49 protein-coding genes and 5 pseudogenes (1 of these 54 only partly in view) are annotated in these 56205 nt (G+C 71.0%); 30 read left to right on the top strand and 24 right to left on the bottom strand.

Features of this window, described 5'->3' with window-relative positions:
- From ACWD3C_RS34330 to ACWD3C_RS34320, 3 genes are all read right to left on the bottom strand, one after another.
- Nucleotides 1-690, bottom strand: the 5' portion of a protein-coding gene (locus tag ACWD3C_RS34330) for a threonine/serine dehydratase (RefSeq protein WP_451150078.1). It extends 288 nt beyond the left edge of the window; the window shows 690 of its 978 coding nt (coding positions 1-690); the start codon lies at nucleotides 688-690; its stop codon lies off the left edge, out of view.
- A 216-nt stretch (nucleotides 691-906) separates the two neighbouring features.
- Nucleotides 907-1569, bottom strand: a complete 663-nt coding sequence (locus tag ACWD3C_RS34325; RefSeq protein ID WP_451150077.1) for a response regulator — start codon at nucleotides 1567-1569, stop codon at nucleotides 907-909.
- Nucleotides 1566-2690, bottom strand: a complete 1125-nt coding sequence (locus tag ACWD3C_RS34320; protein ID WP_451150076.1) for a sensor histidine kinase — start codon at nucleotides 2688-2690, stop codon at nucleotides 1566-1568. The genes ACWD3C_RS34325 and ACWD3C_RS34320 overlap by 4 nt, the downstream gene beginning before the upstream one ends.
- Before the next feature lie 257 nt (nucleotides 2691-2947).
- On the opposite strand from ACWD3C_RS34320, the gene ACWD3C_RS34315 reads away from it, so the two are divergent.
- The gene (locus ACWD3C_RS34315) at nucleotides 2948-3394 is read left to right on the top strand and encodes a DUF6223 family protein (protein ID WP_451150093.1); all 447 of its coding nucleotides are present in this window, start codon (nucleotides 2948-2950) and stop codon (nucleotides 3392-3394) included.
- A 237-nt stretch (nucleotides 3395-3631) separates the two neighbouring features.
- Here the strand turns inward: ACWD3C_RS34315 and ACWD3C_RS34310 are convergent, their stop codons facing one another.
- From ACWD3C_RS34310 to ACWD3C_RS34285, 6 genes and pseudogenes are all read right to left on the bottom strand, one after another.
- Nucleotides 3632-4300 carry a dienelactone hydrolase family protein gene (locus ACWD3C_RS34310; RefSeq protein WP_451150075.1) on the bottom strand — a complete coding sequence of 223 codons (669 nt, stop codon included), beginning with the start codon at nucleotides 4298-4300 and terminating at the stop codon, nucleotides 3632-3634.
- 215 nt (nucleotides 4301-4515) lie between these two features.
- Nucleotides 4516-5019, bottom strand: a pseudogene (locus tag ACWD3C_RS34305) (serine/threonine-protein kinase); the annotation flags it as partial.
- A gap of 198 nt (nucleotides 5020-5217) precedes the next feature.
- Nucleotides 5218-6225: a trypsin-like serine peptidase gene (locus tag ACWD3C_RS34300; protein WP_451150074.1), complete on the bottom strand. Its 1008-nt coding sequence runs from the start codon at nucleotides 6223-6225 to the stop codon at nucleotides 5218-5220.
- A 462-nt stretch (nucleotides 6226-6687) separates the two neighbouring features.
- Entirely contained in the window at nucleotides 6688-7398 is a 711-nt protein-coding gene (locus tag ACWD3C_RS34295; RefSeq protein WP_451150073.1) for a hypothetical protein, read from the bottom strand.
- On the bottom strand, nucleotides 7395-7733 hold the full coding sequence (locus ACWD3C_RS34290; protein ID WP_451150072.1) for a hypothetical protein: 339 nt from the start codon (nucleotides 7731-7733) through the stop codon (nucleotides 7395-7397). The genes ACWD3C_RS34295 and ACWD3C_RS34290 overlap by 4 nt, the downstream gene beginning before the upstream one ends.
- On the bottom strand, nucleotides 7730-11443 hold the full coding sequence (locus ACWD3C_RS34285; RefSeq protein WP_451150071.1) for a CHAT domain-containing protein: 3714 nt from the start codon (nucleotides 11441-11443) through the stop codon (nucleotides 7730-7732). The genes ACWD3C_RS34290 and ACWD3C_RS34285 overlap by 4 nt, the downstream gene beginning before the upstream one ends.
- Before the next feature lie 437 nt (nucleotides 11444-11880).
- On the opposite strand from ACWD3C_RS34285, the gene ACWD3C_RS34280 reads away from it, so the two are divergent.
- Together ACWD3C_RS34280 and ACWD3C_RS34275 are read left to right on the top strand one after the other, a co-directional pair.
- Complete coding sequence (locus tag ACWD3C_RS34280; protein ID WP_451150070.1) at nucleotides 11881-13566, top strand: hypothetical protein; 1686 nt, start codon at nucleotides 11881-11883, stop codon at nucleotides 13564-13566.
- 577 nt (nucleotides 13567-14143) lie between these two features.
- On the top strand, nucleotides 14144-15232 hold the full coding sequence (locus ACWD3C_RS34275; RefSeq protein ID WP_451150069.1) for an NAD-dependent epimerase/dehydratase family protein: 1089 nt from the start codon (nucleotides 14144-14146) through the stop codon (nucleotides 15230-15232).
- Nucleotides 15233-15292: 60 nt separating this feature from the next.
- Here ACWD3C_RS34275 and ACWD3C_RS34270 read toward each other — a convergent pair whose 3' ends face one another.
- From ACWD3C_RS34270 to ACWD3C_RS34250, 5 genes are all read right to left on the bottom strand, one after another.
- Nucleotides 15293-16318: an ABC transporter ATP-binding protein gene (locus tag ACWD3C_RS34270; RefSeq protein ID WP_451150068.1), complete on the bottom strand. Its 1026-nt coding sequence runs from the start codon at nucleotides 16316-16318 to the stop codon at nucleotides 15293-15295.
- Nucleotides 16311-18458 (bottom strand): dipeptide/oligopeptide/nickel ABC transporter permease/ATP-binding protein, encoded by a 2148-nt coding sequence (locus ACWD3C_RS34265; protein WP_451150067.1) that lies wholly within the window; start codon nucleotides 18456-18458, stop codon nucleotides 16311-16313. The genes ACWD3C_RS34270 and ACWD3C_RS34265 overlap by 8 nt, the downstream gene beginning before the upstream one ends.
- A gap of 14 nt (nucleotides 18459-18472) precedes the next feature.
- Nucleotides 18473-19345, bottom strand: a complete 873-nt coding sequence (locus ACWD3C_RS34260) for an ABC transporter permease (RefSeq protein ID WP_451150091.1) — start codon at nucleotides 19343-19345, stop codon at nucleotides 18473-18475.
- Entirely contained in the window at nucleotides 19261-20874 is a 1614-nt protein-coding gene (locus ACWD3C_RS34255; protein WP_451150066.1) for an ABC transporter substrate-binding protein, read from the bottom strand. The genes ACWD3C_RS34260 and ACWD3C_RS34255 overlap by 85 nt, the downstream gene beginning before the upstream one ends.
- A 248-nt stretch (nucleotides 20875-21122) precedes the next feature.
- Nucleotides 21123-21404, bottom strand: a complete 282-nt coding sequence (locus ACWD3C_RS34250) for a hypothetical protein (protein ID WP_451150065.1) — start codon at nucleotides 21402-21404, stop codon at nucleotides 21123-21125.
- A gap of 1442 nt (nucleotides 21405-22846) precedes the next feature.
- On the opposite strand from ACWD3C_RS34250, the gene ACWD3C_RS34245 reads away from it, so the two are divergent.
- From ACWD3C_RS34245 to ACWD3C_RS34215, 7 genes and pseudogenes are all read left to right on the top strand, one after another.
- On the top strand, nucleotides 22847-23929 hold the full coding sequence (locus ACWD3C_RS34245) for a baeRF2 domain-containing protein (protein ID WP_451150064.1): 1083 nt from the start codon (nucleotides 22847-22849) through the stop codon (nucleotides 23927-23929).
- A gap of 635 nt (nucleotides 23930-24564) precedes the next feature.
- Nucleotides 24565-25242 (top strand): urease subunit gamma, encoded by a 678-nt coding sequence (locus ACWD3C_RS34240; RefSeq protein ID WP_451150063.1) that lies wholly within the window; start codon nucleotides 24565-24567, stop codon nucleotides 25240-25242.
- On the top strand, nucleotides 25229-27232 hold the full coding sequence (gene ureC / locus ACWD3C_RS34235) for an urease subunit alpha (protein WP_451150062.1): 2004 nt from the start codon (nucleotides 25229-25231) through the stop codon (nucleotides 27230-27232). The genes ACWD3C_RS34240 and ureC overlap by 14 nt, the downstream gene beginning before the upstream one ends.
- A 95-nt stretch (nucleotides 27233-27327) precedes the next feature.
- Nucleotides 27328-28002 (top strand): urease accessory protein UreF, encoded by a 675-nt coding sequence (locus ACWD3C_RS34230; protein ID WP_451150061.1) that lies wholly within the window; start codon nucleotides 27328-27330, stop codon nucleotides 28000-28002.
- A 43-nt stretch (nucleotides 28003-28045) separates the two neighbouring features.
- Complete coding sequence (gene ureG, locus ACWD3C_RS34225; protein ID WP_451150060.1) at nucleotides 28046-28759, top strand: urease accessory protein UreG; 714 nt, start codon at nucleotides 28046-28048, stop codon at nucleotides 28757-28759.
- 32 nt (nucleotides 28760-28791) lie between these two features.
- Entirely contained in the window at nucleotides 28792-29610 is an 819-nt protein-coding gene (locus ACWD3C_RS34220; RefSeq protein ID WP_451150059.1) for an urease accessory protein UreD, read from the top strand.
- Between the two features lie 923 nt (nucleotides 29611-30533).
- Nucleotides 30534-31171 (top strand): annotated as a pseudogene (locus ACWD3C_RS34215) (IS701 family transposase); the annotation flags it as partial.
- Between the two features lie 2 nt (nucleotides 31172-31173).
- On the opposite strand, the gene ACWD3C_RS34210 reads toward ACWD3C_RS34215, so the two are convergent.
- A complete protein-coding gene (locus ACWD3C_RS34210; protein WP_451150058.1) occupies nucleotides 31174-31590 on the bottom strand; it encodes a DUF2267 domain-containing protein in 417 nt (138 codons plus the stop codon).
- Between the two features lie 499 nt (nucleotides 31591-32089).
- Here ACWD3C_RS34210 and ACWD3C_RS34205 point away from each other — a divergent pair, with 499 nt between their 5' ends.
- Nucleotides 32090-32797 carry a rhodanese-like domain-containing protein gene (locus ACWD3C_RS34205; protein ID WP_451150057.1) on the top strand — a complete coding sequence of 236 codons (708 nt, stop codon included), beginning with the start codon at nucleotides 32090-32092 and terminating at the stop codon, nucleotides 32795-32797.
- A gap of 27 nt (nucleotides 32798-32824) precedes the next feature.
- Here ACWD3C_RS34205 and ACWD3C_RS34200 read toward each other — a convergent pair whose 3' ends face one another.
- Entirely contained in the window at nucleotides 32825-33370 is a 546-nt protein-coding gene (locus ACWD3C_RS34200) for a DUF2267 domain-containing protein (protein ID WP_451150056.1), read from the bottom strand.
- A 247-nt stretch (nucleotides 33371-33617) separates the two neighbouring features.
- Between ACWD3C_RS34200 and ACWD3C_RS34195 the strand changes: the two genes are divergently transcribed.
- From ACWD3C_RS34195 to ACWD3C_RS34185, 3 genes are read left to right on the top strand one after another with little or no spacing between them, the layout of a single operon-like run.
- Nucleotides 33618-34664 (top strand): YbhB/YbcL family Raf kinase inhibitor-like protein, encoded by a 1047-nt coding sequence (locus ACWD3C_RS34195; RefSeq protein ID WP_451150055.1) that lies wholly within the window; start codon nucleotides 33618-33620, stop codon nucleotides 34662-34664.
- A 49-nt stretch (nucleotides 34665-34713) separates the two neighbouring features.
- A complete protein-coding gene (locus tag ACWD3C_RS34190) occupies nucleotides 34714-35130 on the top strand; it encodes an SseB family protein (protein WP_451150054.1) in 417 nt (138 codons plus the stop codon).
- A 30-nt stretch (nucleotides 35131-35160) separates the two neighbouring features.
- Nucleotides 35161-35568 (top strand): SseB family protein, encoded by a 408-nt coding sequence (locus tag ACWD3C_RS34185; RefSeq protein ID WP_451150053.1) that lies wholly within the window; start codon nucleotides 35161-35163, stop codon nucleotides 35566-35568.
- 85 nt (nucleotides 35569-35653) lie between these two features.
- On the opposite strand, the gene ACWD3C_RS34180 is transcribed toward ACWD3C_RS34185, so the two are convergent.
- Complete coding sequence (locus ACWD3C_RS34180) at nucleotides 35654-35953, bottom strand: hypothetical protein (protein ID WP_451150052.1); 300 nt, start codon at nucleotides 35951-35953, stop codon at nucleotides 35654-35656.
- Nucleotides 35954-36127: 174 nt separating this feature from the next.
- On the opposite strand from ACWD3C_RS34180, the gene ACWD3C_RS34175 reads away from it, so the two are divergent.
- On the top strand, nucleotides 36128-36397 hold the full coding sequence (locus ACWD3C_RS34175; RefSeq protein ID WP_451150051.1) for a DUF1876 domain-containing protein: 270 nt from the start codon (nucleotides 36128-36130) through the stop codon (nucleotides 36395-36397).
- Nucleotides 36398-36588: 191 nt separating this feature from the next.
- Here the strand turns inward: ACWD3C_RS34175 and ACWD3C_RS34170 are convergent, their stop codons facing one another.
- Nucleotides 36589-37194 (bottom strand): hemerythrin domain-containing protein, encoded by a 606-nt coding sequence (locus tag ACWD3C_RS34170; RefSeq protein WP_451150050.1) that lies wholly within the window; start codon nucleotides 37192-37194, stop codon nucleotides 36589-36591.
- Between the two features lie 487 nt (nucleotides 37195-37681).
- Here ACWD3C_RS34170 and ACWD3C_RS34165 point away from each other — a divergent pair, with 487 nt between their 5' ends.
- From ACWD3C_RS34165 to ACWD3C_RS34155, 3 genes are all read left to right on the top strand, one after another.
- Nucleotides 37682-37975: a hypothetical protein gene (locus ACWD3C_RS34165; RefSeq protein WP_451150049.1), complete on the top strand. Its 294-nt coding sequence runs from the start codon at nucleotides 37682-37684 to the stop codon at nucleotides 37973-37975.
- Nucleotides 37976-38158: 183 nt separating this feature from the next.
- Nucleotides 38159-39028 (top strand): universal stress protein, encoded by an 870-nt coding sequence (locus tag ACWD3C_RS34160; protein WP_451150048.1) that lies wholly within the window; start codon nucleotides 38159-38161, stop codon nucleotides 39026-39028.
- Nucleotides 39029-39416: 388 nt separating this feature from the next.
- Nucleotides 39417-39620 (top strand): SCO4225 family membrane protein, encoded by a 204-nt coding sequence (locus tag ACWD3C_RS34155; protein ID WP_451150047.1) that lies wholly within the window; start codon nucleotides 39417-39419, stop codon nucleotides 39618-39620.
- 4 nt (nucleotides 39621-39624) lie between these two features.
- On the opposite strand, the gene ACWD3C_RS34150 is transcribed toward ACWD3C_RS34155, so the two are convergent.
- Nucleotides 39625-40632, bottom strand: a complete 1008-nt coding sequence (locus ACWD3C_RS34150) for a LacI family DNA-binding transcriptional regulator (RefSeq protein ID WP_451150089.1) — start codon at nucleotides 40630-40632, stop codon at nucleotides 39625-39627.
- A 111-nt stretch (nucleotides 40633-40743) separates the two neighbouring features.
- Between ACWD3C_RS34150 and ACWD3C_RS34145 the strand changes: the two genes are divergently transcribed.
- From ACWD3C_RS34145 to ACWD3C_RS34115, 7 genes and pseudogenes are all read left to right on the top strand, one after another.
- On the top strand, nucleotides 40744-41898 hold the full coding sequence (locus ACWD3C_RS34145) for a Gfo/Idh/MocA family protein (RefSeq protein ID WP_451150046.1): 1155 nt from the start codon (nucleotides 40744-40746) through the stop codon (nucleotides 41896-41898).
- Nucleotides 41895-42893, top strand: coding sequence for a Gfo/Idh/MocA family oxidoreductase (locus ACWD3C_RS34140; RefSeq protein WP_451150045.1), 999 nt, complete (start codon nucleotides 41895-41897; stop codon nucleotides 42891-42893). Before ACWD3C_RS34145 ends, ACWD3C_RS34140 begins: the two co-directional genes overlap by 4 nt.
- A 6-nt stretch (nucleotides 42894-42899) precedes the next feature.
- Nucleotides 42900-43931 carry a Gfo/Idh/MocA family protein gene (locus ACWD3C_RS34135; RefSeq protein WP_451150044.1) on the top strand — a complete coding sequence of 344 codons (1032 nt, stop codon included), beginning with the start codon at nucleotides 42900-42902 and terminating at the stop codon, nucleotides 43929-43931.
- 78 nt (nucleotides 43932-44009) lie between these two features.
- A pseudogene (locus ACWD3C_RS34130) lies at nucleotides 44010-44162 on the top strand (TetR/AcrR family transcriptional regulator); the annotation flags it as partial.
- An 81-nt stretch (nucleotides 44163-44243) separates the two neighbouring features.
- Complete coding sequence (locus ACWD3C_RS34125; RefSeq protein WP_451150043.1) at nucleotides 44244-44786, top strand: hypothetical protein; 543 nt, start codon at nucleotides 44244-44246, stop codon at nucleotides 44784-44786.
- A 272-nt stretch (nucleotides 44787-45058) separates the two neighbouring features.
- Complete coding sequence (locus ACWD3C_RS34120) at nucleotides 45059-45304, top strand: hypothetical protein (protein WP_451150095.1); 246 nt, start codon at nucleotides 45059-45061, stop codon at nucleotides 45302-45304.
- Nucleotides 45305-45609: 305 nt separating this feature from the next.
- Nucleotides 45610-45759, top strand: a pseudogene (locus ACWD3C_RS34115) (IS21-like element helper ATPase IstB); the annotation flags it as partial.
- Nucleotides 45760-45830: 71 nt separating this feature from the next.
- On the opposite strand, the gene ACWD3C_RS34110 reads toward ACWD3C_RS34115, so the two are convergent.
- The gene (locus tag ACWD3C_RS34110; protein WP_451150087.1) at nucleotides 45831-46997 is read right to left on the bottom strand and encodes a pentapeptide repeat-containing protein; all 1167 of its coding nucleotides are present in this window, start codon (nucleotides 46995-46997) and stop codon (nucleotides 45831-45833) included.
- 117 nt (nucleotides 46998-47114) lie between these two features.
- Nucleotides 47115-47430 (bottom strand): annotated as a pseudogene (locus ACWD3C_RS34105) (IS701 family transposase); the annotation flags it as partial.
- A gap of 364 nt (nucleotides 47431-47794) precedes the next feature.
- On the opposite strand from ACWD3C_RS34105, the gene ACWD3C_RS34100 reads away from it, so the two are divergent.
- The 3 genes from ACWD3C_RS34100 to ACWD3C_RS34090 all read left to right on the top strand — a co-directional run bounded on the left by ACWD3C_RS34100 (nucleotide 47795) and on the right by ACWD3C_RS34090 (nucleotide 49736).
- A complete protein-coding gene (locus ACWD3C_RS34100; protein WP_451150042.1) occupies nucleotides 47795-47968 on the top strand; it encodes a hypothetical protein in 174 nt (57 codons plus the stop codon).
- A complete protein-coding gene (locus ACWD3C_RS34095) occupies nucleotides 47956-48894 on the top strand; it encodes a hypothetical protein (protein ID WP_451150041.1) in 939 nt (312 codons plus the stop codon). The genes ACWD3C_RS34100 and ACWD3C_RS34095 overlap by 13 nt, the downstream gene beginning before the upstream one ends.
- Before the next feature lie 377 nt (nucleotides 48895-49271).
- Nucleotides 49272-49736, top strand: coding sequence for a Ku protein (locus ACWD3C_RS34090; protein ID WP_451150040.1), 465 nt, complete (start codon nucleotides 49272-49274; stop codon nucleotides 49734-49736).
- A 595-nt stretch (nucleotides 49737-50331) separates the two neighbouring features.
- On the opposite strand, the gene ACWD3C_RS34085 is transcribed toward ACWD3C_RS34090, so the two are convergent.
- Nucleotides 50332-50469 carry a hypothetical protein gene (locus ACWD3C_RS34085; RefSeq protein WP_451150039.1) on the bottom strand — a complete coding sequence of 46 codons (138 nt, stop codon included), beginning with the start codon at nucleotides 50467-50469 and terminating at the stop codon, nucleotides 50332-50334.
- A 320-nt stretch (nucleotides 50470-50789) separates the two neighbouring features.
- Here ACWD3C_RS34085 and ACWD3C_RS34080 point away from each other — a divergent pair, with 320 nt between their 5' ends.
- The gene (locus ACWD3C_RS34080; RefSeq protein ID WP_451150085.1) at nucleotides 50790-51482 is read left to right on the top strand and encodes a CHAT domain-containing protein; all 693 of its coding nucleotides are present in this window, start codon (nucleotides 50790-50792) and stop codon (nucleotides 51480-51482) included.
- Nucleotides 51483-51723: 241 nt separating this feature from the next.
- On the opposite strand, the gene ACWD3C_RS34075 is transcribed toward ACWD3C_RS34080, so the two are convergent.
- Complete coding sequence (locus ACWD3C_RS34075; protein ID WP_451150038.1) at nucleotides 51724-52401, bottom strand: response regulator; 678 nt, start codon at nucleotides 52399-52401, stop codon at nucleotides 51724-51726.
- Nucleotides 52398-53612 carry a sensor histidine kinase gene (locus ACWD3C_RS34070; RefSeq protein ID WP_451150037.1) on the bottom strand — a complete coding sequence of 405 codons (1215 nt, stop codon included), beginning with the start codon at nucleotides 53610-53612 and terminating at the stop codon, nucleotides 52398-52400. Before ACWD3C_RS34070 ends, ACWD3C_RS34075 begins: the two co-directional genes overlap by 4 nt.
- A gap of 312 nt (nucleotides 53613-53924) precedes the next feature.
- Between ACWD3C_RS34070 and ACWD3C_RS34065 the strand changes: the two genes are divergently transcribed.
- Entirely contained in the window at nucleotides 53925-56084 is a 2160-nt protein-coding gene (locus ACWD3C_RS34065) for an MMPL family transporter (RefSeq protein ID WP_451150036.1), read from the top strand.
- The last annotated feature ends 121 nt before the right edge of the window (nucleotides 56085-56205 follow it).

Here is a 56205-nt window from a genome sequence, read left to right as displayed (position 1 = left end):
GGTGACGTCGACCGGACGGCCGCCCTCGATCGCGGCGTTGAGCGCACGGCAGTTCTCCGGCTCGACCGCGACGGTGCGGATGCCGTGGTGCCGGGCGGCGGTGGCCACTCCGGAGAACAGTCCGCCGCCCCCGACGGCGACCACGACCGTGTCCAGGCCGGGGAGCCGGGCCTGGATCTCCTCCAGCAGGGTGCCCGCCCCGGCGGCGATCAGCGGGTGGTCATATGCGTGGGAGGCGAGCGCCCCGGTCGCGGCGGCGAAGTTCTCGCAGGCGGCGAGAGCCTCGGCGTACTCCGTGCCGACCAGGCGGACATCGGCGCCGTAGGAGCGCAGCTTGTCCACCTTCACCGCGGGGGCGGTGGTGGGGAGGAAGACCGTGGCGGTGATGCCCTGCTGCCGCGCGGCCCACGCGCAGGCCAGCCCCGCGTTGCCGCCGGAGGCGATGGTCACCCCGGCGTCCGGGAGGGTGCCGGCGTCGCGGTGGGCCTGGATGAAGTTCTGCGCGCCGCGGGCCTTGAAGGAGCCCGTGTGCTGCATGTACTCCAGCGCCAGCCAGACTTCGCACGACTTCGGCCCTGGGGCGGCGCTGAGGATCGTGGCGGGATCGACGGGGGTGAGGGTAACGGTGCGGACGTGCCCGGCGATCCGTTCTGTGGCGTCCTTGACGTCGCCGAAACTGAGCTGGCGCATGAGCTGCTCCTGCTGGGAGAGGGGGCGAGCAGCCGATGAGCCGACCGTCGGCTGTGTCCTCGGCCACCATCCTGATACACCGTATCGTACAGTGAATCGACTGCTGTGGCGCGCGTGCAGATCGCAGTGGACAGCAAACGTCGGCCCTCCGTTCACGGGCGGATGACGCTGCCCGGTGGCTGCCGAGGGTGCTGGCGACCCATGGGCCCGTCGATGTCAGCGGTTGCGTGGGGCTACCAGGCCGGACTCGTAGGCGAGGACCACGAGTTGGGCGCGGTCACGGGCGTGGAGCTTGGCCATGGCCCGGTTGATGTGGGTCTTCGCGGTCATCGGGCTGATCACCATACGGTCGGCGACCTGGTCGTTGGACAGACCCTGCGCGACCAGGGCGACTGCCTCGCGTTCGCGGTTGGTCAGCTCTTTCAGACCCGTACTGACGTCGGTGTGGAGCGGCTGGCTGACGTACCGGTTGATCAGCTTGCGAGTGATCGCCGGTGCGAGCAGGGCGTCACCGCGCGCGGCGACACGTACCGCGTGCAGGAGGTCCTCCGGCACGATGTCCTTGACGAGGAATCCGGCGGCGCCCGCGCGCAGCGCGTCGAAGACGTACTCGTCGAAGCCGTAGTTGGTCAGGATGACCACGTGCACCCCGGCCAGGGCGGGGTCGGCGGCGATGCGCCGGGTCGCCTCGATGCCGTCGACGACCGGCATCCGGATGTCGATGAGCACGATGTCGGGCAGGTGTTCCTTGGTGAGGGCCAGGCCCTCCAACCCGTCGCCGGCCTCGGCCACCACCTCGATGTCGTCCTCGAGGTCGAGGAGCGCGCGGAATCCGCTGCGCAGGAGCGGCTGGTCGTCGACCAGCAGGACGCGGATCATGACGCCCGGTCCACGGGGAGTTCGGCCTGGACGGTGAAACCTCCCTCGCCGCGCGGCTCGGCCCGCAGCCGGCCACCGAGGGCGGTGACGCGTTCGCGCATCCCGAGCAGCCCGACGCCGGGCACCGGGGCGGTGTCCGGCGTGGCCTTGCCGTCGTCGTCGACGCGGATCGCGAGGGTGTCCGGACGGCAGTCGATCCGGACCGAAGCGGTAGCGGCGGCGGCATGCCGGGCGATGTTGGTGAGCGACTCCTGAACGATCCGGTAGGCGGTCCGGTCCACCGCGGCCGGCACGTCGTGCCGTTGTCCTTCGATCGTCAGCGTCGCGTCCAGGCCGATGGTACGGGCCCGTTCCACCAGTTCCGGGACGTGGTCGAGCCCACGCGGCGGGGTCGTGTCGTCGTCGCGCAGCGCCCCCAGGGTCGCGCGCAGCTCGCGGGTCGCCTCACGTCCGGCCGCCTGGATCGCCAGCAGGGACTCCGGCACCTGTTCGCCGCGCTTGCGTGCCACGTGGACGGCGACTTCGGCCTGCACCTTGATGATCGAGATCTGGTGGGTGAGCGAATCGTGCAGCTCCCGCGCGATGTGCAGTCGCTCCTCGTCGGCGCGGCGCCGCGCGGTCTCCTCCCGGGTGCGCTCGGCTTCGTCCGCCCGCCGCTCGGCCTGCCGCAGCGCTTCACCCGCGGCACCCGCCGCGATCAGCCAGGCCAGCTCAAGTGCGCCTCGCGCCTGCTTGAGCGCCTCACCCATGTCGTGCAGGGAGGCCAGGGCCCCGAGAGGGAGAGCGGCCAGCATGGCCACGCTCGCCGCCACCGTGGTGGTGCGGTGTCCCGCCCGTACGGCCGCGTACACCGCGAAGAGGTACGCGACGGCAGGCACGTCGAAGCCGGCCGCCTGGTAGCCCGCCGCGCACAGCCCGGTGACGGCCAGGACGGGAACCGGAGCCCGGCGGCGCGCGGCCAGCGCCAGGCCGCCGGCCACCAGCAGCGCGTAGCCGAGCAGGTCGAGGCTCGTGGCGGAGCGCTGCCCGGACAGCCCGGTGACCAGCAGTGTCGCCGCCACGCCGACGGCGATCGCCCAGTCTCCGACACCGGCCCCGACACCGGACCGTCCTGTACTCATGCGCGCACCCTAGCCGGATGCCGCCGCGGGCGAGTCCGGCCGGCGGACGAGCGGCTGCCTACCGCGCACGCAGTAGCCGCGCGGCGTCTGCGGCGTCCGCGGCATCCGGGTGCGCCATCGGCGGCAGCGCGAAGTGCATGCGTCCGCGGGACGACCGGCGGTGCGCCTGGCGACATGATCGGACGACATCCACACCTCGGAAACGAGACGCACGAAACACGAAAGAGGAGAGGGACATGAGCTCATCAGGATCCCTGATGTCAGTCCGCTGGCTGTTCGCCGTGGCCGGAGCCGCCCCGCTCGGGGCGTTCCTGCTTGCCGCACCGGCAGCCGCGCACGTCTCGGCCCAGCCGACCGCCGCCAGTGTCTACGACATGAGCGCCGGGCGACTCGGGGCCTCCACGGCCGCCGTGCTGGGCCTGATCGGCGTGGTCATCGGCGGCCTGGCCCTGGCCCGCCCCGCCGGTCGCTTCGGCACCGGCTCCGGGCGACTGGGAGCCACCGTGGCCCTGGCGGCGGGGCTGATCGCCCTGGCCCTCGGCGGGCTGGTCATGGCCACCTCCGACGGCGGTATCGGTACCGGCAACGGGCTCGGCGGGGCCATCGTGGCCCTGCTGGTGGGGCTGATCGCCACGGCCCTCGGCGGGCTGGCTCTGACCCGCTCCCGCCGCACCCCCGCACCCCCGCACCGGGTGACCGGCTGACCGGCCATGGTGCCGGGTCAGTGCCCGCGGTGTGCGTCGCTTGATCACGGTTGGTGATCCATCGCCTTGGAACTGGTCGGAGCCGCGGGCCTGCTGTGCGGCGCCGCGCGGCTGTTGCGAGCGGGCGCCGCACTGAGGTCAAGACCGGGACGCGCGCGGACAGCGTCGACGGGACGCAGCGTCGGGCCTCCGTCTCCAGCGGTCATCCGCCGGAGGCCGGTCGGTCGGCGTCGGTTCTCACTCCCCGTCGGCTTCGCCCAGGGCCCGCAGGCGTTCGTCGCACCACTCCTCTGCCATCGAGACGACCTCTTCCAGCACGCCCGGCTCCTCGAACCGGTGCGTGGCCTCGGGAACCACCCGCACGGAACACGCGGCCCCCAACCGCTGGGCGGCCTTCTCACTCAGCCGGAGCACCTCCGGATCCTGCCCGCCCGCGATGAGCAGTACCGGTATGCGTACGCGGCCGAGCGCATCGCCCGCGAGGTCGGGGCGTCCACCCCACACCACAGCGGTCAGCACACGGTCCGGCAACTCCGCGGCGGCCTCCAGCACGGCGGCGGCCTCGGTACCGGTTCCGAACAGGACGACGGGCAGATTCCGTGTGTCGGGCTGGGCCTTCACCCAGTCGACCGTGGCCACCAGACGGTGGCCCAGCAGTGCCGTGTCAAAGCGTTGTACGTCCGTCAGCGCGTCCCGGGGCTCCTCGTGCTCGCTGAGCAGGTCGACCAGCAGCGTGCCGAACCCGGCGCTGTGCAACCGGGCAGCGACCGTCCCGCTGTACGAGCTCTGGCGGGACCGGTCGACCCCGTGCGCGAACACCACGATCGCCCTGGCCGACGCCGGGACGACGAAGTCACCCGTGAGGGTCACGCGGTCGGCGGGTACCGACACCATCTCGGAGATCATGGGCATCATCTGCTTCCGAGCCACTCGGCTCCGTAGATCCATATGTCCGCATTCCATCGGGTACCCACCGATGGCGAACCTGATCGCCGATGTCATGCCGTAGTGCGGAAGGCGCGCAGGAGGGCGACGTCCGGGCCGCCGGTGAGCCGGTCGAAGCGCGCGTGCCGGTCGCCGACCGCTTGCAAGGACCGTGGCCGTTCCGGCTCCGGGCAGAGGTCGCCGCGGACGGTGCGGTGGAGCAGGGCGTCGGGCTCGCCGGTTCCGAAGGGCGGACGGCTGGTGTCGCATAAGCCAGGATGCAGCCCAGCGCGAAGACGTCGCTCGCGGGCGAGGCGGGCTCGCCGCGCGCCTGCTCCGGGGTGAGGAAGCCGGGGGTGCCGACCACGACCCCGGACGCGGTGAGCGCGATGCCGAAGTCGATCAGGGTCGATCAGGCGGGGCCGTCCTGAGCCAGCAGGACGTTGCCGGGCTTGACGTCGCGGTGGACGAGCCCGGCCGCGTGCACGCTCCCGACTGCCTCGGCCACCCGTCCGCCCGGCACGCGGGCGAAGCGCGGGGCAGCGGGCGGTGCGCGGCCACCGCCTCGGCGAGCGAGGACCGGGGACGAACGCGGCGGCCGGCCACGGCTCGCGCGCGTCGGCGTCCCCGTCGAGCACCGGCACCACCCAGGCACTCTCGACCCGCTGAGCCGGCCCGGCCTTCTGGCTCTGCGAAGAGCGACTGAAACGCAGGGCTCGATCAAGCCGGAGGCTCTGCGGGCGTTCCGAGGGCGCTCCTCGGGGCGGGGGCAGTCGGCTGCGTCCGGCCGACGTCGTGGCTGTCGGTGTGTCCGAGCCCATCCCGGAGGGAACTGCTCCGAGGCCGCGCGGCAGCCGTTCGGCTGTCGCGCGGCCCGGGACGGACAGGTCGACGGCGGTTCAGGAGGACTGGGCGGTCTGGTACAGGTTCTGCGCGTCCGCGCCGAAGTACGGTCCGTACATGGCGGTCGGCAGGAAGTTGTACTTGAAGCTGTTCACCGAGGACTGCAGCCCCGTTCCGGTGGCCTCGTCGAACTGGGTGAACCACGGGCCTCCGCTGGAGCCGCCGGTCATGTCGCAGTTCAGGCCGTGGTCGCTGGAGAAGAGGAAGTCCCGGTAGGTGGTGCCGCTGCAGTAGATGAACTTCTCGCCGTCGTACGGTGCGGCGGCGGGGAAGCCGAAGGCGTACATGGCCTTGTTGTAGCCGGTGTTGAAGGCCAGGCCCTGACCGCCGACGACATCGGTCAGCCTGTTGCCGTCCAGCGGGGCGACGACGGCCGCGCCGATGTCGTAGTTGATGTCCTCACTGGCCGTCCACTGCGGTGTGGCCAGGGTCTTCGACGCCGTCCACGTACCGTACGGAGCCTGCCCGTCGTGGTAGCCCGGAACGAACACCCAGTTGGTGTGCCAGGAGCCCTCCAGCTTCACGCAGTGGCCGGCGGTGATCACGGTGCTCTTGTTGGCGCTGGTGACGGCGTTGCCGGAGCAGGAGGCGGTGCGGCCCTGGTAGGTGAAGAACACCCGCCCCGCGGTCTGCACCACGGCTCCGCCACCGGTCCAGGGGCCGCCGCCGCTGGGAAACGCCAGAGGCCCGACGACGTCGCCCGGGGTACTGGGCGCGACGATGGTCCTCTCGCCCCTGTCAGGGGTCGACGCCGTTACCTCGGCGCGGTCGACGGACAGTACGTCGAGGGGCGTGGCCTGACGCATCCGCTCCGCGGTCCAGAAGCCACGGGCATGTTCCTGAGCCGAGAACGTCACCGCTCCCGGTTCCGCGGCAGCGGAACTCGCCGGCGCGGCGGCGATGCCGGTGGCCAGCAGTGCGGCGACGCCGGCCAACGCGCCGAGAACGGTACGGCGCACACGGGTGGCGCCGGTTGAGCGAAGTCTGCGGGGGCTGCTTTTCACGCGGTCTCCTTCTGCGGTGGGGCCGGGTGGTGGGGGATCATCCACCCGGGCGGGCAGGGGTGTTACTGCGTGCAGTTACGGGCAGCGTGCCATCCGGCAGCAGGGTTTGGACAGGTGCACGTCAAGATGATGGCCGAAAAGGTACGTAGCTCTGCCGCAGGAGGATCTGCTCGAAGACGTCGGGGGGCGTAGGAGAAGGCAGGCGATAACCACAGCCGCGCACCACTGTGTCGGGGACCGCACCGGGCGCCCGGACGATCGCGTGCCGGTGACGGCGGTGCGTTCCCGCCGGGCGTGGCGGGGAGCGGGGGCGGCGGGAACACCGTACAGACGCTGTAGAGGGCCGTCGCAGGCGGGAGTTCACCCTGCCCAAACCCCGTCCACGTGACCGCAGGCTCACAGCCTCTCGAATTCTCGGCGGGCAGATCGCCCTTCGGGGGTCGGACAGGCGCCCACGCCCCTTCACGGGGCCGGGGTCGTCCCCGGGCAGGTGGTGACCGGGGTGACCGAGTCGGCGTGGGTCAGGTCCACGGTGGTCTCGACGCCATCGACCTTGAGGACGACGGTGCCGCGACGGGTGGAGACGACCTCGCCGCACAGGGTGGTCCCGCCCTGGCGGATCAGCAGGCCCGGCGGGTCCTTGGGAGGGGAGTACCAGGTCACGCCGACCGCGGCCACGAGCAGGCTCGTGCACAGGCAGGTCAGCACGATGCCGTTGCGGAGGTGTCGGGCGCTGGCCAGGGCCTCGTCGTGGTCCTCGACCGCGAAGGGGCGACCGCCCGTGCCGGCGTCGGCGACGTGGCTCGCGTACGGGCGGCCGTGCGCGGCGCGCAGCAGGCTCAGGGCGCCGATTCCGCCGGCGACGAGTGCCGCGAGCAGCACCAGGCCCGCCGTGATCGCCCAGGGCGGTGCCGCCTGCCCGACATCGCTGCGCCCCTTGAGCAGACCGAAGCCGACCAGTCCCGCCAGGATCGCGCCCAGCCCGTTGCGCCAGGCGACGGCGACCTCACGTACCCGGCCGAGTTCCTGGGCCAGGGCGCGCTGCACCGACTTGGCCCGGCGCAGTTCGGCGGCGCTGGGTGTGGGGCCGGGCAGCAGCCCACCGGGGCCGGCCTGCCCGGTGGGACCGCCGATGCTCGTGGGGCCGATGGGACCGGTGGGGCCGTCGGTCATCCGCCCGCCCCCGTCGGAAGGGTCACGGACCAGTAGGCGCCGCAGCCGGACTCGCCCACCGGGGCGTTCTCGTACACCACCGAGTCGGCGGTGCAGTACACCACCACCGAACGGTCCGCCGGAACCGGCGCGGACGTGGCCGCGGGAACCGGCGTGTCGACGTCGCGCAACAGCCGGCGCACCACCGTGAACTCCATCGGGTGCCCGCACCGGGGACAGGGACCGGACAGGGTCTGCGCGGTGCCGAAGTCCTCCAATGTGAAGGAGTTCGCGGCGAGTTGGGCGTACGACGGATCCGTGACGCGCAGGTACGACACGGCCGAGGGTGTGGTCATCGTTGGTCTCCCGTTCGGTCGGCCGGGGTGGAGCCCGAGTGCGGTCGTCCGGCGTGCACATCGCGCCCCGCGTGTCCGGTGTACGTGAATGCTCCCCAGTCGGAGAGCGCTTCGAAGGGCCGCACGGTCGCGGGGCGGGGCGGGGCATCGAGTTCGGGCCCCCGCAGCACCCGCAGACGCCGGGCCAGAGCCGCGGAGCCCAGATCGCGCAGCCCGGTCTGGGCGGCCCGCAGCGCCTCGGCCGGTGACGCCCCGGCGGCCCAGCGGTCGACGAAGTCGGTCATCACCAGGCAGGCCGCCAGGTCGTCCACCGGCCACGCCGCGGAGACGACACCCTGCGCGCCTGCCCCGAGCAGGGTCCCGGGCAGTCCCACCACTTCGTCGGGCAGTTCCCGACCGGCCACGGAGGTCGCGCAGGCGGAAAGGATCACCAGGTCGAGGCCGGCACGCAGCCCCAGCAGGTCGCGTACGGCGAGCCGCGCGCCCCCGCCGAGCACGAGGGCCGAGCCGAGCGGATCGGCGGGATCGGTCTCGGCGTGGCAGGCGAAGTGGGCCACGCCGCCGTCCGCGAGCCAGGCCAGCACCGCTTCGGGCGTGGCCTCCTCGTCGACCAGGATCAGCGCGTCCTCGAATCGTGCGGCGGCTGCCCGGATCTCCCGTTCCGCGTGCACGAGTTGGCGCAGGCCCGTGCTGCGGCTGACGGCCACGCCGAGGTAGCGCGGGGCGCGTCGGACCGAGCGGGTCGGCAGGATGCCCAGGCCGGGCGTGAAACCGACGGCGTGGGCATCGAGCAGGAAGCCGGGCCGTCGGGGTGGGGACAGGTCCGGTGGCGCGGCGTACGCCGTCTGCCAAGGGAGGTGGACGAGTTCACCGACGGGAACCAGGGTGACGGGAGTGCCCTCCGCGGGCACCACTTGCGCGAGGACGTGGTCCCAGGCCCAGCGGGCGAAGCGGTCCAGTTGCGCTGCGTCGGTCCACGCGATGTCTCGCCACGGGGTGATCCGGCCTTCGCCGAGCCCGGGAAGGGGAGTGGGGTGCACCGAACCGTCGTCGCGGAGCGCGAACGCCACACCCGTGTCCGGGCCGGGGACGAGATAGAGGACCGTACCGGCGGAACTCCTGCCGGTTCCTGACTCTGAAGTGCCTGAAGTGCCTGAAGTGCCTGGAGCGTCGGGGGCCTGACGCGACGCGGGTGTCTCGTCCTGAACCTGCCGTGTCGGCTCGGCGAGGCGCAGGCGTTCGGCGAGCAGCAGGGCGCGGGTCCGTTCGAGTCGCGTGACCGCGCCCTCGGCATCGCCGCCCCGCCAGGCCGCCAGCGCCGTGGCGGCGGGCAGGCCGCGCGAGGTGCGCAGCCAGGTCTCCTTGGCCGCGCGCTGCCTCTGCTCGGCGACGAGCCGGCCCACCGCCTGCTCGGCCAGGTCGAAGGCGGCCACCGCCTGGGAGTGGCGGTCCAGGCGGTACTGCCACAGGCCCCATTCCATCGCCCCCTCGGCGGCCGCGGCCGGATAGCGCTCCCGGGCGGCCGCGTAGCCGTTGCCGTAGTGCTCCTCGGCCGACCGCCGATCCGCCGCGTCGCCGGTCAGCCAGTGGCGCAGGCGGGCCAGCCCCGCGAGTCCGAAGGTGGCCGACACCCAGACCCGGGAGGCCGGATCCGCCAGGTCGCGGGCGCGTCGCGCATGGCCCATCGCCTCGTCGGCCGCGGCGAGCGACTCGGTCAGCTCCCCCTGCGCGCCCAGGGCGAGGGCCAGCCCGAGGCGGGCGTTGCCCTCCGGTCCGGAGCCGGGAGCGGCCAGCAAGAGGGCTTCGCGTTGGGCGGTGACGGCCCGCGCGAGGTCGTCGGGGTCGTCCGTCGCCTCGTACCGGGCCTGATGGGCGTGGCCGAGGTTGATCAGTACGCCGGCCCGCTGCGCGGGGGTCGACGGCAACTCGGTGGCCGTGACGAGTCGTTGGACGGCGTCGTCCAGATCCGCGACCACGCCGCGTCGGTCGTACCGTTGATGCAGGGCCACCGCCAGCCCTCCGTGTACGACGACGGTGTGCGGCGCGCCGGGGTCGCGGGCGTCCACCGACTCCCGCCACAGGTCGACGGCCTCGTCCAGGTCCGCCATCCGGCCACGGGCCAGGAAGCGTTCGTACAGACCGGCCGCGAGACTGCCCTGTGTGCGGGGCAGGTGGGGCAGGGTCCCCGGGTCCGCCAGCGCCTGCCGCAGCAATCGCACTCCCTGGTCCAGGAGTTCCGGGTCCGAGGAGAGGCCGGCGAGACGAACGAGAGTGCTGCCCCAGGCGTCGCGGAACGAGGCGGCGAGCACACCGCCGCCCTCGGGCACGTGGGGTGCCGCTGCCTCCAGTTTCCGGCAGGCGGCGACGAGTTCGGCCGCACCGCCGCCACCTCCGTGTTCCTGGCGCTCGACCCGCGCCTCGGCCGACGCGACGACCGCGCCGAGCGCCAGCGGGGACGAGGCCGGTATCGCGCCGACCACCTCATCCGCCAACCGCACGGCTTCGTCGAGGAGTTCGAGAGGGTGCGTGGCATGCGGCGCGGCTTCGCGCAGGACGACCGCGAGGTTCAGCTGGGCGCTGGCCTGCGCGGCCGAGCCCGCGGACAGCCCGGCGACGGCCCGTTCGAGTGCGGCGCGGGCGTGGGCGAGATCCCCCGGTGCGCCGAGGAGCCGGTAACGCTGGAAGTGGGCGAGCCCGAGGTTCACGGCACGCGCCGCCGGGTTCTCGGCCTGAGCGGTGGGCGCCGCGGGGTCGAGCAGCCGGATCACCTCGTCGAGATCCGCCGCCGACCTCGACCACTCGGCGCGGGTGAGCAGCGTGCGGGCCAGCCCTTTCTCCGGGGCCGCCCGGAATGCCGGGTCGTCGCCGGCAAGGGCCAGCGCCTCGGCGGAGCGGCGCAGAGCCCGCGCGAGGAGTGCCTCGTCGTGGGCGAGTTCGGCCTGTTCACGCAGGCATTCGGCGAGGACGTCGAGTACGAAGATCCAGGTGTGGAGCCGGTCGTCGTTGTCGGGGTCGGCGTCGGGGTCGAGGCCGGAGGCCGCGCCGGTGCCGCCGTCCAGGCCGCTGTCGTCGCCGATGTCGCCGGCCTGGATGCTGTCGTCCCCGTGATCCCCGTGCTCCCCGTCGTCCCCGGCGTCCGTCGTGGCGGCCTTGTCGGAGTCTTGCTCACCCGCCCCGTCATCGGCGGCCGACTCAGTGGCCGGCACCGGCGGTTCACCGGCCGCCGCCAGCTCCGTCTCCAGCAGACTCGTCGCGGCTGTCAGGTCCGCCAGGTGCCCGGTCACCGCGAACCGGTCCGCCAGGCACCGCGCCACATGGCCGGCGGCGAGCAGAGCGGGCCAGTCGCCGTCCTCGACCCAGTCCAGAACCCCCCGGAACAGCTCGATCGCCCGTCCGGCATCGCCGAGGTCCCCGCGCGCGGTGAACCGCGAGTGCAGGGCGGTGGCGAGGCGGAACGTGGCGTCCGCCCAGTCGTCACTGTCCTCGTCGAGCTCCGCGAGCCCCGCGCCGAAGTACCGTACCGCGCCGTCGTGATCCCTCAGCCGCTCGCAGACCGCGCCCACACACGCGTACCAGAACTGCCGGTCGAGGTCGTCGAGTTCTTCCGGCGGCCCGGCGGCGGCACGGTCCCGCACAGGACCCAGGACCTCCTCCGTCCGCTCCGGCGACGGCACCTCCAGCTCCATCAACTCCGCCAGCGAAAGCCGCACTTCGTCCCCCGACCCGGCCCGTGCACCCTGCCCATGGCGTGATCCTACGGGGCGAGACGCAGGGGAAGCCCGCGATCACGCCCGCAAAACGGCTCCCGAACCGCCGGGTCGCGCGTCGAGGGCGGCGGCAGGCAGTACCTCTGACAGTCGGCCCGGCCCTGGTGCAGGAGCGTACTGACGACCTCCCCGATCGCGTACGCACTCGCCTGTCGTCACGGGCCCGTCAGCGATACCGTCCAAGCCGTCGCGGGGCTACTCTCAATCAGCGGACCACAGACCTGATACGAACTCAGCAGACGACGTCCGGACGAAGTATGTCCTCGAAGGGCTCCGCCGCCGGCCGTGCGGGAGGTCGTGGGCGTGGCGTGACGGGGTGTCCGGCCCGGCGTACCGGTACGTTCGCGTTCATCGGTCGGTCATGGAGGCGGGAGAGACGGATGGACTACTACGGTTACGATCTGGGCGCCCACCGCCGCTCCGTGACGACGTCGTCTCCCGAAGCCCAGTCGTGGTTCGACCGCGGCCTGGTCTGGTCGTACGGCTTCCACCACGAGGAAGCCGTCTCCTGCTTCGAGGCCGCTGCTGCGGCGGACCCCGGCTGTGCGATGGCTCACTGGGGTATCGCGTACGCCCTCGGCCCGAACTACAACAAGCCCTGGGAGTTCTTCGACGGTGAGGAACTGGTCCGCACCGTCGACCGCACCCATGCCGCCGTCGAACTCGCACAGCAGAAGGCCGCCGGGGCCACCCCCGTCGAACAGGCCCTGATCGGTGCGCTGCGTGCCCGCTACCCGCAGGCGGAGGCCGTGGAGGACTGCTCGGTGTGGAACGAGCCCTATGCCGACAGCATGCGCGCGGTGTACGAACTCGCCCCCGACGATCTCGACGTCGTCGCCCTCTACGCCGACGCGCTGATGAACCTCACGCCCTGGCAGCTGTGGAATCTGCGTACGGGTGAGCCGGCCGAGGGCGCGCGCACGCTGGAGGCGAAGGCTGTCCTGGAGCGGGCGATCGCCACCGAGGCCGGGGCGTGGCACCCGGGCGTCCTGCACATGTACATCCACCTGATGGAGATGTCCCCCACTCCGGAGACCGCGCTGCCCGTCGCAGACCGGCTGCGCGGCCTGGTCCCCGACGCCGGCCACCTTCAGCACATGCCCACCCATCTGGACGTGCTCTGCGGCGACTACCGGCGCGTGGTGTCGGACAACAGCGCGGCGATCGCCGCGGACGAGAAGTTCCGTGCGCGGGCCGGCGCGATGAACTTCTACACGCTGTACCGGGCCCACGACCACCACTTCAAGATCTACGGCGCGATGTTCCTCGGCCAGTACGAGACCGCCCTGGCCACGGCCGCCCAACTGGAGGCCTCCATCCCGGAAGACCTGCTGCGGGTGCAGAGCCCGCCCATGGCGGACTGGCTGGAGGGCTTCCTCGCCATGCGGGTCCATGTGCTGATCCGTTTCGGCCGCTGGTCCGACATCCTCGAACTGCCGCTGCCGGCCGACCCGCAGCTGTACTGCGTGACAACAGCCATGCTCCGCTACGCCCGCGGAGTCGCCTTCTCGGCCACCGGCCGGATCGCCGAGGCCGAGGCCGAGGCCGAACGCGAACTGTTCCGCGAGGCGCTCACCCGGGTCCCGGAGACCCGGATGCTGTTCAACAACACGTGCGCCGACATCCTCGCGATCGCGTCAGCGATGCTCGACGGCGAACTGGAGTACCGCAAGGGCAACTACGACGCCGCCTTCGCCGCACTGGAACGCTCGATCGAACTGGACGACAACCTTCCCTACGACGAGCCGTGGGGATGGATGCAGCCCACCCGGCACGCGTACGGAGCCCTGCTTCTGGAGCAGGGGCGGGTTGCCGAGGCGGAAGCCGTCTACCGCGCCGACCTCGGACTCGACGACACTCTGCCTCGCGCCTCCCAGCATCCCGGCAACATCTGGGCCCTGCACGGGTTCCACGAGTGCCTCGTGCGCCTCGGCAGGGAAGGAGAGGCACAGATCGTGGCCCAGCAACTGAAGATCGCGGCCGCCCTGGCGGACGTCCGGATCGAGGCGTCCTGCTTCTGCCGCCTCGAATCCGGTGCCGGCGGCGCTGACGCCGGTTGCTGCTGACAACCGGGACCGACCTGTGCGGGTCGGCAGATGCCGCGGAGCACAACCCGCTTGTCCTGCTCAACCGGCACCGGCTCGGCACTCGTTGGAGCACTCTCGCAGCACTGGCCGTCGCCGTCCAAGGCATGCGTTTGGGCGTACGTGCTCGTCTGTGCAGCGGGCGGCGCCTCCGTCACGGTCCGGATCAACAACGAAATGCCCGCTGCCCCGCCAGCCCGGACAACTCGGCCTCAGCGCACTGGCCTTCGCCGAACCCGCCGCCCCCTCGACCGGCCGGTCCCGATCACGTGGAGCCTGCTGAGCGGCAGGGGAGCCATGGGCAGCGCCACGTGTACGGTCCGGTGTCGGTGGACGTAGGTGTGCCGATCGCTGCGGCGCAGGTCCGGGTGGACGCGCTCATGCGGGGCCTCGCCGCGCGGACGCCGGAGCCCGGCTGGAGGTCCCGGGCGGCGGTTCTGAGGATCCAGCCCACCACTCCAGTGACCTGAGGGGAGCCCGGGGTTGTCCCGGTGTTTCCTTTCGACCTGGACATGACCGACCCTGGTCCCGGGGTGTGCGATCGTGGCGGCGCCCGCTGATGAACCGGTTGCCGAGACTGAGGAGACAGGGCGTGGGCGCAGGTGAGGCGTCGACCGTTGTGGTGACGGGCGGCAGTGGTTTCGTGGGCAGCCATCTGGTCCGGCGGCTGCTGGAGCGGGGCTACCGGGTCCACACCACCGTGCGCACCACCGCGAACACGGCGAAGGTGCGGCCGCTGCGGCAGATGCAGGAGGCGTTTCCCGGCCGGCTGACCTTGTTCGAGGCGGACTTGCTGACCGAGGGGTCCTTCGACGAGGCGCTGCGCGGCTGCACGACGGTGTTCCACGTGGCGTCACCGTTCTTCATGGTGGAGAAGATCAAGGACGGCCACAGGGACATGGTCGACCCGGCCCTGCTCGGCACACGCAACGTACTGGCGAGCGTGGAGAGAACGCCGACGGTGAAAAAGCTGGTCCTCACCTCCACCGTCGGCGCGATCTTCGGCGACTACAGCGACGTCCTGAGCATGGACGACCGAGTGCTGTCGGAGAAGTACGTCAACACCACGAGCACCGTGGAGAACAACCCCTATCACTACGCGAAGACGCTCGCCGAGCGCACGGCGTGGGAGGCAGAGGCGGCCCAGGACCGCTGGCGCATGGTGTCCGTCAACCCCGGCCTGATACTCGGCCCTTCGCTCACCCCCGCATCGGAGTCCGGCAGCCTGTTCCTGCTGGAGGAGTTGTTCAAGGGCTACTTCTTCTACGGGGCACCGGACTTCAGCTTCACGACGGCGGATGTGCGCGACGTGGCCGAGGCGCACATCGCGGCGGCGGAACAGCCCGACGCGAAGGGCCGCTACATCGTCGCGGCGGAGATGATGACGTCCTTCCACGAGATGTCACGCATCGTCCGGACCCGGTATCCCCGCGATCTCCGCCTCCCGCGCACCCCGCTCCCGCACTGGCCGGTACGCATCCTGGGCCCGGCCTTCGGGCTGACACAGGACTACATCCGCAAGCATCTCGGCATCCGCTTCCGGGTGGACAACAGCAGGAGCGTGCACGAACTGGGCATGACCTACCGCCCGATCGAGCAGACCGTCCTGGACCACTACGAGGCGTGGCGGGCACAGCGGGGGAGCTGAGTACCCCCTTCCGGGCCGCGCCCTGCCCTGTCCCTGTCGTCCATCGGCACGCCCGCTGTGTCACAGAGAACGACTCCGCCCTGCCCGGCTTGACGTGGACGACGGCTCCTCCAGCGGGAAGTGGCATGCCGCCGTGTGACATACCGTCCCGGACGCGGGGACGGCTGTGGCGCAGATGTCCTCCGCACGCCAGCACCGGGTCCTGAACCGGCACCCGGACGGTGGATCGGCCGGCGAGGGCATCTCGCCGCTGAGCACGATGCGCTCCCTCTTCACCCCGCCTCCGGCCGTCAAGGAAGGGGCCGCCGACAGCAGCGCCGCCGTGTACGGGTGTCTCGGCCGCTCGAACACCTCCTCCGTCGGCCCCGACTCGACGATCCGGCCCAGGTACATCACGGCCACTCGATCGGCCACGTGCCGCACCACGGACAGATCGTGGGAGATGAACACGTACGACAGGCCCAGCTCGTCCCGCAGATCGCACAACAGGTTGAGGACCTGCGCCTGCACCGACAGATCCAGCGCGGAGACGGGTTCGTCGCAGACGATGACCTCGGGCTCCAGCGCCAGCGCGCGGGCGATACCGATCCGCTGCCGCTGCCCTCCGGAGAACTCCTGCGGATAGCGGTGCGCGTCGGACGCGCGCAGCCCGACCATCTCCAGCAGCTCACCCACGCGTGCCGCCCGCTTCCGGGCGGGCACGAGGTCGCGGTGGCTGAGCCAGGGCTCGCTGATCAGATCCGCCGCACACAGCCGGGGGTTGAGCGAGCCGAACGGGTCCTGGAAGACCATCTGCACCTTGCGGCGCCAGGCGAGCAGCTTCGCACCCGACAACGCGAACGGGTCCGTCCCGTCGAACCGTACGGCGCCCTCGTCGGGCCGTTCCAGCATCAGCAGAATCCTGGCCAGCGTGGACTTGCCGCAGCCGGACTCACCGACCAGCCCGAGGGTCTCACCGCGTCCCAGGGACAGATCCACCCCGTCGACCGCGCGCAACCTGGTGCTGCCCTTGGCGGTGCGCGGTACCGCGAAGCTCTTGACCAGGCCGGCGGCCTCCAGCAGTGTCTTCGTCCCCGGCTCAGGCATCGGCCAGTTCCTTCCCGAAGTGGCAGGCGGAGGCGCGGCCGGCCCCGGTTCCGGCAGGCGGCGGCCGGTGCGTGGCGCACACCTCGCGGGCCATCGGGCATCGTGTACGGAAGGCACAACCGGTGGGTACGGAGCGGGGGTCGGGCGGACTTCCCGGGACGGAGTTCAGACGGGTCCCCTTGTGCTGCTCGGCCGGTACCGACGCCAGCAGTCCCCGGGTGTACGGATGGTGGGGCTTGTCGAACACCTCGGCCACCGGCCCGGTCTCCACGACCGTACCCGCGTACATCACGGCGACCCGGTCCGCATGCTCGGCGACGAGCCCCAGGTCGTGGGTGATGAGGACCAGAGCCATCCGCTGCTCTCTGCGCAGTTCACCGAGGAGGTCCATGATCTGGGCCTGCACGGTGACATCCAGTGCTGTGGTGGGCTCGTCGGCGAGCAGCACCTTCGGCCGCAGCGCGACCGCCATCGCGATCAGCAGCCGCTGACGCATGCCTCCGGAGAACTGGTGCGGGTGTGCGCCCGCGCGGGAGCGCGCCTCCGGGATGCCGACACGCTCCATCAGCTCCACCGCCCTCGCTCGCGCGGCGCGCCGGGACAGTCCCTCATGGATACGGAACGGTTCCGCGATCTGCGCCCCGACCGTGAGGACGGGGTTGAGCGCGCTGAGCGCGTCCTGGAAGACGATGCTCAGGCCGGGGCCGGCGAGCCTGCGCCTGGCCTGTGCGCCGAGCCGGAGCACGTCCACGCCGTCCAGCCGTGCCTGCCCGCCCACCACTTGTGCGGCCGGATCGAGCAGACCCGCGACGGCATGGGCGGTCATGCTCTTGCCGCAGCCGGACTCGCCCAGCAGGGCCAGCGTCTCACCGGAGCGCACGGCGAAGCTCACGCCGCGTACGACGGGGACGGGGCCGGTGGGGGTGCGGATGTCGACGGACAGGCCGTCCACGGCGAGGGTGTCGTGCCGCGTCGGCGCGACGACCGGAGGTGATGTGGTTTCGGTGGGTGTGATGGTTGGGGTGGGTGCGGTGCCGCTGGGCTGGACAGCCGGGGCCGGTTCAGAGCCCTTGCTCTCTGCGGTCGGGGCCGACTCGGCCGCCGGACCACCCTGGGTGGGGCTGTCCGCGGTCGCCGGACGACGGCGCCGAGGCTGCCGTCCGCCGCGCCGCAGTCCGTGCCTCCATCGCTGCCCCGGGTCGGTCGAGAGCCGGGCCCAGGCGGCGAGGACGGTCGCCGACACGGTGGTGATGACGATAGCGAGCCCGGGGAAGACCGCGATCCACCACGCGCTCTGCAACTCCTGCCGTCCCTGAGCCACCATCAGTCCCCAGCTCACGTCCGGCGGCTGGATTCCGATACCCAGGAAGCTCAGCGACGACTCGGTGAGCATCACGAAGCAGAAGTCGAGGGCGGCGACGGTGAGCAGGGTGGGCAGCACCGTGGGAGCGACATGGCGTCGGATCGCCGCCCAGCTGCCGGTGCCGAAGGTGCGGGCCGCGTCCAGGAAAAGGCGGCTGCGCAGTTCGGCGGACTCGGCCCGCGCGGTGCGCAGGTACACGGGGATCCGGGCGACGGCGAGGACCACGACGATGGCGGCGGCGCTCGGCGAGAAGACGTACAGCACGACCACGGCCAGCAGCAGGGAGGGGAAGCTGAGGATCACATCGGCGATCCGCAGCGACACGTTCTCACGCCATCCGCCGTGGTAGCCCGCCCACATGCCCCAGACCGAGCCGACGGTGAGTGAGCACAGCACGGCGGGCACGGCCACGGACAACGTGGTCCCGGCCGCCACCATGAGCCGGGCGGCGACGGGGCGGCCCAGGGAATCGCTGCCGAGGATGAAGGCCCAGCCGTGGTCGAGACTGAACGGTGGACGGCCCGGATCACGCAGGTTCTGACGTGTGGCCAGGTCCCCGACGAGGAAAGGGCCCAGCACGGCGCACAGCGCTGCGGCGAGCAGAACCAGGGCCGCCGCGAAGGCGAACCGGTCCTGGAGCAGCAGGGCGGTCCACTTGCGCCGTGCAGTCGACCGGTCGGTCCCGGGAGCTGTGCCGTCGCCCTGACGGCTGTTCTTCTCTTCCTGGAACCTCTGAAGCCTCTGGAGTCTCTGCAATTTCTGGAGCTTCTGGAGCACGTTACTTCCTTGACTCATGCCGCCGCCCGCTGCCGCACACGCGGGTCGAGGAGCGCATGGCAGATGTCCACCAGGATGTTGAGCGCGAAGATCACCAGAGCGGTCAGCAGTACGGCGGCCTGCAGAACCGCGAAGTCGCGCTGGAGAACTGAGTCGATCATGAGCTTGCCGATGCCCGGCCAGCCGAAGATGGTCTCGACGACGACGGCCCCGTTGACCAGTCCCACGGCGAGGTCACCCGCGACGGTGAGCGCCGGAGCGGCGGCGTTGCGCAGGGCGTGCCCGAAAACCACGCGCGACTCGCGGGCGCCCTTGCTGCGCGCCACTTTCACGTAGGGGGCGGAGAGCGCGGAGACCATGGCGCCGCGCACCACTTGGACCAGCACTCCGAACGGACGGATGAGCAACGTGGCCACGGGCAGGATCCAGGCCGCCGCGCCACTCGTACCGGAGGTGGGCAACCAGCCCAGCGTCACCGCGAAGACCAGCACGCCCATGATGGCTAACCAGAAGTCGGGGACGCTGGCGGCCGTCGAGGACAGAAAGCTCGCGACCCGGTCGGTCACCGAGTTGGGACGGTACGCCGCCAGGCTGCCGATCACCACGGCACCCACGATGGCGAGCAGCATCGTCCACCCGGCCAGCTGGAGGGTGGCGGGGAAGGCCCGCAGGACCGCCTCGCCGGCCGGCTGCGCGGTGCGCAGCGATTCGCCGAAGTCGAGGTGCGCGACCTGGGCCAGGTAGTCACCGAACTGGGCGACCAGCGGTTGGTCGAAGCCGTTGCGGTTGGCGAATTCGGCCCTCATCTCGGGCGTCGCGCTGAGCGGAAGGTACAGATTGGCGGGGTCTCCGGTGAGGCGGGCCAGGAAGAACACCCCGAGGAGCACGACGAGCAGGGGGATGACACTGGAGACCGCGCGGCGGCGCAGCATGGTGAACACCGGTCAGCCCCTCCCTCGGTCCGCGCGGGCATGTCGGCGAGCCGCATCTCGTCGTTGGTCGCCGAGTCCGGCCGGTAATGGACGTTGGGGGAGAGGGCCAGGATGCCGGTCATGTTGGCCATCACCGCATCCCGTACGACCTCGTCGTTCTGCAGGGCGAACGCGTCCGCGAACGCCTCCTGCCGTGCCTCGCCCGAGGTGAGCTGTGCCTTCGCTATCGCCGCGTCGAACTCGGGAGTGCCGTAGCTGCTCTGCGCGCCCTCGCTGCCGTAGATCTGTCCCATCGTGAACGCGGCGTCCCCCGCCTGGTTGCCGTGCTGCGCCTGGAGGAGCGTGGGACCGCTGTCCTTGGGGAAGGGGCGCAGCAGGTACTCCAGCCAGGCGTTGACGTCGAGCATCTTGATCTCGACGTTCAGGCCGGCCTTCAGCAGGCCGTCCTGCACCACTTCCATCGCTTCGGCGGCTTTCGGGTAGATGCCGTTGCGGCCGATGACGGTGATGGTGGTGTCGGTCGGGACTCCGTCGGCGCGGGCCTCGGCGACCAGCTTCCTGGCACGTTCGGGGTCGTACGGCCATGGCCGGACACGCGGGTTGTACCCGGTGACGCCCCGCGACACGAGCTGCCCGCTCGGCCGGCCCGCGAAGACCGCGGTGACCAGTCCTTCCCTGTCGATGGCGTAGTTGACGGCCCGGCGGACCCGGATGTCGTCGAGGGGTGGCTCGGCGGCATCCATCCGGAGGTACGAGATCTCGTTGGTCACGAACTCGACCGCCCGGTCGCCCGCCCCGTCCTCGGGGGCGAGCCCGATCGCGACGTCCGCCTCGTTGTTGGTGACCATGGCCGCGCGCACGCTGCCCTCCGCCCGCCACACGTACTTGGCCGCGGCGAACTCCGGGGTCTCACCCCAGTACCCGGGGAAGCGTTTCAGCCGCAGGAAGCGGCCCTGGCTCCACTCGTCGATCCGGTACGGCCCGGTACCGATCGGCTCGCGCACCCGGGCGTCGGGGTCTGTACTCGCCGGCACTATTTCGACGAAGGACAGGCGCAGGGGGAGGATCGGGTCCGGTGCCGCCGTCGTGACCTCAAGCGTCGAGTCGTCCACGGAGGCGGCGGTGACCTCGCTGTCGCTGAAGATGTATCCGTCGACATTGCAGTCGATGGCCGAATCGGTGGCGCGCTTGATCGAGAACGCGGCCGCGGCGGCCGTGAACGGCGAACCGTCGTGAAAAGTGACACCTTGGCGGAGCGTGAACGTCCATGAAGTGGCAGAGGTGCGTGTCCACTTGACGGCCAGCGCCGGTTCCAGGCGGCCGGTGGACGGATCGCGTTCGGTGAGTGCTTCCGTGATGTTGGCCCGGGTCACCCGGCCCGTAGCGGTGAGCGAGGCATCACAGGGCTCAAGGGTCGGCGGCTCCTCGGGAAGGACGATGCGCAAGGTGCCCGGGCCTTCACCCATGGGGTCGGCGCCGGCCACCGAGCATCCGCAGACGGCGAGCAGAACGATGACGGACGTGAACGCGCCCGCCGTGCCTCCCTGGCGTCGACGGGCGATCGAACGAGTGCGCGCTAAGCCTGAACCGGTATCGGTCACTGTGCCTCCGTGCTGCTCAAGGTGCGAGTCCTGTGTCGGCTGACGCGTGGCCATCCCAGCGCATGTCCATATGCGGAAACGGAGTTTAGATATGTGGACAAGCCATTATTGAATCGTCGACGGCGAACGGGTCAAGACCTGCGCGGCAAAACCCCGACGTCCGTACGTTCACGGATACCGCGGTCAGCCCGGTCCGGGTCGGCCCTGCCGGCGGCCGCCCGGTAAGCGCGTACGAACGCATCGACCACGTCCGGGGGCATGGCCGGGCGTACGTCCAGCGGCAGCACCAGGCACCAGCCGTCGCGGCCGCGGAACACACACTTCGGCTCGGGCGGGCCGGGCCTGAGCCGGACGTGCGGACCGTAGTAGCGCCGATTGCGGCCTCGGACGTGGACCTGCCGGACCCGGACCACGAGGACGTCCTGCCAGGCGTGAGCGGCGCGGTGGCGTCCCAGCGGAGGTCATGGTGCAGCGACCGCTGGCTGGAGCACCGTGACAACTGCGTGATCGTGACGGTGCCCGACCCCAGCCCGCACCCTCCGCGAGAGCGTGCCCCGGTGGCGTCGCCGTTCAGTAGATTCGGGTGGCGCCTGGCGCGTCAGCTCGCCTCGTATGTGGCGTCGACACGCATCCGCAGGGCAAGACGGTCCGGCCCACCGTGCCCTGGCTTGAGGAATGCCGTAGCGCTTACGCCGCGCGGGCGCGCGGCGTAAGCCGCCACAACGCACCTGGGCAGGACCCCCGCCCGGCTGCCGGGAAGGCCACGGGCCATGGCGTGCACCGGATGTGTGACAGCGCGGGAGGCTGCTGCGCTGTACGAGGTGGAACCGGTCGCAAGGCCGGTGACCGGTGGACGCCTGACCCGCCTCTTCCAGGCATTCACCCTGGGGCAGGCCGGCCTCATCCCCGTGACCTGCCTGCCCCAGATGCCTGGCCGGCGGCCGTCGCGGGTGGTCTCCACGCGGAGGGGCCGGCACGACAAGCCACGGGCGGTGGGCGCGCATGGACACTGCGGCGCATCGGCCGCTCAGGCTGCCACTGGCCGACTTCCGCCGCCCAGCAGGTCACTGCCGCACCCGTTGACCTGCCGCGCTGATGTTTGAACTTCCGGGAGGCGAGCTGTGGCGTCGCCAGGTAGTCGACGGTGGCGTTGGCGAACGCGGATCAGGAGATTCTGCGGTGTGGCATGCCGCTTGGCCGCCCTGGGCGCCAGCATCGCTGCGATCGGGGGCGAACAACTCGTGTGCGGACAACGGGACCGCCGGCGCATGCAGGACCAGGCCCGCCGAACGGCAGCGCGTCGCGGGACGCTGGGGCCAGGCGATCAGTTGAACGATCCCTCCGGGCGGGAGGGGTGTGCAGCTGCAGTAGCACCGCGCTGATCACCTGTGGGGTCTCACTCTTCCCGCAAGGCCTGCCGCAGGTGATGCGCGATCGGGGCACCAGCCGGCTCGGCGCTGTTGGCTCCGCGCAGCGGCGGCATACGGCGGCCCGTGCACGGCAGGGCTGTCGGTTCCAGCCCGGTCTGCGTACACGTTTCGCCGCAGGGCGTGAGTACGGTGGGAGGAGAAGCACTACGTAAACCCGCTCGACCACGGGAGGCTGCGAGACCCAGCCGCGTCCCTCGGAGCCGGAGCCGGAGCCGGAGCCGGTGCCCAGCCCGGGCCCCGCCCCCCAACCCCTGTTGCCGACCCGACCCGGCCGGAGCCTGGTTTGCGCCTGTCCCGGAGGAGGGGTCGGAACACTGCTGGTGCCCGAAACCGGGCCCAGTAGAACAATCCCGCCCGAGCAGGCCTGAGCAGCGTGCACGACACGAATACCCATACACGAATGCCTATACGGAGCTGAGTTGCGTATGAGGCTGCATTTCCTCGACACCCTGTATGCCCGGCCGGGCCCGTACGCGTCCGTCTATGTGGACACCTCGCGGGACATCGGCAACCCGGACAAGGCGATCGAGCTGCGGCGACACCACGCCCGCTCGGACCTCATCGAGCTCGGCGCCGACCCGGTCACCGCCGACGCCTCCGCCGATGCCATCGGGACCGACGCCGACGTGCCCGGACGCCATGGCCAGGCACTCTTCGTCACCCACGGCGAACTGGTCCTCACCGAGGAGCTGTCCCAGCCTCCTCCCGTGGACAGGACCAGCTACGGCCTGCTTCCCGACGCCATGCCGCTGGCGCTGGAGCATGCTCCTGACATCCCCTACGCCGCGGTCGTCCTCACCCGCGTCGAACCCAAGGACAGCGACACAACCCCCGAAGACCTGCGGGTAGAGCTGCAAACCGGGCGCTGGCCGAGCAGCTCGGTCGCCCCCCGCGGCCTCACCCGCCTGCGTATACCGATCCACCAGTGGCACCAGGAGGCTGAGCGGCTCGCCGACGAGCTGACCCACCTCATCGACCTCGGCCACGCCGACACTCTGGTGGTCTGCGGGGACAGCTGGGCCCGTGGCGTCCTGGTCAACCGCCTGCCCGCCCCGGTAAGGCACCGCGTGGCCGCCGTCCCCCGCAGCGGACAGGACGACGTTGAGACCGGCCGGGCCCTGCTCGAGCCTCAGCTCGCTGACCTCTTCCGGGGGCGCCTCTCCGCCCACGACCGCGACCGGCTGGAGCGCTTCGCCGCCCAGCGCGCCCGCCACTCCGCCGGCGAGGGGCTGCCCGCCGCCGTCGCAGCCCTGCAACGCGGTCAGGCCGACGCCCTTCTGGTCAACCACCCCACCGAGGGATGGCCCCCGCTGTGCATCGGCACCGCGCCCGACCAGATCGCGCTGTCCGCCAGCGACCTGGAAACCTTCGGTGTCACCAGCTACGAGAAGCAGCCCGCGGGCGCCGCCCTGCTGAAGGCTGCCGTCACCACCGGTGCCGAACTGGTCGTCGTTCCCCGGCAGGAGACGTCCCTGGAAGACGGAATCGGCGTGCTCCTGCGCTACTGATCGGACCACCCGCTCCATGGACGCGTTGTCGGCCCCGAGCGGCAGCCCGGCGGAATGGCGTACGAACCGAAGTTATCGACAGGGTTTCAGGCTGTCCGTTGTCCCTAAGTCTCGTGTCCATAAGTCTCGGCTGCGCTACGAGCGGCCACCTTGCCTGGCCTGCGGATGATCACCGCCGCTACGTGCGATTCCCCTACGGACGCGGCGGTCGTCAACCGGCCACTGCCGACACCAGACGTCTGCGTGGCTTGCCGGTTCCTGAACGGGCATAGGCAGGGAAGGAGCGGTATGTGATCACAGAAGGGGGCGGCTCCTGTCCGGCCGCAAGTGCGCCTCCAAGCCGAGGTGCACACTGCCTCGGAGCAGAAACGTTCGTGTGTTACGCCCCTTGAGGGACGCGAACCCCGCAGGCCGGAAATCACCGGTTCGCAATGTGAAGGCTTGATTCCTTCCGCTCTCGCCGAAATGTTCGCCCCGCCGCCCGTCCGGAGGGAAAGCGAAAGTTCCGCGTCGACGCGCCGGCCAGAGCCAGGACGATCGGCCGTGGCGCAGCGTGGCGCGGACCTCTGGCTTCGGTGGGCCCGGCGTGCCCGCGCCGTCGACGGACGTTGGTCTCTGGAGTCAAGAGGGGCACCATGCATTTCACTCCCCATGAGCAGGAGCGCCTGCTGGTCCATGTGGCGGCCGGCGTGGCGCGACAGCGCAGAGAGCAGGGAATCAGGCTGAACTACCCGGAGGCGGTGGCGCTGCTCACCGCCTACGTCTACGACCAGGCGCGGATCGGTCGGAGTGTCGGCGAGATCATGGACTCGGGGCGGGGGATCCTGACACGGGAGGACGTCATGGACGGTGTCCCGGAGATGATCGACAACGTCCAGGTCGAGACGACGTTCCCGGACGGCACGAAGCTGGTGACGATCCACGACCCGTTCGACGCGCCGCGCGAGGAGATCGAACTCCACCCCGGCAAAGTCGACTTCGTCGACGAGGCAGTGCCTCTGAACCCGGGGCTGGACGTCACGGAGATCGAGGTGCACAACCCGACCGACCGGCCGGTGCAGGTCGGGTCGCACTACCACTTCTACGAGGCCAACGCAGGGCTTGAGTTCTGCCGGGCACGGGCGTACGGCAAGCGGCTCAACGTCGCGGCCGGCACGTCCGAACGGTTCGAGCCGGGTGATCGCCGCACGGTGGAGTTGGTGCGCGTCGAGGGCGAGCGGAAGGTGCTGGGGCTGCGCGGGCTGGTCGGTGGGCTGCTGCAGGACCAGGCCCCGGAGGACTCCGACGGTGAGGGAGCTGATGACCGTGGCTGAGCGGAAGAACACCAGGACGACCGAGCGCGAGGTCTACGTAGACCTGTTCGGCCCGACGACCGGGGACGAGATCCGGCTGGCGGACACCGCGCTGCGTATCAAGGTCACCGACGACTGGTCAGGCGGTCTCACCAAAGATCTGGCGGCCCCTCCGTCCGTTCCTGCGCCCGAGGACGAGGACAACTGCCAGGGCAAGGACAAGAGCAAGGTCAGCCTGCTGGCGAGCAGGAGCGGGCACGAGGTGGTCTTCGGCGGCGGCAAGGTGATCCGTGAGTCGATGGGCCAGTCGGCGACACCACGCGGCGACGGCGAGGACGGTCCTCCGGACACGGTGATCACCGGCGTGGTGATCCTGGATCACTGGGGCGTGGTCAAGGCTGACGTCGCGATCCGGGACGGGAAGATCAGCGCCCTCGGTAAGGCGTACAACCCGGAGACCATGGCCAAGATCCACGAGGGCCGGACGGACGGGCCGACGGACTTCGTGATCGGCCCGGAGACCGAGGTGATCTCGGGGAAGGGCCGCATCCTGACCACGGGCGGGGTGGACACCCATGTCCATTTCATCTGCCCGGAGCAGGTCGGCGAGGCCCTCGCGTCCGGGGTGACGACCCTGATCGGCGGTGGCACCGGACCGGCCGAGGGGTCCACCGCGACCACGGTCACCCCAGGCAAGTGGCACGTCGAGCGTCTCTTCAAGGCGCTGGATGAGTTCCCGGTGAACGTCGGGGTGCTGGGCAAGGGCAACACCATGTCCCGCGAGTCGCTGCTCGGCCAGGTGAAGGCCGGCGTGATCGGCCTCAAGATCCACGAGGACTGGGGTGCCACCCCCGCGGTCATCGACACCTGCCTGAAGGTGTGCGAGGGCAGAAACAGCCCGGAGGACGACGACCGGACGGACGGCCTCGTCACCAACAACGTGCAACTCGCTCTGCACGCGGACTCGTTGAACGAGGCGGGTTTCGTGGAGAGCACCAAGGCCGCGTTCAAGGACCGTCCGCTGCACATCTTCCACATCGAGGGCGCCGGCGGCGGCCACGCCCCCGACATGATCACTCTGTGCGGGGAGGAGAACGTCCTGCCCGCGTCCACCAACCCGACGCGCCCCCTGACGGTCAACACCGTCAAGGAGCACATCGACATGATGATGGTCTGCCACCACCTGAACCCTGAGCTGGACGCCGACCGGGCCTTCGCCGACTCCCGGGTGCGACCCTCGACGATGGCGGCCGAGGATCTGCTGCACGACATGGGCGCCATCTCGATCATGTCGTCCGACGCGCAGGCCATGGGCCGCATCGGCGAGATGATCATGCGGACCTGGCAGACCGCCCACGTGATGAAGACCCGCTACGGTCAGCTGCGCGAAGGCACCGCCGCAGAGCAGGAACAGCAGCGGCACGAGGCAGACAACTTCCGCGCCCGCCGCTACGTCGCCAAGTACACGATCAACCCGGCCATCGCCCACGGCGCGGACGCCCTGATCGGCTCCGTGGAGACCGGCAAGCTGGCGGACCTGGTGCTGTGGGAGCCGAAGTTCTTCGGCGTGAAGCCGCACCTCGTCCTCAAGGGCGGACAGATCGCCTACGCGCAGGTCGGTGACGCCAACGCATCCATCCCGACGCCGCAGCCCGTCCTGCCCCGCCCGATGTGGGGCGCCACAGGAAACGCTCCAGGCGCCAACTCGGTCAATTTCGTAAGCCCGCAGGCCACGGTCACCGCGCAGGAACTCGGCATCTGCAAGGCCCTGTACGAGATCAAGGACACCCGCCGGGTGTTCAAACGGCACATGGTGCTCAACGATGCCACCCCGGACATCCGGGTCGACCCGACCACCTACGAGGTGTTCATCGAGGACATCTGCATCACCGAACTGCGCCGGCAGAAGGAGGAACAGGCGCAGGCCGACGAGGCGCTCTGCCCCCAGCGGCCTGCCCCCACGCACTACGCGTCGGAACTTCCCATGGCCCAGCGCTACTTCATCTTCTGACCGTCTGGTGGACGACGGAGCGGGCGGCCCGGCAGGCCGGACGTCGCCCGTCCCGTTGTTCCCGCCGCGCCCTCGAAAGGCATGGCCATCCGTCCATGAGCCGTACCGCTCTCCTCGTCCTCGCCGACGGCCGTTTCCCGGCAGGAGACCATGCGCATTCCGGCGGCGTCGAGGCCGCCGTCGCCGCCCGCGCCGTCCACGATCCCGCCACCCTCTACGCGTTCTGCCGTGGCCGCCTGCACACCGCGGGCCTCACCGCCGCCTCACTGGCAGCTGCGGCCGCCGCCGGACACGACCCGCTCGTCCTGGACGAGGCCGCCGACGCCCGTACGCCCGCCCCGGCGCTGCGGGCCACGGCCCGCAAGCTGGGGCGGCAGATGCTGCGGGCGGCCCGCGCGGCCTGGCCGTGCGAGGCGCTGGAGCGGCTGGCACGCGATCTGCCGGGCGGCGCCCACCAGCCCGTAGTGCTCGGCGTCGCCGCCCACGCGGCCGGCCTCACCGCGTTGGACGCCGCACATGCCGCGGCCTTCAACAACGTCGCGGGCCCCGCCACCGCGGCCGTGCGGCTGCTCGGCCTCGACCCGTTCGATGCCACCGCGGTCCTGGCCCGTCTCTGCGCCGACGCCGACGCCGTGGCCCACCGGGCCGCCGACGCCGCCGCTCGCGTCGCCGAAGAGGGAGTCGGCGCCCTGCCGGCCGCGTCGTCGCCACTGCTCGACATCACCGCCGAACAGCACGCCGCCTGGCCGATGCGTCTTTTCGCCTCCTGACGCCGAACCCGGACTCCCCGCACACCCGAAGGAGCTCACGCCCATGCACCTCGACCACACGCACGACGGCCCCGGCGGCGTATCCGCCGACGCCCACCGCCCTGACGGCACCCGCCGCGCCCTCAGGGTCGGCCTCGGTGGTCCGGTCGGCTCCGGCAAGACCGCCACCGTCGCCGCCCTCTGCCGCACCCTGCGCGACCGGTATTCGCTTGCCGTCGTCACCAACGACATCTACACCCGTGAGGACGCCGAGTTCCTGCTCCGCGAGGCCGTCCTGCCCCCCGAGCGGATCACCGCCGTGGAGACCGGAGCCTGCCCGCACACCGCGATCCGCGACGACATCTCCGCCAACCTGGAGGCCGTGGAAGAGCTTGAGGACCGCCTCGGCCCCCTGGGTCTGATCCTCGTCGAGTCCGGCGGCGACAACCTCACCGCCACCTTCTCCAAGGGCCTCGTCGACACGCAGATCTTCGTCATCGACGTCTCCAGCGGCGACGACATCCCCCGCAAGGGCGGCCCCGGCATCACCACCGCCGACCTCCTGGTCGTCAACAAAACCGACCTCGCCCCGTACGTCGGCGCCGACCTCGCCACCATGGCCTCCGACGCGGTCCAGCGGCGCGTCGGCCTCCCCGTCGTCTTCACCTCCCTCACCGGCGACGACGGCGTCCGGCCCGTCGCCGACTGGGTGCTGGAACGCCTCACCGCCTGGCGTCACGGGACCGCGCGGCCCGAACCCGCCGTCGCCGCACACTGATCCCGTCACGACCCGGCAGAAGAGCAGAAGACATGAGCACGCTCGCCGAAGACCCCGCGTCCCTCCCCGCGGCTCTCCCGGACGCATCCACCGTCGTGGCAACCGCCCGGGTGCGGGCCGGCCACAACGGCCGCACCACCACCCTTCCGCTGCTCAGCAGCGACGGCCCCTTTCACCTCCAGCGGCTCCGCCCGCGTGGCGGCCTGGCCCGTGTCGACGTCATCGGCGCCATGAGCGGCCCCCTCGGCGGCGACCGGCTCGCCCTCCATGCCGACGCCGGCCCGCATGCCCGCCTCCAGATCACCGGAGCCGCCTCCACCATCGCGCTGCGTGGCCCCACCGACGACACCGCCACCTACGACATCCGCCTGACCGTCGGCGACGACGCCGCCCTGCACTGGCTGCCGCAGCCCCTGATCAGCACCGCCGGCAGCAGCCTCCGCCAGACCTGCACCGTCGACCTCGCATCCACCGCCCGCCTCGTCCTGAGGGACGAACAGATCCTCGGCCGCACAGGTGAGACCAGCGGCCGCCTGACTACCCGCCTCACCGTGCTCCGCGCCGACCGCCCCCTTCTCGACCAGCACACCTCTTACGGCGACCCCCACCCCGCCTGGGACGGCCCGGTCGTAGTTGGCTCGCACCGCGCCTGCGGTCAACTCCTCGTCGTCGACCCGTCCTTCGCCCCGGCAGCCCGCCCACCGGTCCTCCTCGGCGACCCCGACACCCCGGCCCACGGTGCGCTGGTCCCCCTGGCCGGCCCGGCGCTCCTCGCCACCGCGGTGGCCGACACCGCCACCCGGCTGCGACACCTCCTCGACGAGGCACTGCGACGAGCGCTCACCCCATAAGTGAGAACCGCACGGGTCTTCTACCTGCCGACTTCGCCCGATCACAGCCGTGGTGTCCGCGTAGGAACCCCGTGCGTACTCCCATTACCAGGTAGGGGGTGTGGTCCTCGGCGCCCTGGACGGCGCTCCGGCCCCGGCGGCGGGCCCGGCGCTGGAGTACGCCGAAGTCGAGTCGGCCCTCGGACGGCACGACGACTTCGGCGTCCAGGACGAGTTCTTCGGCCACCTGCGATGCCGCTGTGGTGAGGTCGGGGAATGCGGGCGTCAGGTCTCCGCCCCGCGACGAGACTCGATCAGCACGTGGCCCGGGCGTGCGAAGACGATGGCGCGGAACCCGTCCGCCCCGGGTTCCGCGGCCAGACGACCGGGAAGCGCCGTTTCCGCGGGCAGCTCCCGCCAGGCTTCGGGAGCATCGACTCGATCGGAGGGGTCAACGCCACACCGTCAGCTTCACGCGCTGCAGGGGCGGCCCGCGCACTCTCTGAATGCCTGCTCACTGATGCTCTCGATGGATGTTCTTGAACGCCTCCCCGAATGCCGGCAGGCACTCCTGGGGCATCCTGAAGCCCCCGGTGTGCTGGTAAGAGCGTTTGTTCGGGTCGTTGTTGGCCGCGATCGGTTTTTGGGAAGTCCAGGCGGCAGCTCCTCCCGCTTGACCAGCGCGTTGATGGTGCGGGTTATCGAGCCGGTCCGCCCCTTGAGCGAGGCACCGTTGTCGCCCCGGAGCTTGGCTGCGTCGCCCCATCCGTCACCTTCCACAGTGACCTGGAAGATGTTGCGTTGAATATCAGGCAGAGCTCGCAGCAGGATCTGCGCGTAGTCACTTGTCCACTGAGGAACAGGAGTTGCGACATCGACGTGCAACCCTCGTGCTGCAGCGAGCCGCACGAGTTCGCCACAATCGGCCTCGGCGGCCGCGAGCCGGCGCAGGCCACCGGTTCCGGAGGGTATTGGAGAACGCCGGTGTCGGCCGTGTGCCGGCGGTGCCCAAGTCCCAGTTCACCGTGGGCTGCCCACGCATCGATCACCTCTTCGCCCAGGCACCCGAGGAGGCGTGGGAGCGCCGCTCGTGCGGACAGGGCGCCAAGGGACCGCGGGTGTACGACTGGGCCGCGGTGCGGCTGCTCGCGGTGGCCGAATTCGACTAGCAGGGCGAGGAGTTGGTGCACCAGCGATGGGCGCCGGCCCGGCGCAGCGTGCACAAGCCGGAGGAGATCGCCTACTACTACCTCGGTTACGCGTCCCTAGGCGCCGGCGTTGACGACCTGGTGCGTGTCGCCGGCACCCGCCGGGCAATCGAGGAGTGCCAGGCGGCGAAGAACGAGTGCGGCCTGGACCAGTACGAGGTCCGCCGCTACGTCGGCTGGTACGGCACATCAGCCTCGCGAGGCTCGCGCACGCCTTCCCCGGGACGGCCGACCCAAGACCGACCCGCCGATGCCAAACCCCCGCTACAGTCCCCACCGCCAGGCCGTTGACCAGGAGATATACACAGGAGGTATACAGAAGTCCTGCTGGAGTACTGTGGCCCACCAGCGCGGAAACGCTCCCTCCGGGCTGAGGTCAGCCGCCGGCCGAGCCCGCACTGCCGGCGAAGAGGACCTCGGCGAGTTCTTCATCGAGCGACTGGCGGATCTTGTCCGTCAGCGACCCCTGGGTGGCGTCCTCCACGACCTCGATCACGCACCGGGCCTCGTACACGGCCTTGGGGTAGTCCGCGCCGGCTCGCTGCGCGACGCGATCGAAGAACTCCTGGCGGCTCATTCGGACACCCGTCTCCGGGACGTCCGGCGCGGACGCCACCCGGCGCAGGTGTTCCCCCACCTCTGTTGGCAGCTGAGCAGCCAGGTTCTCCGCCAGAGACGACGGTACGCGTTCGGCGAGAGTCTCGAGGCTGGCGCGAGTGGCGGCCTCGGCGGCGCCGCGGCTGTCCAGCCGGGCCCGAGCCTGCACCTGACCAATGAACTGATCATGCTGCATGACGGCTCTCCTCACTGCTGATGGAGGCGTTGCATCCGGTGACGACACACCAGTGACCGAGGTTCCCGCGCGTTTCTGAACAAAACCGGGTGTATCGGGTAGGTCGGTGGGCGTGGAGCTTCCTGCCCGGCGAGCTCACTTCCAAGGCCGCCTGGACGTGCTGCTGCCCGCCTCCGGCCGTCCAGTTCGGCCTCGTCCGCGGCCAGCGCGTGCCACTGGAGAACACCGCTCCCGAAACCCCCGTGAACCCGCGCCGGTAGGAGATGCCAGACAACAGGCCGCGTGTACGGGTTCGGCACGCGCACCCGTCCGCATCCGGCGCGGCTGCTGCCCCGGACCGGGCAGCGGTTCGAGCCCGGTCACCTGACGGGTCCGGATCCTGCTGCCGGCGCGTGTCCTGAGGTGTGCAGGCATGGCGGGCGGCTGTGGTGGAACCCGGAGACAAGGTATGGCAGCCCGGACTGCTTGCCGAGTTCCCTGGGCCGAGGAGGTGGGAGCGATGCCGACACGCGTGATGGACCGACGGGAGGTACGCCGGCTCGTCGAGGAGGAGCGGGCGCAGCTGGTGGAGGTGCTGCCCCGGGAGGAGTACGAACAGGCACATCTGCCGGGGGCGGTGCACCTGTGGCTGAGGGATCTGGACCGGGAGGCGCGGACCCGGCTGGATCCGGACAGGCCGGTGATCGCGTACTGCTGGGACTGGCTGTGCGACATGAGCCCCCGGGCCGCGGCCCGCCTGGAGCAGCTCGGCTTCCGCGAGGTGTACGACTACGTGCCCGGCAAGGCGGACTGGCTCGCGGCCGGAATGCCCGCCGAGGGCCCGGCGGCGCAGATGCCGTCGGCGGGGGACGTGGCGCAGCGCGAGGTGGTCACCTGCCGGGCCGACGCGCCGATGGGCCCGGTGCTGGAACAGTTGCGTGAAGCGGGGCAGGCGGTCTGCGTCGTCGTGGACGACGAGCAGGTGGTCACCGGTCTGCTGCGACGCCGCGAGGCCGAGGCTCACCCAGATGGCAGCGTGGCGCACGTGATGCGCCCGGGACCGGCGACCGTACGGGCCGACGAGCCGCTCGGCCCGCTCCTGGAGCGCATGGCCAAGGCAGGGGTACGCACCATCGTCGTCACGGATCCGGAAGGGCGACTGCTGGGGCTGATGGACCGCACCTCCGGCGAGCAGGCACTCCAAGAGCGCCACGCTGTGGCGACCTGAGGGAGGGCGCCCGGCCGGGACGCCGTGTCAGGTCAATTCGGTGTGGCCGAAGAGTTCGGCGTACCCCGCGGGGAGTTGGCTGATGAGCTTGTTCAACTCCCCGCCGGAGACCGTCTGCGCGAGGACGGTGAGCACCGCTTCGGCGTGTGCGTGGGAGGTCTCCTCGTCGTCCCCGGTGGCCTGAGCCACCCGTCGGACGAACTCCTGCACACCCCAGTTTCCGCCGGGGTAGTCGTTGGCCGCGTCCATGAGAACCTCGGCCAGCTCGATCGGGAGCTGATCGGCCAGGTGATTCGCTGCCGAGGGCTGCAGGCGCTCACCGAGGGTGGAAAGCACCGCCTCGGTGACACTCAGCACCTCTGGGGTGTCGCCGTATTCGCCCTGCTCCCGCACGGCGGCCAGGAATTCACGGAAGGTCATCGCATACACCTCACACACACCAGTCCCGAGGGGCAGGCAGGGCCGCCACACGCTGCCTCCCACCCTGTGCTGCTCGTACGAGCAGCCGCTGCCCGGCAGCAGCGCCTGCGCAGGTGCCTGGCTCGGCGGCGGCCCCGTGTCGATACGGGTCACCCGGTGCTCCCCTGACCAACTTCTCGACCACCGATTCCCCCTTCGGACGGGCTTGGCACTCCCGAGCCCGTGAGGCGTGCCGGTGCGAGCGCGGACCAGCGGCGCTTCGGCTGGGCACGCCTTCCAGCCGGTGCGGTGCCCCGTCGAGTCCCAAGGGCTGATTCTGCCCGTCATGGTGATTGCCGCGTGCTGCCCTGGCTACCCGATCGGCGGGACGTTCGAGGAGGCCGGCCGGAGGTGAGGTCCCATGCGTCACGAGGAGTTCATCGGTCAGGTGCAGTCGCGGGCGCGGCTGGACAGTCGTGGCGCCGCGGAAAGGGCGACCCGGGCGACGCTGGAAACCCTCGGCGAACGTATCCCCGCCGGGCTGGCCGAGAAACTGGCCGCGCAGTTGCCGCAGGAGATCGCGGAGCACCTGCGGCGCATCGAGAAGGCACCGGATGTTCCCGGCACCGGGGTGCACATGAGCGGACACGAGTTCTTCGAGCGGGTGGCCCGGCGTGAAGGGAAGAAGTTCCCGAAGGCGGTCCACGACGCCCGCTCGGTGATCGAGGTGGTGGGGGAGGCCGTGCAGGGGAGCGTGGCCGAGAAGGTGCGTGCGTCCCTGGACGACGAGCTGGCCACGAGGCTCTTCGCCGACAGTACCGACACCGTGGCACAGGGCGGGCCCGTCGGCGGCCACCGGCGTACGCCTGTCGGCGGCCACCAGCCGCCGCAGACTGCGCCCGCCGACCTGGTCGGTCCGTCGGCCGAGAGCCGTGTCCTGCCGCAACGGGCGGACCAGGGCCGCTCGACCGCACTCGAACTCGCAAGCCCCGTCTTCGAGGATCATCACCGTGTTCCGCCCCGGTACACCGAGGACGCGGGGGATGTCTCGCCGCCGCTGACCTGGTCCGGTGTGCCGGACGGGGCGACGGAGCTGGTGCTGTTGTGCGAGGACGTCGACGCGCCGTCGGGCAGCGTTGTCCACTGGGTGGTGGTCGGCATCGATCCGCGCAGCGAGGGCGTGGCGACGGGCCGGCTCCCGCCGGGCGGCACGGAACTGGTCAACGGCTTCGGCCGACGGGGCTGGAGCGGGCCGCAGCCGCCGCCCGGGGAGCAGCCGCACCGCTACGTCCTCCATCTCTACGCCCTGGCGGAGCCGTGCGTCCTGCCCGATGCCCCCAGCACGGAGCAGGTCCATGAGGCCGTTATGGGGCGGGAACTGGCCGAAGCGACGTTGGTGGGCCTGTACGAGCGGCTGACATCGACCACCGACCATCCGCGGCCGCATGGGCCGTGGGACGCCGGGTAACCCGGATGCAGCCTCGCCCCGGAGGCCGTTCTGAGCAATGGGATTGATCATGGACACTCCCGTGAACAACACCTACCCGTCGGACAACACCATCCCCGCGGCCCAGCGGGCGCTGAGGACCCTGGCCGACCATCCGGAGGACGCAGCCGCTCTAGAGACCCTGGCCGTCAGCAACGTCCTGGTGCCGGTGCCGCCCGACATGGACGACGTACCGGAGGACAGGCCGGAGACGCTGACTCTGCCGGTGATCGAGGACCCTGCTCATGAGCCGCGGGTGCCCGTGTTCACGTCGGAACTGAGGATGGCGCGCACCCTGCCTGGCACCACCGGCTACCGGCAGGTGCCGATGGCGCTGCTCGCGGCCTACTGGCCGGCGGACGATCTCGGCATGGTCATCGACGTGGGCGACCCCGACGCCCTGACCTTGACCGCGGAACGGGTGCGCCACCTGGTGTCCCGTCCCTGAACCGGCGAAGCGGAAGTGGGGGAGTGCCGTATGACCGACTCGTCGGCCGAGTCGATCGCCGCACGCATCCGCAAGGCACTCGACGCCCTGGCCGATGACCACCACGCCCCGATACCGGCCTGGGTGCATGCCCTCGCCGAGAGCGAGGTGCTGGTGCCGCAGACGGAAGAGGCCGACCCGGGGCAGCCCGGTGCCGCGGTTCCCGTGGCCGTTGTCCGGCACCGGGAGGAGGGCCCGTTCGTCCCGGTGTTCACCTCCGAGGCGACGATGGCGGCCGCGCTGCCGTCCGTGCAGCCTTGCCGGCGGGTACGACTGGGCGTCCTCGCCGCTGTGCGGCCGGGCGACGACGTGTCGCCGACCGTCGACCCGGGCTCGCCGGACGCTGTCGCCGTCGACGCCGCGGACGTACGGCTGCTGTTCGGCCTGCATGGCGGCTGACCCCCGCCGGCACCGGTAGGTCCAGCACGTGCCGCGGTGCTGTCGCTCGGCGTCGAGGCGCCCCGCCTGCTGCCCCGCTCGTCGCTCAGGCCCGGGTGTCCGGGCCCGTCTTCTCGTCCAGCCGAGTGGAGTCGCCCTGCGCCCGGTGCCTCCGCAGGCTCCTGCGACGGTGGTGCCCCGCCCCCCTCACCGCCATGGCCAGGCCCAGACAGAAGATCAGTGCCAGGGCGAGGCCGGAGCTGAAGACGGCGAGCATGTTCATGGTGGCGATGTCCTGATCGAGCACCGACACGGTGTACTCGGGGCCGCCGGACAGGTTGTCGGCGATCACCAGGCCGGTGAAGGCGCCGGTGACCCCGAGGAGGAGCAGTCCGATGATGAGCATCCGAGTCACCTCCTCTAGGAGTTAGTCGTATAGCAGTACGACTACCCGGGATCTTGCGGGGCACACGACGGCGCTGCCCCGCTGTGTACGGCGCCGATTCGTTGCGCATGGGGGCCCGGGGCCGGGGAACTCGTTGCGAGGCACGGCGATGGGCGTACGGGGAAGGTGACCGCCATGCAGGCACACCTCAACTGGCATATCGACCTGGACATCGAGCGGACCGACGACAAGAGCGAGGCGACCGCCTCGTTGCGGTTGCCCGATACGACGCGGCTCACGGCCCGCGGGCGGTCCCGGCGCAATCCCGATGATCCGGCGCAGAGCCGGGTCGGCGAGGAGCTCGCCACGGCCCGGGCGCTCAACGACCTGGCCCGTCGGCTGCTGCGCAAGGCCGCGCACGAGATCGAGGAGACCACGCACACGCCGGCGCACCCGCATCTCTGAAGCGCCCGCGGTGACGCCGGAGGTCCGCAGCGTGTGGCCAGGACACAGCCACGGCACCCGGACGGAGCTGCCCCCTCACCCACGAGGTGACCACAATGTGCCTCTGAGCGTCGAGGGGTGGCCTCTCCACGAAGTGAGCATCACTGCCGTATTCAGTGTCGGGGCGTCATCTGCGCCGTACTGCCGGGTGGTCATATTTCCAACAGCTGCGCTCCTCCGGTGAGGAACTCGTCGAGCTGCTCGGCCTGTCGGTACGCCGTTGTCCGGGCTCTCTTCGGGGCGAGCGCGGCCTGCATCCGGTCGGTCACGTCCGGGCGGGAAGAGCGTTCCACCTCGTTCCGCAGGGCGGCGGCCTCGGCCTGGACCTGGCGGACCGCGTCGCCGAGAAGCGCCAGCACCTCGGGTGGAGCAGCCGTACGCAGCCGTGGGAAGAGGGCCGTGTTCTTGTGCTCGCCGTGGCGGCGCACTCTCGTGAGCAGCCGCCGGACCAGAGGGTCGAATTCGCCGCTGTCGGTGTCGGTGAGCTCCAGGTCCTTCATGGTCTCTTCGGCGCGGCGCAGATCCTGGACCTGCTGCTGCACGAGCCGGTCGCCGTCGTCGGGCACGTAGCGGCGCACGACGTGGTGCAGGTGGCGCTCCGCCGCTGCCGTATGGCACGCCAGAGTGAGGGCGGCTTGCTTGAGGCGGCTTCTGCGCCGAGGGTCGTCGGCCGGCAGCCTCAGAACCTCCGTGAGGGTCCGCTCCAGTTCGCGGTGGTGTTCGGTCAGTGTGGTGACGATGTCTGCGCGGTCCGTCATGTCGGTGCTCCCCTCGCGAGAGGGCTTACGCCGTGATCGGGGCGAGGATGGGAGGACGCCGTCGGCGAGAGGGTCTGCCGCCGCCGCTCCGCGACGTGGTGCAACCTGTACGTTTCGCCGCGCCCCAAGGTTCCTCGATGGGTCCCGCGTACCCGTCTCCACGCGGGTTCCTCCGAAGAGGAGGTGGCTGGTGTGGGATATGTAGGATCGCAGCCACGATCGCGAGGAGCCCTCTCGACACATCGGCTTCGTCACGCAGGACCCGTGTGGCACCGCAAGGCGCCGTGTTACCACGAAGCGTGGGTGGTTCTACCCCAGGGCCAGAGGGAGCCGGGTGCGGTGCGAGCGGTCACCAAGATTTCAACCGACCACCTGCAGCGGGCTGTGGACGATTCGGCAGCCTCGCTCTTCCCCTGACTGCCGGAAGAGTGTGGTCCCTCGTGCTTCGGATACCCGGCACAGGTCAGTACGAGGAAGGAGGCATGTCGTGAATCTGCCCGTGCAGCACACCGGCGGCCCTCTGGAACAGCGGCGCCGTCCGGGCGGGGGACTGTGGGACTGGAATCCGTTCACCGAGTTCGAGAACCTGTGGCGCGACATGGGCCAGGCGCGGGGCGTGACCCCCGCCGTCTGGGGGACCGGCTCGTGGGTACCCGGCCGAGGACCTTGCCGAGTGGCATCCGCCGGGGGACGGCGAAGACGTCCGGAGGGAGTTGGAGCGATGCCGACGCGGCCGATGGACCGGCGGCTCCCGAGCGGCTGGACACGGGCCGGCCTGTGATCGCGTACTGCGCCGACGGCGGGCTGTTCCCGTCACCGCCCCGGAGGGACGCCTCCTCGGGCGGACGCGCTGTCGCTCACGGAGAAGCCGCGACCGGGCGCGGTGCGTGGTGACAGCGATGGCGACGCTGTGCGTGCTCAGGAAGGAGCGAAGACGCATGCGGTACCGAGTTCTGGAGGCACAGTGACCGGCGGCGGTCGGCCCGGCACCGTGCTTGTCGGGATCGACGACACCTCGCACTCCCGGCTCGCTGTGGACTGGGCGGCCATCGAGGCGGAGCTGCGCGGCTGTGCGTTGAGGGTCGTCCATTCCGTCGGCCGTAGCGCGGATTCCGCGTACGGGGAGACCGGGGTGGGCCTCACGGACCAGGTCCTCAAGGCGGCCACCGGCGCGCTGGACGACGCGCGGGCGCGGCTCGGGGTCGCCCACCCCGGCCTGCTGATCGAGACCGTCCTCGCCCGTGTCGATCCGGCCGAGGCCCTCCTGAAGGCGGCCGAGGACGCCGACCTGATCGTGGTCGGCAGCCGTGGGCGCGGCGGCTTCGCCGGGCTGCTGCTGGGCTCGGTGAGCAGGAAGGTGGCCGCTCACGCCGACCGACCGGTCGTCGTGGTGCGCGGGGACACGGGGATGGCGGCGGGCAACGGCATCGTGGTCGGCGTACGCGACGACCGGGACGAGGAAGCCGTACGGTTCGCCCTCGCCGAGGCCGAGCTACGGCAGACCGGCGTGCGTCTGATCCATGCCTGGAGGCCGCTCGCGCAGACCCGACTCGCGCTGCCCCAGGCCAGCATCCTCGAGGAGAAGCGGGATGCTCACGCACAGCTCCTGAACCATGCCGCCCGTCCCGTCGCGGAGTACCCGAAAGTGCACGTGGACACCGAGCTGATCGTCGACTCGCCCGCCGCCGCCCTGGTGGAGGCATCGGCTCGGGCCGGCCTGATGGTACTGCCGCGCCATCCGGTCGAGGGCAGACTCGGGCTGCGGCTGGGCACCGTCGTGCACGCAGTCCTGCACCACGCCGACTGCCCCGTCGCTGTCGTGCCCGTGCGTTAGGGGGCGGACGTCGGCGCAGTTCGGCGTCGGCCCAGGCGTCGCCCGGTTGGCCGGAGCACGAGCTGCTGCGAAGCCCGGACGGACAGGCCGAAGCCCTTGTCGCGCCGTATCGGGGAATCAGCCTGCCGGAATGGCGAGTTGACCGGGCTGACCGGGCTGACCGTGCGGGCCGGAGATGGATGCGGGTGCGGCGCCGGAACGGTTCGCGTCGGCCCGGGGCGCGCGGCCGGCGACAGTGGACGTCGCACGGTGGGCCCGCAGTAGCCGACCGCTGTCCGGGGTGCGGCGGGAAGGGCGTTGAGGACAGTCGACAGGAAGTTGATCACGGCCGGATTCGCTCTCTACGAAGACGTTTCCGTGAGTCACGCCGACGCTTCCATGGCCTTCCATGGCTTATGTCGCGCCCATGCTGCTGACCGCACCGCTGAACCTGCTGTTCACCGTCGCGCTCGGCCGGACACCCACCGACGCCCCCTTCCACCTGGGAATCGCGTTCGGTGCGCTCATGAACGCCGCCGTCCTGGGCGCCGCCGTCCGCGCGGTCCGCAGGCGCCGGCCGTCATCCGTGCGTCCCGCCACCCCCAGCCCCTGACCGCTCATGTGCCGCTCACGGGCGGTGCCGTGGTGCCGCGTACCTCGAGGAAGGGAACGGTGAGGTCGACTTCGCGGGGGCGGTCCGGGTCGTCGAAGCGGTCCAGGAGCCGCTGGGCGGCACGTCGGCCCACGTCGTGGCTGGCGTTGTCGACGGTGGTCAGCCAGAGATGCCGCAAGCGGGAGAGGTAGGTGTTGTCGTAACCGACGAGGGACAGGTCACGGGGAACCTCCAGGCCGCTCTCCTCGGCCGCCGACAGCGCGCCGACGCACGTCATGTCGTTGACCGCGAAGACGGCGGTGGGCCGCTGCGCGCGGCTCAGCAGCCGGACGGTGGCCCGGTAGCCGCCCTCCTCGGTGAGGTCGCCCTGCTCGACCACTGCCGTGCCGGCCAGACCGTGCGCGCGCATGGTGGCCTCGAAGCTGCGGCGGCGCAGGTCGCCGACCGCGCCCTGCCCCGCGATGTGGGCGATGTGCCGGTGACCGAGGCCGATGAGGTGTTCGGTGGCCAGGCGAGCCCCCTGCTCGTCGTCGTTGGCGACGATGTCCACACCGGGCAGCACCGGTTCGCGGGCACCGGCGACGACCGTGGGGACCCGGCCGGCCGCGGTGCGCAGCGCCTCGGGGTCCTGCAGGGTTCCGACGGCGATCAGCCCGTCCACACGCAGTTCGGTGAACGTGCGGGTGAGGTCCTCCCCGAGGCGCCGGTTCAGCCGGCCGTCGGCCAGCAGCATGTGCAGACCGCTGTCGTTCAGCCGGGAGTTCAGTCCGTCGAGGAGTTCCACGAACCACGGGTTGCGCATGTCGTTCAGCAGAACACCGACGGTGCGGGTACGCCGCTCGCTGAGACTCCGCGCGGCGGCGTTGGGCCGGTAGCCGAGTTCCTCGACCGCGGTGAGCACGGCGGCCCGTTTCTCGGGACGTACGCCATCGGCACCGCGCAGCACCAGCGAGACCAGGGACTTTGACACGCCGGCCCGTGCGGCGACGTCACGGATGGTCGGAGCCCTCATGGATATGGACCGTTCCATGCCCTGTCCACTCCTGTAAAGAGCCTTGACACCTGCAAGAAAGAAGATTCATGGTGGCCATCAAGTTCTGGATCGGTCCAAAGAAGGGCTGTCATGGTGAATACGCTCGGCGTCGCCGTCGTCGGATTCGGGTGGATGGGCCGGGTGCACACCCAGGCGTACGCGCGCCTGCCGCACCATTTCCCGCGGCTGACCGTACGGCCCGACCTGGTCGCCGTCGCCGACGAGGTGCCCGGCAGGGCCGAGGAGGCGGTGAGCCAGTACGGCTTCACGTCCGCGGTCCGCGACTGGCGCGAGGTGGCCGCAGACCCGCGCGTGCAGGCGGTCAGCATCACCGCGCCGAACTTCCTGCACCGCGAGATCGGCGTCGCCATGGCCGAGGCCGGCAAGCACATCTGGATCGAGAAGCCGGTCGGCCTGACCGCCGAGGACGCCCGTGCGGTCGCCGACGCGGCCGCCAAGGCCGGCGTGCAGGGCACGGTCGGCTTCAACTACCGCAACGTACCCGCCGTGGAAGCGGCCCGCGACCTGATCGCCTCCGGCGAGATCGGCACCGTCACCCACGTCCGTATCCGTCTGTTCAGCGACTACGCGGCCCACCCCGACTCCGCCCTGACCTGGCGCTACGAACGCGAGCGCGGCGGCAGCGGGGTCCTGGGCGACCTCGCCTCGCACGGCGTCGACCTGGCCCGCTTCCTGCTCGGCGAGATCGAATCGCTCACGGCCGACACCGCGGTCTTCGTGCCCGAGCGGGCCCGCCCGACCGGCGCCACCGCCGGCCACACCCTGGCCACCGGCGGCGACCTCGGCCCCGTCGAGAACGAGGACTACGTCAACTGCCTGCTGCGTTTCGCCTCCGGAGCACGCGGCGTCCTGGAGGCCTGCCGGGTCTCGGTAGGCGAGCAGAACAACTACGGCTTCGAGGTGCACGGCACCAAGGGCGCCGTCCTCTGGGACTTCCGCCGCATGGGCGAGCTGGGCGTCAGCCGCGGCACGACCTACCAGGACCAGCCCGTCAGCACCGTGTACGTCGGCCCCGGCCACGGCGAGTACGGCGCGTTCCAGCCCGGATCGGCCACCAGCATGGGCTACGACGACCTGAAGGTCATCGAGGCCCACCGCTTCCTGCACTCCGTCGCGGAAGGCACCCCGTGCGGTGCCACCCTGGACGACGCCGTGGCCAGTGCGAGGGCGCTGGACGCCATGGCGCGCTCCGCGGAGCGGCGGGCGTGGGTGAGCCCGGCATGAGCACCGTACGCATCGGGGTGATCGGCGCGGGCAACATGGGCGCCGACCATGTGACCACCCTGCACCGCTACGTCTCCGGCGCCGAGGTCACGATGGTCGCCGACGTCGACCGGGCACGGGCTGCCGACGTGGCCGCCGCCGCGGCCGGCGCACGGGCGACCGGCGACGCCCACGCGCTGATCACGGCCCCGGACGTGGACGCGGTGGTGATCGCCTCGCACGACTCCACCCACGCAGACCTCGCCATCGCCGCCGTCGCGGCCGGCAAATCCGTGCTGTGTGAGAAGCCCCTCGCACCCACGACGCGGGAATGCGTCCGCGTCGTCCACGCGGAACGGCAGGCAGGCGGCGGACTCGTCTCACTCGGCTTCATGCGCCGCTTCGATCCCGCGTACGCGGAGCTGAAGGCAGCCCTCGCCGCGGGCAACTGCGGAGCCCCGCTGATGCTGCGCTGTGTCAGCCGCGGGGTCTCCTCCGCCCCGGGCTGCACCGACGAATTCAGTGTCACCGGGTCGGCCATTCACGAGTTCGACACCGTCCCCTGGCTGCTCGATTCCCCCGTAACCGAGGTGAGTTGGCACGCCGCACGTCCCACGTCGGCGGTGGCCGGCCTCCGGGACCCGCAGCTTGTGCTGCTGCGCACGGCCGACGGCGCCCTCACCACCGTGGAGACGTTCCTCAACGCCGGATACGGCTACGACATCCGCTGCGAGATCGTGGGCGAACACGGCACGCTGGCCCTGACCGACCCGGCACGGGTCGTGGCCGACTCCGGCCGGAGACGGTCCACCGCGTACCCCGCCGACTGGCGTCCGCGCTTCGCCGACGCGTACCGGCTCGAACTGCAGGCATGGACCGATGCCGTCGCCCGGAAGCAGCCCGCACCGCTGGCCACCGCGCACGACGGCCTGGTGGCCTCCGCTGTGGCCGAGGCCGTCATCGCGTCCATGAAGAACGGCGGCCGAACCATCGCCGTCCAGGTCCCGGAGGTCTGAGCGACGATGCCTGCCTTCCCGACCGCCCTGCCCGCCGCCCGCACCCCCGACCCGATGCAGGCGCCAGCCCTGCGCTGGGGCGTGCTCGGCACCGGCTGGATCGCCGAACGCTTCGTCCGCTCCGTCCAGCGCCACACCCGCCAGCGCTTCACGGCCGTCGCGTCCCGGGACGCCACCCGCGCCAAGGATTTCGCGGACCGCCACGACGTACCGGCCTCCTACGGCTCGTACGACGACCTCGCCGCCGCAACGGACGTGGATGTCGTGTACGTGGCCACCGAGCACGCCGCCCATCTCCCCTGGGCCCGCCTCGCCCTGGAAGCCGGCAAGCACGCACTGGTCGAGAAGCCCCTCGCGCTGAACGCGGCCCAGGCGGCGGAGATCGCCGAACTCGCCGCCGCACGTGGGCTGTTCTGCGCGGAAGCCCTGTGGACGTTCTTCCTGCCCAAGTTCGACGTCGTACGCCAGATCCTCGAATCCGGCGTACTCGGCGACATCCGCACCGTCCTGGCCGAATACGGCGAGCACTTCACCGCGGACCACCGCATTCTCCGCCCCGGGCTCGCCGGCGGCCCTCTCCTCGACCTCGGCACCTACCCGCTCTCCCTCGCCACGTGGGTTCTGGGCGCCCCCACCGAGGTCCTGGCCCAGGGGCAGCCACACCCCGCCGGGGTCAACGGCCAGACGTCCGCGATCCTCCGCGACGCCGACGGCAACCAGGCCGTCGTCCACACCACGCTCCTCAGCGACACACCCATGATCGCGACCATCGCCGGCACCCGCGCCACGCTGAGCCTGCCCGGCCCCTTTTACCAACCCGGTGACCTCCTCCTCACCCCGTCCGGCAGCAGCACACCACTGACCTTCAACGAGCCCCGCACGGCCCATGACGGCCTGCACTTCGAAGCAGCCGAAGCCGCCCGGTGCATCACCGCCGGCCGACGCGAGACCCCACTGCGGCCACTGGACGACTCCGTCACCACGCTCCGGGCCATGGACGAGATCCGCAGACTGTGCGGCATCACCTTCCCGGGGTAGTTCATCGCCGTAGTTCATCGACGCCACCGACTGGCTGACCGTGTTCCAACTGCCCTCGTACGCACCTGATCTGAACCCAGCGATTTCACTGCGCATGCTTTGCTTGCCGCTACCCGCGCCGACCTCGTCGAACACCTCGTCGGCCAGCAGCGGATGACTCGTGAGCAGATGCGGGCTCACCTGACGGCCTTCACCGCCAGGGTCTTGGAATCCCGCGCACCACTGGATTGAACTGTGAGCATCTGGTTCCAGCCACCGTGTCCCGGCTCACCCGGGCTTCCCTTGAGGGGTCGACCGTTGCATGATCCGGCTATGGCCGAAAACCTCTCCCCCGTGTACCAGGCGCGCTACGGCTGGGACCTCAGAACCACTGGAGTCGTAGCACTCTCCGCAGTCTTCACCGCGGTCCTGCTGCTCCCGGACGTGCCGCTGTTCGCGCAAATACTGGGCCTGCCACTGTTCGGCGCGGGCGGGCTGTTCATGGCGTACGTGGCACTGAGCCGCAAGGTCGCGTTCCGGGTGGACGAGACAGGTGTGCTCCTTGGCGGGAGCCCCGCCCGGTACAGGGCCACCACGACCCATGTGCCCTGGGACGACATCACAGGTTTCGTGCTCTGGCACCAAGCCGCGGGCAGTGCTTCCCTGCCCTATGTCGGAGTCATCCGGAGAGAGGGGGCTCCGGCCCTGCCCGGGGACGGCCCGGAGGCCCGTGCCGCCCTGAAGCACGTCGTTCCGGTGTCAGCCGATGTCGCAATGACCTCCCGGGCGGTGACCGGGTGGCGCTTCGACAAGGACCGACTGGTTGCCGCCGTCGCCCACTTCGCGCCCGACATCCCTGTGCACGACCGCCCCTAGACGAGGCTGTCCGATCGGCGCGTCGAGCGGCGGCGCGGCTGCACCTGCCACACGTCGAGACCGCAGTACTCCCCGGCCTGGCGCACCACAGCCTCCCGTTCGCCCGGGCCGCCGCACTCAACAGCATGCTCCTGGACTTCGTCGGCAAGCCCTGAACCTGGGTGGGAGGTTTCCACATCATTCCCGGACTCGGCACCACCGGAGGCTGGAAGAGGACATCGGATTCACTCATCCAGAGTGAAGAGACTCGCAAGGCTCGGGGGAACAAGGCAATGGCGCGAATCGTCGGTGTGCACGGGGTGGGCAAGCAGCGGCTTGGCAGCAACACGCTGCTGAAGGACTGGGAGCCGGCGCTCACCGACGAACTCGACCGGGCGGCAGGCGGGTCGAAGCCCGCCCCGGACGCCCTGGCGGCCTTCGCCGGCGTCACACCCGCGCCTCGCGATTCGGGCAAGGTCGGCGGCAACCTCCACCGGCCGTTCTCGACGGTGGGAGCATCGAGGTGCTCTGCGGGATGAGGCTGCGATGGCGTCACCGACGTCAAAGGTCGATCTGTACGCGGCGATCCGCCGTGATGCCCGGTCAGGTATGTCCTACTGGGCCTTGATGCGCGAGCGCGGTGTCGGATTCCGCACGGTCAAAGCGGCATTGGAGTCGGTCCGGCCGGAACCCGGAAGAGAACACGGCCTCGTGGGACACGGCTGGGTGCGTCCAAGCCGTTGATCGACCAGATCCTGCGGATCGACCTGGACGCTCCGCGCAAGCAGCGGCACACCGTCAAGCGGATCTTCGACCGGCTGGTCGATGAGCACGCCGGGGGGGGAAGACCTCTACTGACCCGCGGGGTGGCGCGGCCATCGTGGACCGGCTCACGTTCGGCGGCAACATCATCGAGGCCGGCACTGAGTCCTACCGGCTCGCCAGTACCAGGACCGGGGCCCGTGCCGCCGGGCAGAACGCCGCCACAAGCTGACCACGGACGCCAGAGAGAAGGAGTTACGTCGGCCAGGCCCTCCCGTGCGCAACGGTCTTCACCCGGGCCGGTCACGGCATGGACCGCAGGGGCGGGTGCTGCGTCGTTATCCCTGAGGGCTGGAGCAGTGGCGGAGGTTCGGGGCCGGGGTCCTCGGTAACAACGACGCCGGCGGTCGTGTGGTCGAAACCGGCCGGCCAGCGAGTATGCTCGCTGGCCACCGCGCCGGTCAGACGTGCCTGGAGAAGGTCGGCCGTGCTCAAGTCGGAGCCACGCAAGTCGGCCAGGCGCAGGTCGGCGCGGCGGAAGAGAGCGCCGCTTGCGTCCGCCTTCCGCAGGTTCGCCTCGCGCAGGTCGGCCTCGGTGAAGTCCGCGTCACGCAAGTCCGTTTCGACCAGCCGTGCGCCGCGCAGGTCAGCCAGAACGCAGCGGGCCCGGCGCAGGATCGCCGTCTTGAGGTCGGCGTGCCGCAGGTTGACCGAGACGAGAGACGCCTGCGTCAGGTTGGCGTGGTACAGGCCAGCCGCCTCCATACAGGACCGGTCGAGGTTGACCTCGTGCAGCCACAGCCCGTCGCAGTCGGCCCGGCGCAGGTCCGTGACGCTGAGGTTGACCCAGGACTGCTCCCGGGGTTGCAGCATCAACACGCCGAGCCCGGTCAGCGCCACCTGGGCGTCGGCGGCACGGACCTCCAGCGGCACGACGTCGTTGATGGGCACGTCCGCCGCTGGAGCTTCCGGTCCGGCGGACGGCCAGGGCAGGTGTGTACGCAGGTTAGCGGCCTGGATGGAGATGACGGCCTCGCGGTCGCGGGCGGAGTGCTCCGCGATCCGCCACAGCGCGTGGAGCCCACCGATGCGTGTTTCCAGCTTGTCACTGCCGAGCTGATCGACGGCCCGGCTGAACCGGTCGGTGACATAGCCCTCCTGGGTGGCACGCAAGCTGTCCTGGCTGACGCGCAGTTGCCGCCAGGTGGCGTACGCGCCGAACAGTACGACCATGCCGCCCACGGCCTGCAGTAGTGTCGTACGGACGTCGTTCACCGCCTTCAGCCGGTCCTGCGCAGCGACGCTCGCCCCGGCGAGATCGTGGTCGACCACCACACCCGGCAGGACCACGAGCACCGCGCCCAGAACGGCCGGCCCCGCTGTCCCGGCGAGCAGGGCCGCGATCGCACGATTCCTGACCAGCCGGTCGCGCCACGGCCTGCGACCGCGGTCCGGCTCCCCCGTCTCCATGGGCATGGGAGCCTAGTAGGATCCGTAAGGTCCATCTCGTTCTTGGTCTTGAGTGTGACCCGCCGGGCAGGGCTTGGTGGCGGGTGGTGCAGACGTCGGTCCAGTACCTCCGGACGCCCTGGAAGGTGTCGAGGACCTGGTAGAGGGTGAGACCGGTCCGGGGACTTGTGGGGCCAGCGCTGTTCGGTGAGGAAGGCGTGGGCGGCGGTCACGAGGGTGACGTGGTGGTGCCAGCCCGGCCAGGAACGCCTCTCGAAGTGGTCCAGGCCCAGGCCTTGTTTGAGTTCGTGGTCGTCGTGCTCGATGCGTCGTGCTCGATGTGCCAGGGGACCTTGGCCAGACGGACCAGGTGGGCGATCGGGGTGTCGGCCGGCAGGTTGGACAGCCAGTAATCGGTCGGAGCCTCGGCGCTGACGGGCCACTCGATCAGCAGCCAGGCACGCGCGCTGGGGCCTGGGGCTCACGGACTACCTGGAGGACACCGGCGCCGTCCACCTCGGCCTCAAAGAACTCACTTGGGACTGACCGAGGACGGCCAGCAGCCGTATATGACCACGGATGGCCACGTATCCCATGCTCAGGGTGGCCGACTGTGGTGCTCAAAGCGGCCAACTGGACCGGAGCGGTGACCACCTGCCGTTGTGAGCTCCTTCTGGAGGACCTCTCCGAGACGCCCACGCAGTTGCCGACCGGTGTGCAGCACCGGGTTCGCTCTCATGTCCCAGGCCCGGGCAGCAAGATTCAAGAATGGGGGCGGCCGGGATGCGGGGCCACCGGCCGCGGGTGAGGCTGGTGCCATGTCCGAGCGCCGCGTGATCGTCTACCCGCCGTCTGAGACGGGTGGCCGCAAAGTGTGCATCGACACCGTGTTCCTGCAGAACGTCGGCCTGACCGGCTGGGACGAACTGGATGTCGCCGAGTCGGAGTGGATCGAGTGGGACAAGGGCGGGCCAGAGGTGTGGGAACGCTGAACAAGCACAAGGGCGTGCGGGGTGGCGCAGGGCACGATGCGGAAGCAGTGCTCGACGAGCTCTACACCACGCCGCCTTCTGACTTCGTCGCCCGTCGTGAGGAACTGGCGGCCGCGGCCAAGGCGGCCGGACGGGCCGACGACGCCCGCCGCATCCGTGGCGCCCGCCGCCCCACCAGGGCGGCCTGGGCCGCGAACCTGCTGCGGCGCTCTCGGCCAGAGGAGAGCCGGCGGTTCCTGGAACTGGGGCGGGCTTTGCGCGAGGTGTACCGCACCCTGGACGCCACCGGGATCAAGGAGCTGTCCGAGCAGCGGCGGCGCATCGTTTCCGACTTGTCCCGGCAGGCTGCACAGCTTGCCCGGGAAGCCGGGCACCGGCTGTCGGCCAGCGTGCAGCAGGACGTCGAATCCACTCTGCGCGCCGTGCTCGCTGATCCGGATGCCGCCGACCGGTGGGCCGGCGGCCGCCTGGAGGGCGCCCTCACCCCGCCGTCGGACTTTCCCTCCGGCACTGCCCCGGCGGCCGGCGCCCCGCACAAGCCGACCCCACCCACGGCACCGCCGTCGGCGCGCACACGGACGAAGGACGAACTCGCCGAACGGCGCCGCCAGAGGCAGGAGCAGCTCGATCGGGCCCAAAGAGCAGCCGAAGCGGCCGCGCAGCGGCTGCGCGACAAGCGCGCCGAACAAGCCGACGCCGACGTCGTACTGCAGCGGGCCCGTGACCGGCACGACCAGGCCCAGCAGCAGGTGTCCGCTGCCGAGCAGCAACTGCAACAGGCGCGGGAAGAACTCCAGCGAGCCGACCACGAACAGCAGGAGGCCGAGGAACAAAGCCGCGCGACCGCCGACGCACGCGCCCGGGCCGAGCGGGAAGCGCGCGAGGCTGCGCAGGAGGTGAAACGCCTGAGCGCACGCAGCAGGTAGGCGGCAACCCGGCTACCGAAGTGTCCCGGCGCCCGTCGTGGTGCACGCCCCGTCGTCCGCTCCTGTCGCCTGTGCCCGGCGCGCGTTCTCGCTGCAGGAGTGCCAGCGTGGTCGGCAGGAGCATCCGTGGCGGATGCGTATAAGGTCTCGCGGCTCGTGTCCGACGGCGTGGCGGTGAGCTGTGGCTCCTTGCGGTGTCTCACGCCCTGTCCGGCTCGTCAGCCTCGCCGTCCTGTCCGGTCGTCGAAGCTGTCACCGAGGTGCAGGCCGCTGACCTGCGGTGTCTCATGAAGGGCGCCAGCAGAACATCGGCCGTGAGATGGGGACACGGCGCCATCCCACAACGCGACGGGCAGACAGGAACGGAGTGTGCGGCCATGGCACGCGCGATCTGGACCGGTGTGATCACGTTCGGGATGGTCAGCGCCCCGGTTGGGCTTTTCACCGCGATGGAGGACCACACGGTCCACTTCCACCAGCTGCAGCGCAACACCGCCGACCGGATCCGAAACCGACGGGTCAACGAACGCACCGGCAAGGAAGTGCCCGCCGAGGCCCTGCAGGGCAGCCTCGACAAGGCTCAGGGCGCCGGAGAGCAGAAACCGTCCGCGACGCGGCGGAAGAAGACCGCCGGCAAGAAGGCCCCGTCGAAGGCGGCCCGCGCCTCGGCGACCGGACGTCGACGGGGTGGGGGGAAGAGCGAGCTGCGGCAGTCGAGCAAGACGGAGCTGTACCAGCAGGCCACCGAGCACGGCATCGAGGGCCGGTCCAGGATGAGCCGGGAGGAGCTGGTCGACGCGCTCGCCCGGGTTGGGCGCCGCCGCAAGAAGAGCGCCGCCTGACCACCGCCGCCGCGTACTCCGCCCACACCGGCAGCTCGTCGACGTAGCCGTCTGACAGCGGCTTGCCGGTCCACTGGATGACGGTGCGCGGCAACTCGGCGCGCGCCCTGGGACGCAGGGCGTCACGGAGCCGTCGTCGTCCGACTCCCACATCTCCCGGGACACCAGGAGTTGCACGAAGGCAGGCTTCCCGTCGAGTGCGGTGGTCCACCTGCCGCTGCCGCTGTCCAGCGACCGCCTGGCCGGCGCCCTGGACCGGCTCGACGGACCCGCCGCGCGGCTCATTGTCGGCCTGGTAGCCATCTACGCCGTGCCGTGGAGGTCGCCCCCTCGGCTTGGCCGACTCCGACATGGTCCGGCGAATGCCGGCGGTCCACCGAGGCGAGCACACGCACACACCACGTATCTCGACGGCCTGAGCGCCCACCTCGTGGCCGCGCTCGTCGACCGCCGCCGAGGCCGCCGCCGCGGTGGCGGCCGACCGCGTCGATCTCGTCGAGCGTGAGCGTCGGTGCCGCTGGCCCAGGCCACCAATCCGCACCTGCTCATCACCCCCCAACTCCTACCGGCACCCGGCACCCGGCATCTGCTCAGCTCAGTTATTGCGTGCGCCCTTCGGACCGCCTTCGATCAGATCGGACTGCTGCCCCGCCAGGTACGGGCCGACCGCATCCTTTGCGAGGCCCAGCAAACCGCCGATCCCGTCCACCGGGTCCGGCTCTTCGGCATCCATCCCAACGTCGCCGTCACGTACGTGCACAGCGCATCCGGACAACGCGCTGCCCCCGGATTCGCTGACCGGGCGACACCGACGACCTCTGGCACCCGACGGCGGAAGACATCGACGATGTCCTCGTCCTGGTCACTGCCGGAGCTGATGCTCACTACCCCCACGTCGGACCCCGCACTCGCCCCGGGGCACGCCCGCCGAACCGAAGTGGGACGGCTACCGGACACTGCTGGGACGATGGACCGGCGGCCACGTCCTGATCCGCTCCTGCCGCGGCGGCGACCTGACGGCCGTTCGTTGTCGACTCTGCCCTGTTGGACGCAGTGGGTGCGCGCGTCGCCTTGGTCCCCTTGGGAGGGAGTGCACGGCTCCCCCTCTACACGGCGCCGGTGGACGACACCGGCACCCCGGTCTGCGGCCTCATGGATCTCACCGTGGCGCCTTCGGGCAACGCCCTGATGTTCGCGGGTGCCTGGCCCCGGCCGTCCCGCGTCGATCCCTTGGTCGTGGCCGATCCCTGGTACGACGACGGTGCGGGCGCCGGGCCGATCCCCTTCACCGTTCCGGAGGCCCGGGAGGTGGCAGCCGTGCACGGGGTGAAGCCCATGATTCTCCGGGAGGAGGCGAAGCCACCGCCACCGAGGACGACGGGGACCGCTTGCGCGGCCTCACCAGGTCCCCCGGTTCCCGGTTCCGCTGCCCTTTCGGAAGCCGCACCGCAGGAACTGTCGGACCTGATGGCGTCCGCCAATCTCATCCACCTCGCCGGCCATGGCTGCCTCGACCCGCAGAATCCGCTGGACTCCGTCGTACCGCTGGGCCGACCCCTGCCCCTGTCCGCACTCCTCGGACACGACCTGCGACGCGGGACGACGGTCGTCCTCTCCTCCTGCCACTTGGCCGGCATCGGCACCCGGCTGCCCGGTGAGCAGCTGGGCTTTCCCGCGGCGCTGCTCGCCATGGGAGCGAGTTCCGTGGTCGCCGCGCCGTGGTCCGTCCCGGCGTCTCGTACTTGATCAAGCTGGCCGATGCGGTGGTGTGTGCGAACGGTCCGGTCCGCTCGCCGAGATCGCCGCCGCGGTCCATCTGCCCCCCCGGCACGGCCCGCAACCACCTCTCCGCCCCGCCATGTCCGAACTGGGCACGCCCACCCGCCACGCCGCTGCCCACCACGCCTGGCAACAAGGCTGGATCCAGGCCCTTCCGCCCCGGGCGCGGCGCGCTCTGGAATCGAACCGACCGCGCGCCCCAGTGTGTTCAGTGGCCGATGTCGTGGTGCCCGGTTTCGACGAGTCCGCTCTCGTAGGCGAAGATCACGATCTGAATGCGGTCCCGCAGGCCGAGTTTGGTGAGGATGCTCGACACATGTGACTTGACGGTCGCGGGACCGATGAAGAGCTGCTCGGCGATCTCCGCGTTGCTCGCGCCCCGGGCGGCGGCGATCACGATCTCGCGTTCGCGTTCGGTGAGCCGCTCCACGCGGCCGGCGACGGCGGTGTTGACGGTGCGGTGTTCGGTGAACTGGCCGATGAGCCGTCGTGTGACCGACGGGGCGAGCAGCGCTCCGCCCTCCGCGACCGTGTGCACGGCGGTGGCGAGCTGTTCGGGCGGGATGTCCTTGAGAACGAAGGCGCTGGCACCGGCGCGCAGTGCCTCGTAGACGTATTCGTCGGGCTCGAACGTGGTCAGGATCAGGACGCGTACGGTCCAGTCGGCTTCGCCGAGGATGCGGGAGGTCGCTTCGAGGCCGTCCATTTCGGGCATGCGGATGTCCATGAGGATCACGTCGGGACGGAGCCGACGTGCGGCCTGGACCGCTTCGAGGCCGGTTCCGGCCTCGGCCACGACCTCGATGTCCGGGTCGACCCGGAGGATCATGGTGAAACCCCGGCGGACCAGTGCCTGGTCGTCGGCGACGACGACGCGGATACTCACGCGGACTCCTCGGCGACGGGCAGGCGAGCGGTGAGCCGGAATCCGCCACCCGGGCACGGCCCCGCGTCGAGAGTGCCGCCGAGCAGGAGGGCGCGCTCCCGCATACCGACGATCCCGTGGCCGCCCGTACCCTCGCGGGCGGCGCCCGGCACGGACGGGGCGACGCCGCGGCCGTCGTCGAGGACCTCCACGGTGATGCCTTCCTTGTCGCCGCGCAGACGCACCTCGGCGCGGGTCCGAGGCCCGCTGTGCTTGAGCACGTTGGTCAGCGCCTCCTGGACGATGCGGTACGCCGACAGCTCCACGCGCGCCGGAAGGGGAGCCCGGATGCTGTCGGTGACCGAGACGTCCAGACCGGCCTCGCGGACCTGCTCCACGAGCCGGGGCAGGTCGGTGAGCCCGGGCTGGGGGCCGAGCCTGTCGCGGTCGGCCGCCGGGCGCAACACCCCGAGCAGGTGCCGGAGTTCGTCCAGTGCCTGGCGTCCCGCCTCCTCGACCGCCGCCATCGCTTCCACGGCACCCTGGGGGTCGTCGGCGGCCACCATACGGGCCGCGCCCGCCTGCACCGTCATCATGCTCACCCGGTGGGCGACGACATCGTGGAGTTCGCGGGCGATGTGGGTGCGTTCCTCCGCGGCGATCCGCTGCGCCTGCGCGGCCTGTTCCCGGCGCAGTTGCTCGGCGCGCTCGGCACGCAGCCGCAGCCGCCGGCCGACGTACCAGACCACGAACATGACCAGGCAGCCGAAGACGATCTCGCCCCAGGGGAGGGAACCCATGAGGCCGTCAACGGTGACGCAGGCGGCGGCCCCGACGACGCCGAGGTAGCCCCACCGGGCGTCCGCCGCGTGCCGGCCGACGCTGTACAGGGCGATGAGCACGGCCCCTCCCAGGTTGGCGAAGCTGCTGCCCACCGTCGGGGCATAGGAGGCCATCGCCACCCCCAGGACCACGACGGGTTCCCGCCGGCGCCGGTACAACGCGCCGGTGGCCACTGCGAACAGCAGCAGGACAGGGACCGGGACGTCGGCGGGGGAGCGTGTGACTGTCGTGTTGTCCGGGCCCTCCTGCGTGAACACCGTCGCCAGGAACATGGCGACCGTGAGGACGGCGTCCGCGGCGCGCGGCCAGCGGGCGAACGGGCCACGGAACCTGCCCGACGCGCTGCTGCGGACCGGCTGCCGGGAAGACAGCGCCGTGCGGTTCATCATCCCCCTGGATCCCCCCTGGAAAGAGGTCCGGTGCTCCGGCGCCGGTCATCGGACCCGGCCATCGGCCGCACCGGGCAGCTCATCGTAATTCCAGGTCGAAGCCCCCGACACCCGCCTGCAGACGGATCCGTGCCTCCCCCCGGCGGGGGAGGCACCGCCTTTTCCGCCCCGCCCCGTGCGGGAGCGCCGAACCCCTCCGGCGGCGGGGGACAGCACCGGAGCGGCCGCCCACGATGGAACCGCTCACGACTCCCGCCCCGACACGCCGCAGACAGGCAACGGACGGCACCCCTCCGACAGGAGCACACAGCCATGAACCGACTCACCCGTCGCATCGGCGACGCGAGCGCCCGCCGCCCCTGGGCCACGATCGCCGCCTGGGTGGCCGCACTGCTCCTCGTACTGCCCCTGGCCGGCGCCGCCGGCGGCTCGTTCGCCGACGACTTCGCCGCTCCCGGCAGCCAGAGCGAGGAGGCGATGAAGCTGCTGGAGGAGCGCTTTCCCGAGGCGTCCGGCGGAAGCGCCATGGCGGTCTTCGCCGTACCGGAAGGGGAACGGCTGGAGCGCCACCGGTCCGCCGTCGACGGCGCAGTCGCCCGGATCGCCGACGTGGACCATGTCGCCAACGTTTCCGGTCCGTTCGCCGGTGGCGACGCGCTCTCGCCCGACGGGCGTATCGGCTTCGCACGGATCGTCTTCGACGTACCCGCGACGGACGTGGGCCCCGAGCAACTGCGGGCGCTGACCGACGCGATCGACCCGGCACGCGGCGACGGCGTCGTCGCCGAACTGGGCGGTGACGCCGTCTTCATCAACGCCGAGACCGAGACCTCCGGCGCCGAGGCAGGAGGCCTGCTGGCCGCTCTGGTCGTGCTGGTCGTCGCGTTCGGCACGATCGTGGCCGCGCTCGTCCCGATAGCCCTCGCCCTGGTGGCCGTCGCCGCGGGCCTGGGCGGCATCATGCTGCTGGCGGGCGCGACGGACGTCTCCACCGCTGCCCCGACCATCGGGGCGATGATCGGCCTCGGCGTCGGCATCGACTACGCCCTGTTCATCATGGCCCGCTACCGCGAGAACCACGCCACCGGGCAGGACAACCACACCGCGCTGTCGAACGCCATGGGATCGTCGGGCGCGGCCGTCCTGTTCGCCGGCGGCACCGTCGTCGTGGCGATGGCCGCCCTCGCGCTGACCGGCCTGGGCTTTCTCACCTCGGTCGGCCTGAGCACCTCGCTGGTCGTTCTCTTCGCCGTGGCGACCGCTCTCACACTGCTGCCGGCCCTGCTGTCCCTGCTGGGCGACCGCATTCACAAGGGGCGACGCCCGGCGCGCCGCAAGCGCTCCGTGAAGCAGCCCCAGGACACGGCGTGGTGGCGTTTCGCCCACCGCGTCTCCGCCCGGCCGTGGCGCCACCTGCTCGCCGCCTCCGCGGTCCTGCTGGCACTGGCCGCCCCCGCGCTGCGCATGGAGACGGGCTTCCCGGACGCGGGCAACGACACGACCACCACCACCCACCGCCGCGCCTACGACCTGCTCGCGGAGGGATTCGGCCCCGGCTTCAACGCCCCGCTTCTGATCGTCGCCGACCTGCGCCGCCCCGGCGTGGACGCCGAGGCCGTCCCTGCCCTGGCCAAGAGCATCGCCGCCGACCCCGGCATCGCCTCGGTCGGCGAGCCCCGGTTCAACTCCGCCGAGGACACCCTCGTACTGCCCGTCCTGCCCACCACCGCCCCCGCCGCCGCCGCGACCTCCCACACCCTCCAGCGCATCCGCGACCAGGTCCCCGACAACGTGGCGGTGTCCGGCCTGACAGCCATGACCGACGACCTCACCCGGCAACTCTCCGACACCCTGCCGGTGTTCGTCGCCGCGATCCTGCTGTCCTCGTTCCTGCTGCTGATGCTGGTGTTCCGCTCCATCGCCGTCCCGGTGAAGGCGGCCGTGATGAACCTGCTGTCCATCGGCGGGGCGTACGGCGTCGTCGTCGCCGTCTTCCAATGGGGCTGGCTGAAGGACCTGTTCAACCTCGACTCGACCCTCCCGATCGCCTCGCCCCTGCCGACGATCTTCTTCGCGGTCCTCTTCGGCCTGTCCATGGACTACGAGGTGTTCCTGCTCTCCCGGATCCGGGAGGAGTACGACGCCACGGGCGACACCACCGAGTCGGTGGCCCGCGGCATGGCCGCCACCGGCCGTGTGATCACCTCGGCCGCCCTGATCATGACGGTGGTGTTCCTCAGCTTCGTCGCCAACCCCTCGCCGCTGGTGAAGATGATGGGCCTGGGCCTGGCCACCGCGATCGTGCTGGACGCGACGATCGTACGGATGGTCCTCGTACCCGCAGCCATGGCGCTCATGGGCCGCGCCAACTGGTGGCTGCCGGGCTGGCTCGACCGTCGCCTGCCCCGTATCAACCCCGAGAGCGCCCCGGCCGCCCCTCGGCCCGAGCCGGTGCTCGTTCCCAGGGCATGACGTCTCGACATCGTCGGGGGGGGGGGGGGGCCCCCCCCCCCCCCCGCCCCCCCCCCCCCCCGCCCACCCGGCCCCCCCCCCCCCCACAAAAAAAAAAAAACAACAAAAAAAAAAAAAAAAA

The organism is Streptomyces sp. NPDC002845, assembly GCF_053591955.1.
The sequence above is the reverse complement of the archived record's forward strand: the minus strand, read 5'-3'. Positions and strand labels throughout refer to the sequence as shown.

What these genes read in the sequence shown, in the direction of transcription:
- ACWD3C_RS34245 (WP_451150064.1), top strand. Translation starts at nt 22,847, where the DNA reads ATGAGGCTGCATTTCCTCGACACCCTGTATGCCCGGCCGGGCCCGTAC.
- ACWD3C_RS34210 (WP_451150058.1), bottom strand. Translation starts at nt 31,590, where the DNA reads ATGCAGCATGATCAGTTCATTGGTCAGGTGCAGGCTCGGGCCCGGCTG.
- ACWD3C_RS34240 (WP_451150063.1), top strand. Translation starts at nt 24,565, where the DNA reads ATGCATTTCACTCCCCATGAGCAGGAGCGCCTGCTGGTCCATGTGGCG.
- ACWD3C_RS34155 (WP_451150047.1), top strand. Translation starts at nt 39,417, where the DNA reads ATGGCTTATGTCGCGCCCATGCTGCTGACCGCACCGCTGAACCTGCTG.
- ACWD3C_RS34120 (WP_451150095.1), top strand. Translation starts at nt 45,059, where the DNA reads ATGGCGCGAATCGTCGGTGTGCACGGGGTGGGCAAGCAGCGGCTTGGC.
- ACWD3C_RS34070 (WP_451150037.1), bottom strand. Translation starts at nt 53,612, where the DNA reads ATGATGAACCGCACGGCGCTGTCTTCCCGGCAGCCGGTCCGCAGCAGC.
- ACWD3C_RS34325 (WP_451150077.1), bottom strand. Translation starts at nt 1,569, where the DNA reads ATGATCCGCGTCCTGCTGGTCGACGACCAGCCGCTCCTGCGCAGCGGA.
- ACWD3C_RS34100 (WP_451150042.1), top strand. Translation starts at nt 47,795, where the DNA reads ATGTCCGAGCGCCGCGTGATCGTCTACCCGCCGTCTGAGACGGGTGGC.
- ACWD3C_RS34295 (WP_451150073.1), bottom strand. Translation starts at nt 7,398, where the DNA reads ATGACCGACGGCCCCACCGGTCCCATCGGCCCCACGAGCATCGGCGGT.
- ACWD3C_RS34205 (WP_451150057.1), top strand. Translation starts at nt 32,090, where the DNA reads ATGCCGACACGCGTGATGGACCGACGGGAGGTACGCCGGCTCGTCGAG.
- ACWD3C_RS34230 (WP_451150061.1), top strand. Translation starts at nt 27,328, where the DNA reads ATGAGCCGTACCGCTCTCCTCGTCCTCGCCGACGGCCGTTTCCCGGCA.
- ACWD3C_RS34180 (WP_451150052.1), bottom strand. Translation starts at nt 35,953, where the DNA reads ATGCTCATCATCGGACTGCTCCTCCTCGGGGTCACCGGCGCCTTCACC.
- ACWD3C_RS34145 (WP_451150046.1), top strand. Translation starts at nt 40,744, where the DNA reads ATGGTGAATACGCTCGGCGTCGCCGTCGTCGGATTCGGGTGGATGGGC.
- ACWD3C_RS34085 (WP_451150039.1), bottom strand. Translation starts at nt 50,469, where the DNA reads ATGGATGCCGAAGAGCCGGACCCGGTGGACGGGATCGGCGGTTTGCTG.
- ACWD3C_RS34090 (WP_451150040.1), top strand. Translation starts at nt 49,272, where the DNA reads ATGGCACGCGCGATCTGGACCGGTGTGATCACGTTCGGGATGGTCAGC.
- ACWD3C_RS34315 (WP_451150093.1), top strand. Translation starts at nt 2,948, where the DNA reads ATGTCAGTCCGCTGGCTGTTCGCCGTGGCCGGAGCCGCCCCGCTCGGG.
- ACWD3C_RS34125 (WP_451150043.1), top strand. Translation starts at nt 44,244, where the DNA reads ATGGCCGAAAACCTCTCCCCCGTGTACCAGGCGCGCTACGGCTGGGAC.
- ACWD3C_RS34190 (WP_451150054.1), top strand. Translation starts at nt 34,714, where the DNA reads ATGGACACTCCCGTGAACAACACCTACCCGTCGGACAACACCATCCCC.
- ACWD3C_RS34275 (WP_451150069.1), top strand. Translation starts at nt 14,144, where the DNA reads ATGAACCGGTTGCCGAGACTGAGGAGACAGGGCGTGGGCGCAGGTGAG.
- ACWD3C_RS34110 (WP_451150087.1), bottom strand. Translation starts at nt 46,997, where the DNA reads ATGGAGACGGGGGAGCCGGACCGCGGTCGCAGGCCGTGGCGCGACCGG.
- ACWD3C_RS34135 (WP_451150044.1), top strand. Translation starts at nt 42,900, where the DNA reads ATGCCTGCCTTCCCGACCGCCCTGCCCGCCGCCCGCACCCCCGACCCG.
- ACWD3C_RS34280 (WP_451150070.1), top strand. Translation starts at nt 11,881, where the DNA reads ATGGACTACTACGGTTACGATCTGGGCGCCCACCGCCGCTCCGTGACG.
- ACWD3C_RS34065 (WP_451150036.1), top strand. Translation starts at nt 53,925, where the DNA reads ATGAACCGACTCACCCGTCGCATCGGCGACGCGAGCGCCCGCCGCCCC.
- ureG (WP_451150060.1), top strand. Translation starts at nt 28,046, where the DNA reads ATGCACCTCGACCACACGCACGACGGCCCCGGCGGCGTATCCGCCGAC.
- ACWD3C_RS34270 (WP_451150068.1), bottom strand. Translation starts at nt 16,318, where the DNA reads ATGCCTGAGCCGGGGACGAAGACACTGCTGGAGGCCGCCGGCCTGGTC.
- ACWD3C_RS34170 (WP_451150050.1), bottom strand. Translation starts at nt 37,194, where the DNA reads ATGACGGACCGCGCAGACATCGTCACCACACTGACCGAACACCACCGC.
- ureC (WP_451150062.1), top strand. Translation starts at nt 25,229, where the DNA reads ATGACCGTGGCTGAGCGGAAGAACACCAGGACGACCGAGCGCGAGGTC.
- ACWD3C_RS34195 (WP_451150055.1), top strand. Translation starts at nt 33,618, where the DNA reads ATGCGTCACGAGGAGTTCATCGGTCAGGTGCAGTCGCGGGCGCGGCTG.
- ACWD3C_RS34140 (WP_451150045.1), top strand. Translation starts at nt 41,895, where the DNA reads ATGAGCACCGTACGCATCGGGGTGATCGGCGCGGGCAACATGGGCGCC.
- ACWD3C_RS34320 (WP_451150076.1), bottom strand. Translation starts at nt 2,690, where the DNA reads ATGAGTACAGGACGGTCCGGTGTCGGGGCCGGTGTCGGAGACTGGGCG.
- ACWD3C_RS34150 (WP_451150089.1), bottom strand. Translation starts at nt 40,632, where the DNA reads ATGAGGGCTCCGACCATCCGTGACGTCGCCGCACGGGCCGGCGTGTCA.
- ACWD3C_RS34175 (WP_451150051.1), top strand. Translation starts at nt 36,128, where the DNA reads ATGCAGGCACACCTCAACTGGCATATCGACCTGGACATCGAGCGGACC.
- ACWD3C_RS34310 (WP_451150075.1), bottom strand. Translation starts at nt 4,300, where the DNA reads ATGATCTCCGAGATGGTGTCGGTACCCGCCGACCGCGTGACCCTCACG.
- ACWD3C_RS34220 (WP_451150059.1), top strand. Translation starts at nt 28,792, where the DNA reads ATGAGCACGCTCGCCGAAGACCCCGCGTCCCTCCCCGCGGCTCTCCCG.
- ACWD3C_RS34185 (WP_451150053.1), top strand. Translation starts at nt 35,161, where the DNA reads ATGACCGACTCGTCGGCCGAGTCGATCGCCGCACGCATCCGCAAGGCA.
- ACWD3C_RS34290 (WP_451150072.1), bottom strand. Translation starts at nt 7,733, where the DNA reads ATGACCACACCCTCGGCCGTGTCGTACCTGCGCGTCACGGATCCGTCG.